The following is a 57,671-nucleotide window of genomic DNA, read 5'->3' as shown; positions in this document are numbered from 1 at the left end:
CATTTTGGTGATCCGTCTCAAATTGGTATTGCTGACATTAATGCACCTGATTTTGGTGATGCTGTCACGATCAATGAGGGTGAAGTCCCTGTGTTCTGGGCTTGCGGTGTCACCCCTCAGGTGGCGATTGAACAAGCTAAGCCTCCAATGTGTATTACTCATAGTCCGGGGCATATGCTGATTACTGACCTGCCTAACAGCCGCCTGTCTGTACTGTAAGAGGATTGATCAATGAGCTTAAAACTGAATTGTGATCTGGGTGAGAGTTTTGGTTCCTGGAAAATGGGGCTGGATGAAGCTGTAATGCCGCATATTGACCAGGCCAATATTGCCTGTGGTTTTCACGCTGGCGACCCTCTGGTACTTCAGAAAACTCTGGCGCTGGCGAAAGAAAATGATGTTGTGCCTGGTGCTCATCCCGGATACCCGGATCTGGTCGGTTTTGGCCGACGTAGTCTGAAAACAACGGCTGCAGAGCTTAAAGCGATGGTGCTGTATCAGATCGCTGCCATTGACGGTATGGCGACTACCCAGGGCCTGGAGCTGGCTTATGTTAAACCTCATGGTGCCATGTATAACGATATGATGGCCAATGATGAGGTCCGCGCAACCATTATGCAGGCCGTTGCAGAATATCATAAACCTCTGGTGCTGATGCTGCAGAGTACACCGAAAGCGGATCAGCATCTGGAAGAGGCTAAAGCACTGGGACTGGAGCTGTGGTTTGAGATTTTTGCTGATCGTTGCTACGACGACGATGGTCGTTTGCTGGCGCGTACAAAACCAGGTGCCGTGCATACTAAAGATAAGATGCTGGCTCAGGTTCGTCAGCTGAAAGAGCAGGGTACGGTCACTACTGTGAGCGGACATACTCTGAATCTGAGAGCGGATACTCTGTGCGTACACGGCGATAATATGGAAGGTGTTAATGCCATCCAGGATATTCGTCAGTTGATTCAGTCCTGAGGTTTTTATGGCAACAGAAAATAGCAAAGCCCTGCCAGAGGGATTGGATATCAGGGTTGCCGGTGAAAATGCACTGATTATCTATTTTGGTGAACAAACCAGTCCGGAAGTCTCTGCCCGTGTTCAGCAAGCAGTCTCTGTATTACAGAATGAACTGGCAGATGAACTGATCGATATGGTGCCATCCTACGCTTCTCTGCTGGTCATTTATAACCTGATGGTGACGGACCATCTGCATATCCGTAATCAGATAGAGCGTTTATTGTCAGGTCTGGGTTCCGCCGAGAACAGTGATGGCAAAGTGGTCACTCTGCCTGCCTGGTACAGTTCGGAAGCCGGGCCAGATCTGGAAGACCTGGCACGTAATGCCGGTTTAACAACGGATGAGGTCATCCAGCTGCACAGTGAAGCTGAGTACAGAGTATATGCTATCGGTTTTGCCCCCGGGTTTGCTTATCTGGGAGAAGTTGACCCGCGTATCGCGGCTCCTCGCCTGTCTACTCCTCGCCAGAAAGTACCCCGTGGGGCGATTGCTATCGCAGATCGTCAGACCGCTGTATATCCGGCCGTCTCTCCGGGTGGCTGGAATCTGATCGGTTTGTGTCCGACACGAATGTTTAAACCTGAAGCAGATCCGACTATGCCGGTGCAGGTTGGTGATCGGATTAAATTCAGTCCTGTCAGTCGGGAAGAGTTTCTGGAAGCAGGTGGCGAGCTGCCGGAGGGTGTGGCATGAGTCAGAATATAAGTAGTTCCGAACAGAATGCGACAGGCTTCAGAGTATCTCAGCCGGGGCTTCTGACGCTGATTCAGGATGCAGGACGTTTCGGACACCACAGAATCGGTCTGACCACTGGTGGGCCGCTGGATATGCAGGCATACAAATGGGCTAACCGCCTGTTAGGTAATCAGCCGGGCTGTACCGCATTGGAGATCAGTATTGGCGGTCTGGTGCTTTCTGCAGAAGTCGATAGCTGGATCGTACTGACCGGTGCAGAGATGCCATTAAAAATTAATGGTAAAGAACATGATCGCTGGCACGCTCATGAGATAAAAGCAGGTGATCAGATTGAAGTCGGTTTCTCTGCTTCCGGAGCCAGAGCCTATCTGGCAGTAGCCGGTGGTTTCCAGGTTGCTCATAGCTTCTCCAGTAGTGCCACGGTCACCCGGGAAGGTATTGGTGGTCTGAGCGGTGCTAAGTTGCAGCAAGGGGATTTTCTGTCATGTGCTGCTATGGAGCCTGTATCTGCGATGCGTCTGCCAGAAGCTTTCCGACCGGATTATTCTGATCAGATCACTCTGCGTGTGATTACCGGCTATCAGCAGGATGCGTTCAGTGATTATCAGAAACGACTATTTTTCAGCAGTGAATACAAAGTAACGGATCGTGCGGATCGTATGGGTTACCGACTGGAAGGTCCTGAGGTTAAACCGGCTATTGATGGCATTCTTTCCGAAGGTATTTGCCATGGCGCTATTCAGGTACCAGCAGATGGCCAACCTATTGTACTGCTCAATGATCGTCAGACAATCGGTGGTTATCCGAAAATCGGTTCAATGATTTCACTGGATACCGCTCGTATGGCCCAGTTACTGCCAGGCTCCCGGGTCTCTTTCGAAGAAATCACAATTGATGATGCTCATAACCTGCACTGTCTGGCTCATGCTCATTTTGAGCGCGTGCAGCCAGAAAACGTATGAAGCCGATCAATAACCTGTGATCCGACACCCGGGCAGGTTTTTCTGTCTGGGCCGTTATTCTGTCAGAGGGCAAGCGGCCAGACAGTTATGACTGATAATAATGAAACACTTTGCGTTAAGTGAACATAATGAACAAAGAAACTGCACTGTCAAAACAGATAGAAGATATCCTGGTAGCCCGTAATTTACGCGGTATGAAAACGGTACAGCCTGCGTTAGTCCCTGGCTACTACCTGCGCGCAGCCCGTATTCTGAATAAATGTAAAGGGCATGTACTGATTGGTACGGGTTTCCCGGTTGTTGATACTTTTGAAACTGATGGTCCTGTTGGTGCCATTGCACTGTATCAGGCATTGGAAAAACTGGGGGCTACGCCGGTCCTGGTATGTGGGCCTCCGGTATCTCAGGCACTGATGGCTGATTTCAGAGTACATGAAATCCGTGTTGGTGAGCACCAGGAACGCACACTGGAAGCATTTCAGGCTTTATATAACTATAACCCTGATGCGGTGGTATCAATTGAGCGCCCGGGCCAGGCTGCTGATGGCGGTTACTATAATATGCGTGGCGAAAGTATCAGTGAACGTACCGCTTGTTTTGATACGTTTGTCAAGAATGCCAAATGCCCGACGATTGCTATAGGTGATGGCGGCAATGAAATTGGTATGGGAAATATCTCGGAAGCACTGAAAGATCTGGATATTACCGCTTCGGCAACCTGTGTTGATGAGCTTTTAATTGCTGATGTGTCTAACTGGGGGGCTTACGGCATTATCGCGTTTCTGAGTCAGTGGAATGACAGAGATCTTCTGGGTGAGATCCGACCTCTGGATATTCTGCAGTATCTGTCCAATCTCGGCAGTGTAGATGGTGTTACCCGCATCAATGAGTTAACAGAAGATGGTCTGCCGGTAGAAGAAGGGGATAGTATTATCTCTGAACTGAGAGCCGCTATCGGCTACTGATTGTTTAACTCCGGGGTGTTCTGAGCTCCTGAACAAGAGCTTTCGCGCAAGCGTTGGTTATTTTCTCCGGTTGTTTGCTGGTGAATAATGAAGAACTTTTGTTCAGGAGTATATATCGCAGCATGGCCTGACAGGTGACGTTGCAGTACTTAAGTGGAAATAAGCTATGCGGCTGAGAAATCTGAATACTTTTGTAAAAGTTGCCAGACTGGGCAGTTTTCATGCTGCTGCCCAGCAGTTGCACGCCACTCAGCCAACAATCTCCAGCCGGATTAATGCTCTGGAGACTGAGCTGGGTACCCAGCTGTTTATCCGGGACAAAAGCGGAACCCGGTTATCTGCCCGGGGTATGCAGCTATTACCGTACGCAGAAAAACTACTGGCCATCAGTCAGGAAATGAAGCAACAAATTGCAGAGGAAAATCCTCAACGAGGCACCTTGCGCATAGGTATTGCTGATACGCTGTCGTATCTCTGGTTATCACCTTTGCTTAAACACTGGCAATCCCAGCATCCATTGATCTCTTTCGAGCTGATTAGTGATGTGACTCCCACCCTGATACATCAACTGCAGGAATGCCAGTTAGATCTGGCGTTGATGGTCGCAGACACTGCAATGAATATGCAGGAAAATGGTGTTGAACTAAGTGATCTGGTGACGGAGCCTTTGTGTAGTTACCCTCAATGCTGGGTGGCTTCCCCGGATTTACTTAATGTCGATGAAATTAGTCGGATTTCTGATCTGGTTCAGTATCCGGTGCTCAGCTTTCCGAGAAATACCCGGCCGTGGCGCTACCTGCAAAAGGTGTTCAGTCAGGCTGATGATATGCCTGTATTCCATACCTGTAGTTCTGTTACCAGCTTACTGACTCTGTCATTACAGGGGGTTGGCATTGCTTTATTGCCTGAGCCGATAGTCAGAGAGTCCATTGAATCCGGACGCTTAAGTGAAATTCAGGTGGGAGAAAAAAGGCCTTTATTGAGTTTTTGCTGTAGCTGGCGACTGGATGATGATCGTATTGTTCCTGGCTTACTGGCTGAAAGTGCCCGTCAGATTATGAAAACCTGATGTTGTCAGGTTTTTTCTCTCCTGTGTTTTGGTTTTTTTATCTTTTTGAAAACATAAAAAAAGAATAATCATCCGTAATAATTCAAAAAACAGAGATGTTATCTTAAGTTTTGTTGGCTATTGAAAGATGATTTTTTTTGCAGGAAACTGCGCATATCAAACAACAAATAACGTTGACGGGTGACTATCCGCTACAGTTAAAAAGCAAACTGTCAGTCCTTTGTCAGCCGTTAATCTGAATGTGTTAAGGAAGGTTTATTATGAGCATTGCGTATCTGAACGGTGAATATCTGCCTCTGGAAGAAGCCCGTATTTCTCCACTGGACCGTGGTTTTCTGTTTGGTGACGGTATTTACGAAGTTATTCCATATTATGGCGGTAAATCCGTAGGCCTGATGCCTCATATTAACCGTATGATCAATGGTCTGGCTGCGATTGAAATTCAGAACACTATTTCGGCAGATGACTGGAAAGCTCTGCTGGACGATCTGGTTGCTCGCAATGCATCTCAGGGCGAGAACCTGGGGGTTTATGTACATGTATCCCGTGGTGCTGATGTTAAGCGTTTCCATGCTTATCCTGAAGATGTTGCTCCAACGGTATTTGCATTTGCATTCCCGATTAAAGATCCTCAGCCGGTTGATCGTACAAAAGCGACTCCTATGAGCATGATCAGCACGGAAGACCTGCGCTGGCAGCGTTGCCACATTAAATCAACAGCTTTGCTGGGTAACGTGATGCACTTCCAGCAGGGTTATGCTGCGGGTTGTGGTGAAACTCTGCTGTTCAATGCGAAAGGTGAACTGACAGAAGGTAGTTCCAGTAACGCATATATTGTGAAAGACGGTAAAGTGATTACACCGATTCAGGATAATCAGATTCTGCCTGGTATTACCCGTCGCATTATCATTGATAGTCTGAAAGCTGAAGGCTCTATCGAAGTTGAAGAGCGTATTGTGACTATGGATGAAGTGCGTGAAGCTGATGAGCTGTGGGTATCCAGCTCGTCTAAAGAAATCGCTCCTGTTACCAGTCTGGATGGCAAGCCAGTTGGTAATGGTGAAATTGGTGAAGTCTGGGAAAAAGCCTTTAAGATTTATTCTTCTGCTAAGTTTGATTTCTGATCAAACCTTTCTCAGAGTAAACGCTTGTAAAAGCTCCCGACTCGCTGAGTCGGGAGCTTTTCTTTTTCTGATTCATTTCTCTTCCTCATTCCGCTGTACTCTGATCTCCAGAGGCCATATTGATTTTCTGTGCAGATGTCATGAAAAAAATAGTGACAAACTGCAGTTCAGGCGTTAACTTCCAGCCGTTATTCATAATAAATAAGAATGAGAAGCATCTGTTTCTTGTTCACGCTATCGATTTTCTCTGTCTCGGAATAAGTTATGCAAATCACAGACAATACAGTTGTTCAGTTTTTTTACACACTGAAAGATGAAGAAGGCCAGGTGCTGGAATCCAATATCGGAGAGAACCCAGTTGCTTATTTGCATGGCCATAAAAATATGATGCCAGGTGTAGAAAAAGCATTAGCTGATCGTCAATCAGGGGAAAGCTTTACTGTGACTTTACCTCCTGAAAGTACATATGGTGCGCGTGTTGAGGGCCGCGAACAGCGTATTCCTGTGAAGCATCTGATGGGGACAAACAAAAAGTGGAAGCCGGGTATGATTGCTATGGTTCAGACAGATCAGGGGCAACGGCAGGTTACTATTCTGAAAATGGGAAAATTTATGGTGACTGTTGATACAAACCACCCCTGGGCAGGTAAAACCCTGACTTTTGATATTGAAGTGGGTGATGTGCGAGAAGCCACAGCTGAGGAGTTGTCCCATGGCCATGCTCATGGAGTGGGTGGTCATCATCACTGATTAATAAAAGTCAGGGGACAAAGTGTTGCCCCCTGACATTCTCTGTATTTATACCTGAAAAGTATTTTGATGTTCTTCAGCCCTTTGTCGGAGGGTACGACAGCTTTTAGCAGATAGGCTTTTGATCGGGAGGTAGGGCTTAATTCCGATTAACCATATAAATTCCACTGGCTACCAGCAGTAGTGCCAGGGCAAAAGAAAGGCTGATACTTTCTCCAAGTATTAACCAGGCAAAGAAAACACCGAACATAGGTGTCATAAAGCTGAAGGTTGCTATTTTTGATGCCTGATAATGGCGAATTAACCAGAACCAGGTCAGATAAGAAACAAAGGCCACGATAACAACCTGGAATAGCATACCCAGACCGCTGTTAAGAGTAACCTGACGAACGCCATCTTCTCCCATAATGACAGAGGCAATCGGTAAGGTGATTGCTGAGATAGCCAATTGATAAAGCAGAACTCTGGAGGGGCTTAGCTGGCTCTGAGGTGTCGCTTTAATAACCACTGTTGTTGCTCCCCACATCAAGGCTGCAAGTAGCGCCAGAAGATCTCCTGTGATTGTTTCGCTAAGGTTACTATCAGGGGAGAATAAACTATCAGAAAATGCCAGAACAATACCCATAAAAGCTGCAATCAATCCGGCTATGTGTATCATGCGCATTCGCTCTCCGGGTATAAACAGCTGGGCTCCCAGAGCAACAATAAAAGGAGACGTGTAGAGGAAGATTGTTGCTCTGGCCGCTCCGGTATATTCAAGCGCCATGTACAGTACCAGAAATTCTCCAGCAAATAGTAGTCCGGCTATAATGCCCCAAAACTCAGCATGATCACGCTGAAAAATAGTCTCTCCTTTGTATTTCATCCAGGCAACAAGCAGAAAAGTGGCGGCAACAGAACGCAGCCCGGCCTGCATGACCGGTGATATATCGGGTAATGTGAGTTTGACAGCAATCTGCTGCAGACCGAATACCATACATAATAGTGTCAGGATACTGATGGCTAATGTATCCAGTCGTTTGGCGATCATATGAGACCTCAGAGCAAAAGCGCTCAGCTTACTTCTGAATCTTGTGCCTTACCAGATGTGATGCAAAAAAATGACAAAAAATACACTGTTCCGAATTTATAAATGATATCTGAACGGCGCGTCGGGAATGCATAATTCCGGCTGTGCATCGGATTAAACGAGGTATGCTGAATATTATCGGTAAAACACCTGAACAAACGTTTCTTCTCTAAAAAGAACTACCCTGTTTTCAGTTGCTGTCCTGGAGGCCACGGGAATACCTTTGTTCAGGCATGCGTGTACAAAGCAATAACGGTGAATAATAAAAATAAAAGGTATTCAGATGTCTGATATACACCAGCGACCTGATCGTAGTACTCCTGCCACCTCATCCGGGATGGAAACCAGACCAGTAGCAGATCATGAAGATGCTCTGTTTGATGATCTCTATTCACCTGACAGCAGAAGAGGTTCAGGTATAACCCGGCGAGGTGTTCTGAAAACCGCCATTGCATTTACCCTTGCCGGAATGACGGGGGGGATTGCTTTATCAGTGTCCAGATGTTCCCGACAAGAGGTTTTACAGGGCTTTCTCGTTCTGCGTCCGGGAGATGCAAGTGTGTTAATCGCTGTGTCGCCTGCAATCACAGGAGATGATTTACCTGAAGTACTGTCCCCTTCTGAGTTAATGGCTGATCCGGATAAAAAAGATGTGTTGCTCTGGCTGCAACTGCTTGACCAGAAACTGTTTCAGCTAGGGACCGATATGACCAAAGAATATCTGCAGCTGTTCGATCTTTTGCAGTGGTTGCCAACCAGAAGAGTGTTAACAGGGCAATGGAGCGTCTGGCAGGATGCTGACAAAGAGCAGGTCAGCCTGTTTCTTGACCAATGGCAGGCCAGCCCTGTAGAACTATTGAATAAAGCGCACAGAGCTTTTACCGCTCTGATTCAATCGACCTGGTATAGTCTGGACAATGTGGCCATAAGTACAGGCTATCCCGGGCCTCCGTTATGGGCTCTGGCTGCAATAGCACCTGTATCCGATAAGGAGAATCAGTAATGGCGGTAGTTGATCCATACCGATCAGATAAATCATATCACTGGGATATCAGAAATGCTGCTGAAGATGATATGCCCGGAGTGATCGAATGTGATGTTGTGATTTCCGGAACCGGTGCAGGAGGAGGAATCTGTGCTGAGATACTGAGCCAGGCAGGATTAAGGGTGATTCTACTTGAAGAAGGAGGATTACAGACATCGACTGATTTCAGAATGAAAGAGGGAGAGGCGTATGACAACCTCTATCAGCAGGGAGCTGCAAGAGCAACAAAAGATGGCGCGATAACTATTTTACAGGGGCGCACTGTCGGAGGCAGTACAACGGTAAACTGGACATCCAGCTTCAGAACCCCTGAACAGACTCTGAAACACTGGCAGGATGTTTTTGGGGTAAAACACAGTGCAGAAAGTCTGGATTCTTCATTCTCATGGGTAGAGCAGAGACTGAATATAACCCGGTGGGATGTTGCGCCTAATCGTAATAATCAGTTACTGGCTGATGGCTGTCAGAATGCAGGCTGGTCATGGAAAAGTATTCCCAGAAATATAAAGGGATGCTGGAATCTTGGTTATTGTGGAATGGGGTGCCCAAGTAACGCAAAACAGTCGATGCTGGTGACGACTATACCTGCAAGTCTGGAAGCTGGAGCCACTCTGATTACCCGTGCCAGGGCAGAAAAGCTGATAATAAAAGCCGATCAGGTTGATTATCTGGCTGTTCAGCCAATAGACCGTTATGGCAAGCCACTGGAACAATCATTCCTGATTAAAGCTCGTCGTTACATCCTGGCAGCAGGGGCAATAGGCAGCCCGGCAATTTTACTTCGTTCATCTGCGCCTGACCCATATAACAGGGTAGGTAAAAGAACGTTTCTGCATCCGGTTTGTATGTCAGTCGCTGTTATGCCGGATAAAGTAGAGGGATACTATGGAGCTCCCCAATCTGTATATTCAGATCATTTTCTATGGAGAGATGGTGTGGAGGGGGAACTGGGATATAAATTAGAGAGTACGCCATTACATCCGGTTTTTACCAGTCTGTTTGCTTTAGGGCATGGCGATACTTTTAAAGCAAGAATGCAGCAGCTTCCCCGTATGCAGTCAACTATTGCACTGATGAGAGATGGCTTCCATGAGCAGAGTCAGGGAGGGCAGGTTCTGCTGAACTCTGATAATACTCCGGTATTAGATTATCCCTTGAATGACTATCTATGGAAAGGCATCAGGGATAGTCTGCTGACAATGGCTGAATTACAGTTTTCTGCAGGCGCTGCATCGGTCAGGCCTGTTCACCAGCTGGCTAAAAGAGGGGGGAGCTGGCCTGAGGTCAGGGAAGTAATATCCAACCTTCCTATGGAACGTTTTAAAATGCCCCTTGGTAGTGCTCATGTCATGGGTGGGTGTGCAATGGGGGAGAATGAAAAGTTAAGTGTTGTGAACAGCGAAGGGCAACATCATCAACTTGAAAACTTGTCGGTGATAGATGGGTCTGTTTTTCCAACCAGTATTGGTGCTAACCCTCAGGAGTCTGTCTATGGATTGGCTGCGGTAATGGCCGACTCTCTCTGCAACCATGAACGTTTAACTTTATATATGTATTAAAAATGAATTATTAATTTTATATCGTTACATTTTATAACTTAAAGCAATGCAGTATTGTTAAATCTGACAAAATCTGTTTTACAATGGCTTTAATTATTACTTAATGTGACAAAAAGATATATTTGTAAAATTTCTATTGATTTATGTTGTTAAAAGTATGTATGTTCTTAGGAAAGAATTCCCAGAGGACTACTCTATGTTTAATAACTATCAACGTAAATCTTCATCTTCAGAAGATCTTAAACTGAGTACTTTAATTTCAGCAGGTTCTGAAATTGTCGGAGATCTTCATTTTCGTGGGCATCTGCAAATTGATGGGAAGGTGTTTGGTAATCTTGTTGCTGATGATGAGTCAGGTGCGTCAGTTCAGATTAGTGAGACCGGTGTTGTTGTGGGGGAAATTTCAGTGCCTGTTGTTCGTATTAGCGGACAGATTAGTGGGCATGTACACGCATGTGGGCACCTGGAATTATCTGGCAAGGCCGCTGTTGAAGGTGATGTTTTTTACAACATTATTGAAATGGAGCGAGGGGCTCAGATTATGGGGCGCCTTCAGCACACTTATAGAGGCAGCAAAGATAACTGTCCTGCTATGCCGAAAAATACAACGCAGGATAAACCTGTATGGAAGGCGGAGTCTGCAGATATTCCAGCAATGAAGGTGACTAAACTGGAGAAAAAAGCGGCTGAGGCTGGCGCCTGATCTCCTTTATACAGCTGAAAAAAGCTTCTACATTTATATACCTGTCTTCTCTGACTTCTGTCCGGAGAAGATGAGGTTGCTTGTATCAGAGCAGTTGCCTGCCCGTGGGCAAGCTGACCAGACTGAAAGTTGTAAAAACTTCTGTTTGGGGAAATAAATACCCGCTCAGGATATAACTCTTTTTTACTCCTGGCGTTGCCTTTCTTATCAGGTTCTCTTGTTGGCTCTGAAAGCTTCAGCGTGCTTTACTGGCTATGGTTTTATTAAAGACCTTGCAGTTTTTGTTGCTATTCATTCTGAAATTATGCACTGCCTTAACTTTCTGGAACTGCCGGAAAAAAGATGATAAATAAAAGTACTCGTTGATTACTATTTTTTACTTTATGAAGGTGCCAGTTATGTAAATATTATATCCGGGTTTTAGTTCTTGTAGTTAAATTTGGTTTTATATTTGATATATGTATTATGAATTATTATAGGGGGTTGCGTTATGAATATTGAAACTGATTATGACGAAAGTATCAGAACGCTTATTGTAAAAATGCATGGCTTAAATAGGTTGTCCATACTGGAAGGGTGGAAGGATCAGTTCTTGCAGACTTTATCTGGCTATTCTGACCATGAGGAAAAGATATCTCTGATGATTGATACTCGTTATCATGAGTTTGAATCTTATCAGTGCCTGGTCCTGTTGAGACAGCTTTTTACTTCTGAAATTCTTCAATACCCCTGCATTGACCGAAAGGTTTTTGTGCAACCAGGGCGTTATCGCCTGCCTGAGGTGAAAAATGATTATGAAGCATATTTTTCCTCTCCTGAAGAGGCTTTACAGTGGTTGATGTGCTTCAAACAGAGGTTTGCCTGATTGCATTTATATCTGTAATTGGATGCAGAATATTTATAGCTCTATCCATAATTTATAGATACTTCTTATGTTTTTATGTATTGCTATGCTTGTTGTGAAAATTTATGCGACATAATCTGACATTACTTTTTTTTAATCTCTCAAAGTAGTAACCTACATTCTCGTTAAAGTCGGCCAGCACTTTCCTGTCTTGTTCCAGTATTTCAGGGACTTTAACAACCTGTTATAAAATAATGTTCTGATGTGTTGGTTGCATGACCCTGGTGTTGCTTTGATGGTTATTTTATCACCCATAAGAGCGCTCCGGTTATATACGTGGATGGAGTATTATGACATTCCGACAGGTGTCACCACACCGTTTAGCCGATTTTAAGCCTTTCTCTGATCTGACAAGTGTGCAACAGATTTTTCTCAGCCACCTGCTTGAAGTTAAATTACTTGCTGCTGGTCAGAAAATTATTATCAGCAAGTTTGATCTGGGTATGGGCGTATTTTTGCTGGAGGGTACGGTCAGACTGGAGCCAGAATCGTTAAGGCCTTATCAGGTATTAGCTGGCGATGCTTTCAGCCAGAATAGTCTGCTGAATGCCTGCCAGGGAAGGGTCAGCATTATTGCTGAAACGAATGTTGAATATTTTATCGTCAGTGCCGAACACCTGAACTATCTGAAGGCTGAGATGGCTCCTTCTATTGTGCACTATCCTGAGGTGTATGCCGGAAGTGGCAGCCATCCTATTGTGCTTGATTTCTATCGTGAGCTTGAGAAAAATAATGTTCATCTGCCTAGTTTGCCTGAACTGGCTCAGCAAATTAGTAAAGCTATTTCAGATGAAAACCTTAAAACCCAGGATCTTTCCCGCTTAATTTCATCTGATCCTAATCTGGCTGCCCGCCTGATGAAAATGGCTAATAGCCCTTTTTATCGGGGATTGAATGAAATCACTCATATTTTTGATGCTATTACCCGTCTCGGACTCGATGTTACCCGTAATCTGGTAATTGCTTTTGCTATCAGGGAACAGGAAAAAAGTACCGCTCCTTTGTGGATCAGGAAATTACTACTCAATAGCTGGAGACAAAGTATACAGCTGGGGGCCCTTTGCTATGTATTAGCGCAATACTGTGAACGTATTGCGCCTGAAGAAGCTCTGCTGGCTGGGCTGCTTCATAATATCGGTGAGTTACCTCTGATTGTTTTTGCAGCGCAGTATCCCGAGTTTGAATTCTGTAAGGATGAACTACTTAGTATTGTAAGTGATAACCGAAGTCGTGTGGGTAGCATTATTCTTCAGGAATGGAATTTACCCGAAGCCCTGGTAACGGCTGTCCAGAACTGTGACACCTGGTTTTATGAGCCTTATGAGTCAGGTCCTGTACTGACCGATATTGTGATTGTCGCCAGAGCGTACAACGAATATTTACAGAAAGACCTGAAAGCTGCAGAGTTGCCTCGTTTAGAGAGCTTGCCGTCATACTTTAAGCTGTGCGGTGAGCATAGTGATGGAAAGCTACCGGATACTATTCTGGATAATGCCAGGGAGCAGATTGGTATCATGAAGGCTTTGTTAAGCACCTGAAAACTCATATATTTATCTGTGGGAAAGCTGAATGCAGAGCATAACTCATTGAGAAAAATGATGTTTGCTATGCCTGTATTGCTGTTTTATACATAATGTTTCTTTTTGAAAAATAACTTTACATTTAATTCGCGTCTTGCGACAGAAATTTGCGCATTCCTTGTTTGATTCAGGGTTTTCCCCAGTATCCAGATAGATAGTGTCAGCCTAATATAGGAATCAGTATTCACCCCTGCCTATTTATCTGACAAGGAATTATTATCATGGCTGATACTTCTATGCGTTATCTGATTTTACTTGGGCTTTTACCCAAACACCTGCCAGGCATAGGCACCAGTGAGGTGCAGGAAAAGCTACGCAAAAAAGGGTATCGTGTCACTCAGAGAACTATTCAGAGAGATCTGGAAAAGCTGTCTGCTGAGTTTCCAATCGTAGGTGAGCAGCATGGTAATCGGAATCTATGGCGTTTTCAGGATAATGCACTGCCTGTAACCTTGCCTGCTATGGATTCGAATACAGCATTAATTATGAAGCTGGCTCGTAAACACCTGAAGCATGATATGCCTTCTCAGGTATTTAATGTACTGGAACCTCATTTCCAGCTAGCAGATAAAGTGATTAAAGATAATAAGAGAGATCTGAATCGTTGGCAGGATCGTGTCCGGGTGATCAACTCTGAGTTTTCTTTATTGAGACCTGAAGTACGCAGCGGAGTGGCAGAACAATTGACTCAGGCCGTTGTTAGCCAGACTCAATGTGAAGTGCGTTATAAAATGTCGCCATCTGATTCTGCTAAGAAATACTGTATTAATCCATTGGCTATCATCAGCAAGGATGATGTCAATTATGTGCTGGCAACTCTGGATAGCCAGGCTGAAATACTGCAGATGCCGATGCAGTATTTCAGCTCTGTTAAGCCGGTTGATGCGCCATGTAATGAACCTGCAGATTTTGATCTGGACAGTTACTTAGGGCAGGGGAATATGGGTGTTATTGAGCAGGATGAAAAAGTGCGTATGGTACTGAAAGTCAGTCCGGTGCTGGCCAGTATGCTGAAGGATCAGGTGCTTGGAAGTGATCAGGAAATTATGCCTGCAGATGATAGTGATTACAGTGAGGTGGTTGCCACTGTTGATAACAGTGACAGTCTGAAGCGCTGGCTGATCAGTTGGGGGGAGGAGCTTGAAGTGATTTATCCTGATTCTATGCGTCAGTCTCTGGCGGATATGACTCAAAGTCTGGTCAGCCGTTACCTAAATACATCTGATAAGCCGACAACAGCCTGATACAAACAGGCTACTGATCTGTGAATGAACAGCCAGATCTTCTTGAATAAATGACAGGAAGATCTGGCTGTTGTGTAAGGGGGCTTGCTGATGTTGCAGGCTCTTTTTTTCGCCGTTGGGTCTGTTGGGTTCAGGGAGCTTCCATTAATGCTTTCAGATCAAGGCATGGGACCTGGTCTCCTGCTTTAATCTGCTGGTTGCTGTCTACCACAGCCAGAGCGTCGGCCCAGTGACATGATGTCAGGACGCCTGAATTCTGGTTCTGAAAACGATAAATGCTATTACCTGAACCAGAGCCTTCAGCGTTTTTCTCATATTGAACTCTCAGGTACTCTCGTCTGATTCCTGTATTGAAATTAAAGGTGGATTCGGCATAACGTAATTCAGGTGTTATATGCCCTCGTCCCTGAAGAGCAGCAAGAGCGGGTCTTACTACTATCAGAGCAGTTAGTAATGCTGATACCGGATTACCAGGCAAACCCGTAAACCAACAGGTTTTTGCTGAGCTGTCAGTACGAATAGAACCGAATGCCAGTGGCTTGCCCGGCTTCATGGCCATACGCCATAAATTCAGCTGTCCCAAATGTTCAACTGCGGGTTTGACATGATCCTCTTCGCCAACAGAGACCCCGCCGCTGGTAATAATCATGTCGGACTGTTCAGCTGCTGTTGCCAGGGCTTTTTTGGTGGTATCCAGAGTGTCGGCAATAATTCCACCGTCAATAACTTCACAGCCAAGATTGCTGAACAGAGCCTGAAGCATATAGCGATTAGAATTAAATATCTGGCCGGGTCTGAGCTGTTGTCCAGGTTCTGCCAGCTCGTCTCCGGTGCTGAGTAATGTGATGACTGGCTTGCGAAATACTCTGACTTCAGGCTGGCCAATCGACGCGATCAGGCCAAGAGCCGGAGCATCAAGTCTTAATCCCGCTTCAAGGAGAGTATCTCCTTTGTTTATATCCTGACCGGACAGCCTGATGTTTTCTCCTTCTGTCAGCGTTTCTGTCGGAAATATGATATTACCTTCAGGTGTCTCTGAAACCTTCTCCTGCATGACTACAATGCTGGCACCGGCTGGTATTTCTGCACCGGTAAATATTCGGGCGCAAGTACCGGGTTCAAGAGGTGAAGGGGAGCTTCCGGCTGTAATTCGCTGACTGACTGGCAGCGGCGCGCGCTTAAGATCTGAAAAAGCCAGAGCATAACCGTCCATAGCGCTATTGTCGGCTGGTGGCACATTGATATCAGCAACGACTGATTCTGCAAGTACATATCCCATTGCTTCTGTCAGTGGCAGTGTGATGACAGAAACAGGTTTTATGGCTGAACAGATTATCCGGATCGCTTCATCTACAGGCATTAGTCCGGGGTGTGCGCAGGGATCATTTACTTTATGTGCCATAGTTAATCCATTGTGTTTCGGTAGATTCGAAGCCGGTATTATCCGCTTTCTTGTTTTGCTGAGACAAGGGGGCTGAGGTGTACTTAATCAGGACAGAAACCTGCATATAAGCAGATTTCTGTATGTGGGCAATTACGGTTTGTCGTTTAAGGTATTAAACGTGAGTTGCTTTACCGTGAGTTAGCAGAGAAACGTAGTTGCAAGGGCGGTGGCGGCTATCCAGTTGATCACGGATCACTTTGTACCACCCTGTTCTGCAGGCTCCTGTTGAGCCTGGCAAGCTGAATACCAGGGTGTTATTTGCTAATCCGCCAATGGCTCGTGATTGAATAGTAGAGGTTTTAATCTCTTCGTAGGACAGCATACGAAATAGTTCACCAAAACCGTCAATCACTTTATCCAGTAAAGGTATTATTGCTTCAGGGGTACTGTCTCTGCCAGAGAAGCCTGTGCCGCCGGTTGTAATAATGCAATTGATCTCTTTATCGGCTATCCAGTTTGAGATAACTGCACGTAATTGGTAGACATCATCAGGTGCAATCTGATGATCGACTACTTTGTGACCGGCTTCAGTGATACAGGTTTTCAGGGTGTCGCCGCTTTTATCTGTTTCAAATGTTCTGGTATCTGATACCGTGAGAACGGCAATATTCAGAGGGACTTCTACCGGCAGAATTTCTTTGTTATCAGTTTGTTGAGACATATTTCAGCCTTATGCACGAGATTAACGAGGGTTGGAACAGGCTTTCCCGGATATGTGAGTGTCGAGCCGTGACAGCCACCTTTGCATCGATTGGTCTCCGGAAAAGCCTGTATGCCTGGTTTGTTCTGTTAAGAATTGTCCGAAGTGATAGTAATAGATATTCTGCTTTCGGAGAACTCTGTTAATACTACTGTTTATTTTTGCATTGAATATGCCATTCTCCGACAGAAAATACACTGAAACATTCCGAAGTTCTCTGATTTTTGTCCGGTATATCAGAGCTTTTTTGTCTGAACTGTGCTGATGTGGGATGAGTGAGACAATTTGATCTGTTGATATCCAGCAGGGAAGGAATACATCGTCAGGATAATATAAAACGGAATCTCTGATCAGAGGTTATGGTGAATAAACATTCGGGAGGGCGTTGAAAGGTGGAATAGAAAAGACTTTATTCTGTGCCCATTAGCCTGGTGGCCGTTAGGCACAGAAAGATCCTTGTACAGACTTTTTGAAGACGTATGACAAGTATCAGGTATTAACCTTAGCGCAGGTCACTAACGCGTTTCGCTTTACCTTCCGAGCGCGCAAGGCCGCCCACAGGTACAACATCAATCCGTGTGCTGATACCTACAACAGATTTGATATGATGCTGAAGCTCTTTGATAATGGGAGCCTGGTCAACATCCTGTGCTTCTGGAGTCATTTCCACTTTTACCAGTACATTATCCATGTTGCCATCTTTAGTCACTACGATTTCATAGTGAGGTGCCAGCGCCGGGATCTTCAGAATCTGTTCTTCGATCTGCGTTGGGAACACGTTAACACCACGGATGATCAGCATATCATCAGAGCGACCAGTGATCTTATCAATACGACGCATTGGACGCGCGGTACCTGGTAACAGACGGGTCAAATCACGAGTACGGTAACGGATTACCGGCAGTGCTTCTTTGGTCAGAGAGGTAAATACCAGTTCACCGTATTCGCCATCAGGCAATACTTCACCGGTATTCGGGTCGATAATCTCTGGATAGAAGTGATCTTCCCAGATGGTTGGGCCATCTTTGGTTTCTGCGCATTCCTGGGCTACACCAGGTCCCATCACTTCGGACAGACCATAGATATCTACCGCATCGATGCCCAGGCGGCCTTCGATGTTCTTACGCATCTCAGCTGTCCATGGCTCGGCACCAAAGATACCGATACGTAGCGCCATCTCCTGTGGGTTCAGACCCTGACGCTCCATCTCATCCATCAGGTTCAGCATGTAAGATGGTGTTACCATAATGATGTCCGGATCGAAATCACGCATCAGCTGAACTTGTTTCTCAGTCTGACCACCTGACATAGGGATCACCGCACAGCCCAGACGCTCTGCACCGTAGTGGGCGCCCATACCACCGGTAAACAGGCCGTAACCATAGGATACGTGAACCTTATCAGTGCTACGACCACCCGCGGCACGGATAGAACGGGCTACCACGTCGGCCCAGACGTTAATATCATGCTGAGTGTAACCCACAACGGTTGGCTGACCGGTAGTGCCGGAAGAGGCATGGATACGTACCACTTCGCTCATAGGTACGGCAAAAGAGTCAAACGGGTACGCGTCGCGCAGGTATTGTTTCGTTGTAAAGGGGAATAGCTTCAGATCATCCAGTGTTTTCAGGTCTGAAGGGTGAACACCTTTCTCATCGCATAGATTGCGATAAGCTGCAACGTTGTTGTAAGCGTGTTTAAGACTGAACTTCATGCGGCTCAGCTGCAGTGCACGGATCTCATCAATACTGGCCGTTTCGATAGGGTCAAGTGCGTTTGGATCAACTTTCATGTTCATCATAATAATTTTGTCCTGTTTTACTCTCTTATTGTCAGAACACGTCTTCTTCGGACGTTTAATCTTTCTTATTGTCAGAAACAGAGAAGAGTGGCCCCTTCCCTGAGGCGCAATTTATACTCGCTCAATAATCAGGGCGATACCCTGACCTACACCAATGCACATAGTGCATAGCGCATAACGACCACCGGTTCTGTGTAGCTGATACATAGCCGTAGTCACCAGGCGAGCACCAGAAGCACCTAATGGATGGCCTAGTGATATAGCGCCGCCATTCGGATTCACATGTGCCGCATCATCAGGCAGGCCCAGGTCACGCATGACAGCCAGTCCCTGAGAGGCAAATGCTTCATTCAGCTCAATTACATCCATCTGATCCAGTGTCAGGCCTGCTTTTTCCAGTACCTTCCTGGAAGCAGGGGCAGGGCCAAAGCCCATAATGCGAGGCTCAAGACCCGCAGTTGCCATAGCAACAATACGTGCTTTAGGTGTCAGACCATTTTTTTCAGCTGCTTCTTTAGAAGCGATCAGCAGTGCGCAGGCACCATCATTTACACCAGACGCATTACCTGCTGTGACGGAACCACCTGCACGAAAAGGCGCTTTCAGTTTAGCCAGTGCTTCCAGTGTGGTCGATGCTCGTGGGTGCTCATCGGTATCAACGATGAGGTCATCGCCTTTGCGCTGAGGAATAGTAACCGGGCAAATTTCTTCCTTAAACAGTCCAGCTTCCATTGCAGCAGCGGTTTTCTGTTGGCTGCGGTATGCAAACAGATCCTGATCTTCACGAGAGATATTAAAATCTTCTGCAACGTTTTCAGCGGTTTCTGGCATAGAATCTACACCAAACTCAGCTTCCATTTTCTTGTTGATAAAACGCCAGCCGATGGTGGTATCATACATTCCATTCGGATTACGGCTGAAAGCAGATTCAGCTTTGCCCATTACAAAAGGAGCCCGTGACATCGATTCGCAACCACCAGCAATCATCAGATCTGTTTCACCGGATTTAATTGCCCGGGCTGCCATACCAATAGCATCCATTCCTGAGCCACACAAGCGGTTGATCGTGGTGCCTGGTACAGCCGTTGGAATGCCTGCCAACAACGAGGACATACGCGCGACGTTACGGTTATCTTCACCGGCCTGGTTTGCATTACCATAGATCACATCGTCAACGGAAGCCCAGTCAACCTGTGGGTTGCGCTCCATCAGGGCTTTAATAGGCAGGGCGCCCAGATCATCTGCTCGTACAGAGGACAGCCCACCGCCATAACGGCCGAAGGGAGTACGGATTGCGTCACAGATATAAGCGTCAGTCATGTTATTAAACCTCTGATGGAATTACTTCGCCCTTGATCTGGCGAGATTTACCACGGAAAAAAGCGATGGCTTTGCCATCCTGGTTGCTGATAGTCACGTCATAAATGCCGTTGCGCCCCTGAACTGTGACCTCTTTTGCTTCGGCATACAGTGTGTCGCCGAGTTGGCCTGGAGCGATATATTCAATATTACATCCTCCGGCAACAGTCACCTGATTGTAACTGTTACAGGCATAAGCAAAGGCAGTATCTGCCAGGCTGAAAATCATACCTCCATGACAGATACCATGACCGTTACACATATCCTGACGAACCTCCATGCTCAGCTTTGCACAGCCAGGCTGAACTTCTTCAATCTTCATTTCCAGCATCAGGGCTGCATGATCACGGGCATACATAGCTTTGGCGCAGGCTTGTGCCAGCTCTTCGGGGGGCATTTCAGTCGGTTTTTGTGTGTTTTTATCAGTCATGAGATGCACCATTATGAAATGAATCCTGCGCAAAAACTTTGCGTCGCAGCAGAGGAGAAGGACGATAGCGGTCCTCACCATAACTGCTCACCAGATGGCTCAATACCGTATGAACGTGTGACAGACCAATCTGATCAGCCCAGGCCATAGGGCCTTTCGGATAGTTCACACCACTTTGCATCGCGATATCAACGGCGGCTACATCACAGACCTGCTGGTTGACCGCATCAGAGCCTTCGTTAGCCAGCATAGCGACAGTACGCATCAGTACCATGCCTGGAACATCATCAATCACAGAGACCGACATGCCCAGCGCCTGGAACAGCCCTGCCGCCTGATTCAGAGACTCTTCAGTTGTCTGATCCGCTTTAGTCAGGGCAATGCGGGAAGCCGCACTATAGTTCAAAGCCAGATCAAACAGTACCAGGTCGCTACGTTGCTCATCGGCGGCGCGCTCAGTGGCCATGCGACCATCAGTCAGGGCCAGAATCAGGTTGCCGATGCAGATGCGACCCTTAATGTCATGGTTCTCTGCACGATGAACACTGATACCTGCGGCTTCAATTCTGGCTACCAGTGCTTCGGCACAACCCAGATCACCTTCTATGGTGACAGATGATGGTGCGTTCTGTTGCGGCAAGGTACTGGCTACTGGTTTTTCAGCACCTTCGCTGTAGTCGTAGAAACCCCGGCCGGTTTTACGGCCATGGAAACCTGCTTCAACAAGGTCTTTCTGAATAAGAGACGGCAGGAAGCGCTGATCGCCATAGTAGGCATCAAATACTGAAGAGGTTACGGCGTAGTTCACATCGTGACCAATCAGATCCATCAGCTCAAAAGGTCCCATGCGGAACTGACCAGACTCACGGGCGATAGCATCGATAGTTGCTTCGTCAGCACCGCCTTCCTGCAGTACACGCAGACCTTCTGCGTAGAAAGGGCGTGCTACACGGTTAACGATAAAGCCAGGTGTAGACTTGGCCATTACCGCATGCTTGCCCCATGCCACAGACAGATTGTAAACGTCCTGAGCGACTTCTTCTGAGGTTGCCAGACCCTTAATTACTTCCACCAGCTTCATAATCGGTGCCGGGTTAAAGAAGTGCATACCAACCAGATTCTGTGGTCGTTTCAGGGCGGCACCGATAGCTGTGACAGAGATAGAAGAGGTGTTTGTTGCCAGAATGGTCTCTTCGCTGCACAGCTTTTCCAGTTCTGAGAACACAGACTGTTTAACCGCAAGGTTTTCCACTATCGCTTCGACTACCAGGCGGGCAGGTGCCAGGTCCGCTAACGATTCTGTTGGCTGAATACGGTCAACCAGAGCGTTTTTATCGTCTTCGCTCATTTTGCCGCGAGCAACCAGTTTTTCCAGGCCTTTAGCTGTACGGTCCAGACCTGCCTGAGCAGCACCTTCCATTTTGTCATACAGAAGCACCGTGTGCCCGAATTTGGCTGCAACCTGAGCAATACCAGCACCCATCGTTCCGGCGCCAATTACGGCAACGGTATCATTCACCGTTAGTGTCATAACTCGCTCCTGTTACTGGCCTTTAAAGGAAGGTTCACGTTTTTCCATAAAGGCAGCAACACCTTCACGATAATCTTCAGTGCGGCCTGCGATGGTCTGCAGGTCACGTTCCAGATCCAGTTGCTCATCCAGAGTGTTGGTCGCTGAAGCCTGAATAGCACGCTTAATCAAGGCCAGACCTTTCGTTGGCTGAGTGGCCAGCTGTTTTGCCGTTGCAATAGCTGTTTCTTTAACCGCTTCATCATCAACCGCTTTCCAGATCATGCCCCACTGTTCTGCCTGCTCAGCAGTGATACGATCTCCCAGCATTGACAGAGCCATAGCGCGAGCCTGACCTACGGTGTGTGACAGAGTCCAGGTGCCGCCGGAATCCGGAATCAGGCCAATTTTGCAGAATGCCTGAATAAATTTAGCGGAGCGGGCAGCAAAGACAATGTCACAGGCCAGAGCAATATTGGCACCAGCACCCGCTGCAACACCATTCACGGCGCAGATAACCGGCATTTCCAGAGCACGAATGCTGCGGATCATCGGATTGTAGTTTTTCTCAATAGATTCACCCAGATTTGGCGCTTCTGCACCAGGTGCTACGTTACGATCACTCAGATCCTGACCGGCACAAAAACCACGACCATTACCCGTAATAACCAGAGCACGTACTTCCGGGTTCTTTTTAGTCTCTTTCAGCGCTTCACGCACTTCGGAGTGCATCTCCGCATTAAAACTATTCAGGCTGTCCGGGCGGTTCAGGGTCAGGATGGCTACACCATCCTCAATCACAAATTCGATATTGTTGAAAGACATGGTTTTAGCGTCCTTTGAATTCAGGTTTACGTTTTTCCATAAAGGCAGCAATGCCTTCATTGCGATCTTCGGTGGCAGCCAGCAGAGTGAAGGCTTTACGCTCAAGATTGAGGCCTGACTCCAGATCAGTTTCAAATGCTTTAAGCAGGGCTTCTTTGGCCAGGCGTACGGCAATAGGGGGCTTACTGGCAATTTTTGCTGCCAGCTCATGGGCGCGTTCGATGGTGCGCTCCGGAATAACAACCTCTGCAACCAGATTGGCTTGCAGAGCTGTCTGGGCATCAATCATTTCGCCGCTCAGTACCATCTTCATTGCCAGAGGTTTACCTACCGTTCTGATCAGGCGTTGAGTACCACCGGCTCCGGGAATAATGCCCAGATTGATCTCAGGTTGCCCGAAAAGTGCGCTGTCACCGGCAATAACGATGTCGCAATGCATCACCAGTTCGCAGCCTCCGCCCAGTGCGTAGCCATTTACAGCACCAATTAAAGGCTTGGAAAACTGGTAAATACGACGCCAGTGTTTTGGTCGGTCATCATTCATGACGCCGACGGCATCCAGAGCCGCCATCTCTTTAATGTCAGCCCCTGCAGCAAATACCTTCGGACCACCGGTGATCACTACCGCGCCAATATCTGAGTCTTTGTCCGCCTGCTCAAGAACATCAGCTACTTCACTTAAAAGCAGTGTGTTCAGAGCATTAAAAGCTTCAGGACGATTCAGGGTGATGGTCAGAACGCCCTTCGTAGCTGATTGCGTATTAATTGTCTGATAAGTCATTGTGTTATTTTCCGGGCAGTGCCCTTTGCAGTATCAATGGCAACATTAACTGTTATTGTTTAGTGGTAAACGTTTTACCGGTCAGGTGTATCAGTTAAAAAGATAATCGCCATCAGCAGACTAACAGGTACCTGAACAAGCGTTTTTCTGAAAAAGACTGCCATATAGTCCGGCTAATAGCTGGAGAATATCGAAATACTTTTGTTCAGGTCTGTAGTCCATCTGAAGAAAAGACTGAACCAGAAGCGAGCGGGCAGGAGAGATTGCAGCAGACACTTTACACTGCTGTTGTATTAATGCTGTATTCAGAGCAGATTGACTGACAGCAACTATACTACGGATATCTTTTTTATTAAGGGCTGCTTTAAATAAAGCATGCCTTTGTTGTGCAGTCATTTGAGCCTCTCCCGCAGTTTTATCACGGTCGCCACTGAGAAAGTGTTTATGGCGTTTATTCTTTTTATGGTGCTAAGCCTACCTTATTCGCTCAAAGAGATACAAGAGTTAAATTTTATTGCCTACTTTCGGTATCGTAAAATATCGTGTATCTTGTCTGGCAAAGAAAGGCACAGATCTGTTTGTCTGTTTTGATAAACTTCAGTTTTGTTCTATTCGAATACGAGTGTAGTTATCAGAAACAGAGTACACTCTATAGCTGCAGGTGCTATCAAAGAATGACCACTGGTATCGTAATTTTACAATAACAATGCGATACCTGAACTCCAGGAGAGACTGCAAAAATGAGTCAGAATGATTTTTTTCAACGTCATCAGGCGACTTTAGACCAGGCCCTGAATGCCATTAAAAGCCGTGATTACTGGTCTCCGTATCCTGAGAATCCAAGCCCTCGTGTTTACGGTGAAGATGCTGCGCAAAAAGGCGAAGAAGCTTTTAAAGCTTGCCTGAATAACTATTTCGAGCTGGAAATGCCTGGTATTACCGGTGAAGTAGCCGGTGAGGAATCACCTTATGGTATCGACATGAATGTCCGTTACCCCAAGGTGGACTTTGATGTCCTGATTCCTGAAATGAAAGCGGCAATGAAATCGTGGCGTGATGCCGGCCCTGATGTACGTGCCGGTGTATGTCTGGAAATTCTGGATCGTCTGAACAAAAACAGCTTTGAGATTGCTAACGGTGTGATGCACACTTCTGGCCAGGGCTTTATGATGGCGTTTCAGGCGGGTGGCCCACACGCTCAGGATCGTGGCCTTGAAGCTGTGGCTTATGCCTACCGTGCCATGAAAGAAGTACCTGAAACAGCGACCTGGACTAAACCTCAGGGTAAGCACGACCCTCTGGTTATGGAAAAGAAATTCCATGTTGTGCCTCGTGGCGTGGCTTTGGTAGTGGGCTGTTCTACTTTCCCTACCTGGAATACTTATCCTGGTCTGTTTGCTTCTCTGGTGACCGGTAACCCGGTTATTGTTAAGCCGCACCCGGCTTCTGTTCTGCCTGCTGCGGCCTCCATTAAAATTGCTCAACAGGTTCTGAAAGAAGCGGGTTTTGCACCATACCTGGTATCTATGGTGACAGATACAGCTGATGCGCCGGTAACAAAAGAACTGGCAACTCATAAAGATATTAAACTGATTGATTTCACCGGGTCTAACTTCTTTGGTAACTGGCTGGAAGAGAATGCTAAGCAGGCTCAGGTCTTTACTGAGAAAGCGGGTGTTAACACGGTAGTCATTGACAGTGTTAACGATATCAAAGCCGTAGCGCGTAACCTGGCATTTACCCTGAGCCTGTACTCAGGGCAGATGTGTACGACGACTCAGGCAATTTATATTCCTCGTGATGGGATCAAAACTGCTGACGGTGAGATGAGCTTTGATGATGTGGCTCAGGCATTGTCCATCGCGACGTCTAAATTCCTGAGTGACAATGATCGTGCCTGCATGGTGCTGGGGGCTATTCAGTCCTGTGCTACCGCTGAGCGTATTAAAGAATGTGAAGCACTGGGTGAAGTTGTTCTGGCCAGTGAGCAGCGTGAGCATCCTCAGTTCCCGAATGCCCGCATTCATACGCCAATGATTCTGAAGGTCGATGCTTCTGAGCAGGATAAATATTCCGAAGAGCGTTTCGGTCCTATCTCTTTTGTGATTGCTACTGACAGTACAGAGCATAGTCTGCAGCTGGCTCAGGATGTTATTTCTGAGAAGGGTGCGATTACTCTGGGGGTTTACTCTACGGATGATGCTGTACTGGAGAAGGCAGAAGAAGTAGCAATGGAAGCAGGTGTTGCTCTGTCTGTGAATCTGGATGGTGGTGTGTTTGTTAACCAGTCCGCTGCGTTCAGTGATTTCCATGCGACAGGTGGTAACCCTGCATCAAATGCTTCTCTGACTGACGGTGCATTTGTTACTCGTCGCTTTATCGTTGTTCAGAGTCGTCGTCACATTTAATGTGGCTTTATGCAGCAACCCATAAGGGTTGCTGCTTATTATCCCCAAAAAGACATTTCTGTAGTGGCTTCCACGGGAATCAGGCGTTCTGTAAATTCTCCCGGATGTCATAACAGACAAGTCTGTTAGCAGGAGAGGTTGTATGCCTGTTTACAGTATTGATGGCATTACTCCCGTTGTCGATCCTTCCGCTTTTGTTCATCCCACTGCTGTTTTAATCGGTGACGTTATTGTTGGCCCTCGCTGTTATATTGGTCCGGGGGCTTGTCTGAGAGGCGATTTCGGTCGTTTAGTGATTAAAGAAGGGGCGAACGTGCAGGACACCTGTGTCATGCATGGTTTTCCGGGGACAGATACCATCGTTGAGGAAAATGGACATATCGGGCATGGCGCTGTGCTTCATGGTTGCCATATTGGTAAGAATGCACTGGTAGGTATGAATGCAGTGGTTATGGATAATGCCCGTGTTGGAGAATCAGCCATTGTTGCAGCCTGTGCGTTTGTAAAAGCTGACTTTGAATGTCCGGACAAAACTCTGTTGGCGGGTACACCGGCTAAGGTTATCCGGGAGCTGTCTGATAAAGAGATTGCCTGGAAAACAAAAGGCACAGAAGAGTATCAGAATCTGGCTGTCAGAAGTTTACAGACTATGGAACTGACCGAGGCTCTGACTGAGGTCGAAGCCGATCGAAAACGTATAGAAATACCAGATGTTAAACCTCTTTATGAGATTAAACAGGAAAAGTAATTTAGCTGAATTAACGCCTCTGACAGACAGACTGCATGCTGGAAGAGGCTTTTCTTAAATAAGTTCTGGGCGGAAAATGCCCGGAATATACCTGAACACAAGTATTGATATATTTTCTCTCCGCATGGAGCAGTACATCGTAATGCTTTACAGAGAAAGCTTAGTTCAGGTGCTCAGAATAAAAAGACCTGGAGAGTTCCGTGGAATATCAGAATATTCTTGTTGAAACCCGTGGTGCAGTTGGCTGGATTCAGCTGAACCGTCCCGAAGCTATGAATGCTTTATCTATGGCGCTGGTATCTGAAGTTGGTCAGGCTATTGAAGCGTTTCAGGCGGATGATGAAGTGGGGGCTATGGTGATTACCGGTAATGAAAAAGCCTTTGCTGCCGGTGCGGATATTAAAGATATGGAAGGTCAGGATTTTATAGACCTGTTCCTGGCTGACTTTCCATATAATCGTCGTGATGGCTGGGATAGCCTGAATACGGCCAGAAAACCGATTATTGCTGCTGTTTCAGGTTTTGCTCTTGGAGGTGGCTGTGAAATGGCGATGGCCTGTGATTTCATCCTGGCAGCAGACACGGCCAGATTTGGTCAGCCTGAAATTAATATTGGTACTATTCCCGGAGCTGGTGGTACTCAGCGTCTGACCCGTGCAGTGGGTAAAGCTAAGGCGATGGAGATGTGCCTGACTGGTCGTATGATGGATGCAGAGGAAGCTGAGAGAGCTGGATTAGTCAGTCGAATTCTGCCAGCAGAAGAACTGGAAGCTGAAGCTCTGAAAGTGGCTGGTAAGATTGCAAAAATGTCCCGTCCTGCTGTTTATATGGCAAAAGAGGCCGTTAATGTCGCGTTTGAGTCTTCTCTGCAAGAAGGACTCCGGTTTGAGCGTCGTGCCTTTGCGTCAACTTTTGCAACAGAAGATCAGAAAGAAGGTATGAATGCCTTTGTAGAAAAAAGAAAGCCTGACTTCAAACACCGCTAATCCTTCTGTACAACGATTTCACCTTGCTTAAGCCGCGCTTTGTCGCGGCTGTTTTTTTATTACCGTCTGAGGCTTCATATGGATATTAATATTCAGGATCTTTCTCCTCTGGAAACAATTAATCTGCTGGGGTGCACTGTTTATCCAAGACCTATTGCCTGGGTCGCTACGGTCAGCCCGGCTGGGGTGAAAAACCTGGCACCTTTTTCTTACTTCAATGTAGCCAGTGTTAACCCGCCAATTATCAGTTTTTCTGTACTGTTAAATGGCAAGGGGGAAGAGAAAGAAACACTGCGTAACTTAAAAGCGAATGAACATTTTGTAGTCAATATTGTTGATCGTAATCTGGCAGAAGCAATGAACATCTCCAGTGAAGACCTGCCTGATGAAGTGGATGAGTTCGAATTGTCCGGAGTAACGCCCATTCCGGTTAACAGTGGTCCTTCTGCCGCCGTTAAGGAAGCCAAAGCCTGGTTTGAGTGTCGTTTGCATAGTGTTCAGCGTTTAGGGGATGGTCCTCTGGCAGGCAACCTGGTACTGGGTGACGTTGTTAATGTGCATATTGATGATGAGATTTGGCAGAACGGGCGTGTGAATATGAATGAGTGGGAGCTTATCGCAAAACTGGGAGGGAGCCGTTACTCGTCGTCAAAAGAGTACTTCAGTATGAAGCGGCCTGCCTGAAGTTCATTGCTGTAATTCTATCTGTTGTTACATAATTTTACCGGTTAAGCCGTTAGCTTCTGTCTTGTGCAGTAGCTAACCGTTTATGTATCTTAATTCTTAATTATGCTTTACATATAAATCTATAAAGGGTAGAAAGTTCTGTTTTCTACAGAGTTAAATATTAAACTCTTAGAATAAAGAGATCTGTCTGGCTGGAAGAATATGTCGTTTCACTCTTGTGTTGCTACTCTTGTTGCTTTATTCGTTTTTTTGCCGGTTGTTGCCCACAGCACAGAAATATCGGAAAGGAATCGACTGGAGCTGGAACTTGGGAAAAGGATTTTTTTTAATACAATGTTTTCAGAGAGCGGGGCAACATCCTGCAGTTCCTGCCATCGACCAGAATATCATTTTGCAGATCGTCAACCTTTATCAGAAGGTGATGATGAACTACTGGCACGGGTTAATACGCCCGCTTTATTCAGTTTGCAAAGAAAAATCAGCTATTTTCATCAGGGAACGCACTTTAGTCTGGAAGATGCGATTAAGCTATGCCTGTCAGTCCATCAGCAACTTTCTGTACTGGATACTTATCTGAGTTTAAGGAACGACCCTGAGTTAAAAAAACTGGCGAATCAGATTTATGGGCGTTCAAGCGCTGGTGGTGTTTATCAGGCGCTGAGTCAGTATCTTCACTCAATAGAGCCCATACCCAGTCGATATGACGATTATCTTGACGGTATAGCCGGTTCGCTTTCAGATAAAGAGACAGAAGGCATGCAGGTTTTTCGCCGCAAAGGTTGCCATTTCTGCCACAGTGGCAGAGATCTGGGAGGTAATGTGAAGGCAGAAAAAGTGGATGGAAATCAGGTCAGGGAGGTCGTCGTCCCCAGATTACGTAATGCCAGTAAAACCCCCCCTTATTTTTATGCTGGAAATACTGAGACGCTGACAGAAGCGATACTGAGTATGAGTAAAAAGCATAATGGAGTTATCGTCAGTCGGGACGATGCGGAAAAAATTGCAATGTTTCTGAGAAGTCATAGTAGTGAACTCAGAGATTTTGAAGGACAGATTCTCAATGATCAAAAGTAATGCCTTTTGGGTGCGAATTACAGACAGTATTCTCTGGATCAGCCTGAGTGGATTATTTCTGCTTTTCCCCTTGATGGCTTATCTTTTGCAGCCTTCCTCTGATGTCAGGCAGGATGTGATTTTTGAAAGTATTCATGACCAGAAAGAGCTGATCAATGCTATGCGCAGGGAAGTTGCTTTGCTGAGCAGAGGGTATAGAGATAATCCCGGAGATAACTTTCTCGACCTGTTTAATCAGTACGAGGTCAGTGTAAAAGAAATTGATCATGAACTCAGGAGTATCATTAAAGAGATTCCTGAGGTTAGGGAACAATGGAAACTGTATAGAGGGCAGCAACAGGCATTTCAGCAACTTATACTGGATATCTCTTCTATGACGGCCAGTTTCGCTTTGCTTGTCAGCCAGACCGGGCAAGTCTTCGTATCTGCAGAGGAGCAGCTGAAAGCAACGGGGCTGAGTGCTATGGCACTGCAGGAGTATAAAATTTTGTTGTCTGGCATTCTTTTCCATAATTTACGCTATGTGGCTTTGCCAGATGCTGCAGGGGCTTTTGAACTAAAAAATTACCTTGATAAAGTGGACGCCGGGCTGAAAATGTCTCCCGGAGCGGTGCAGTCTGTGTTTAACGCAGTAAAGCTGCATCATCTGCGCCTGAGAGATACTGTAGAAGATATGCAGGATGCGTCTGATGTGTTGCTGGCTTTGCCTCTATACCTTGAACTGGAAGAGTTTGAGAATCGATTTGAGAGCTGGGTACGAATTGCCAGAAAGAATCAGAATGACAGCCGCTGGGCAATGCTGGCTGTAATATCATTGTTGATTGTTATTGTTGTTATTATTCTGTGGCGTCTGCGGGTATTCCGTCGCAGGCTGGAGGTATCCAATATCCGGCTGCGTGCGTTTAAAGATGCAATGGATGAGCACGCTATTGTCAGTATTACTGATCCGAAAGGACGTATCACCTATGTGAATAAGAAGTTTGAGGATATTTCGGGTTTTTCTGCAGAGGAATTGCTAGGTAAGACTCATAAGGTGATTAACTCAGGAGTACATCCCGGGGGATTCTTTGGTGAACTCTGGCAATCCGCTTTATCTGATAAAGTCTGGCATGGAGAAGTCTGTAACAGAGCTAAGTCTGGTAAGCTTTACTGGGTTAATGCGACCGTCGTACCTATTTATGACCATAAAAAGCGGATGGTGTCCATTGTCTCTGTCAGAACCGATATATCCGATCAGAAGCTGATTGAAAAGGAATTGCTGGCCGAAAGGGACAAAGCCAAGCAGGCCAGCGATGCAAAAAGTAGTTTCCTGGCGAATATGAGCCATGAAATTCGAACGCCGATGAATGCCATTATTGGTATGAGCCACCTGGCAAAGCAAGTCTCTGTTGATGACAGAGTCAATAGCTATATTGATAAAATTCAGCTGTCATCCCAGAACTTGCTATCCATTATCAACGACATTCTGGATTTTTCCAAAATTGAAGCAGGCAAAATGGATGTCGAACGTATCCCATTTCGTCTGGACAACGTACTGAATAATCTGGCGGATGTTGCTCGTGTTAAAGCAGAAGAAAAATCACTGCCACTTATTTTTGATATTGACGGGGCACTTCCTGCATATTTTGAAGGAGACCCTCTGCGTCTTGGCCAGGTGCTACTGAATCTGGTCAATAATGCCATCAAGTTCACCGATAGCGGTGAAATACGTATTTCTGCTTCATTGCTTCGCCAGACTGGTAATCAGGCGGAGTTACGTTTTTCTGTTCAGGACTCAGGAATCGGGCTCAGCCAGGAAGCTCAGCAGCGTTTGTTTAAAGCTTTTTCTCAGGCAGATGCTTCCACGACACGACAGTATGGCGGCACTGGTCTGGGATTAGCTATTTGTAAACAGCTGGTTGAATTGATGGGGGGGCAGATCAATGTCTTTTCTGAGAGTGGTAAAGGCAGTGAATTCTTTTTCACTATTAAGGCTGATATTCACCATCTGCCTGAAGAAGAGAAACCTGCGCTTGATACCATCAGAGTGCTGATTATCGACGATGAATCAGTGGCTGTGGAAGCCTGTGTTGAATTGCTTAATAGTATAAATATTGATGCAGTTGGCGAAACAAATTCTCCTGATGGGCTGAACCGCCTGGTTAATGCTGAGCTGGTTGGGGAAGCGCCTTTTGATGTTGTACTGGTGGACTGGCAAATGCCAGTGATGGACGGTTTTCAGGTTGCACAGTCCATACGTAATAATTCCTCGTTAACGCAACAACCCGCCATTATTCTGATAACCGGGCATGGTGGAGAGGATCTGCAACAGAAAATTAATCCTGAATTTATTGACGCTGTATTATTGAAACCCGTATCAGGCTCTCATCTGGCCGATAGCATCCAGGAATGTCTGATCAGACAGAACCGGGTCAGAGGATCAGGTAACGGCAGCATCCGTCATATGTTCCGTGAAGGCGATGAAATTAATGCCCTGCTGGGAGCTAAGATCCTGATTGCAGAAGATAATCTTATCAATCAGGAAGTGATTACTGGTTTGCTGGAACCTTATGGTCTGGATCTGACTCTGGTCGATAATGGCAGAGATGCTGTCAATGCGGTGCAACAGCAGCAATATGATCTGATTATGATGGATATTCAGATGCCACAGTTAGATGGTTTGCAGGCGACATTGCAGATTCATGAGATGCAACTACCTAAGACACCTCCCATTATTGCTATGACAGCACATGCTATGCAGGAAGACATTGTGCAGTGTATGTCTCATGGTATGAATGACCATATTGCTAAACCGATTGACCCGGATCTGTTGAAAGAAAAGCTCATACAATGGATTGAACCCAGGGTGATTTCAGGTGAACTGGAGTCGGAGAATGGTGCCGAAAAAGGCAGTTCTCTGCCTTGTGCCGTTGAGGGGGTTGATCTGGCTATAGCGATGCGCTCTGTCGCAGGCAATGCTGAACTGTTAATACGTCTGATGAAGCAGTTTTGTGATGATTACTCTGAAGGAATTACCCCTGCCAGACAGTATATGGCGCAAGGGGAATGGTCGGATCTTAAGCGCTGGTTACATACTCTGAAAGGGACCTCTTCAACCCTGGGTATGTCGCTTATCGCTGAGAATGTAAAAATAGTTGAACTTATGCTGGTTAATAATAAACTGCCCGGAGATCATGATTTAACTGCCCTGGCTGAGGTTTTATCTGCTACGGTGAATAGTGTCATAACGTGTATCAATGAAAAAGGTTTTGATAATGGGCAGTATAAAGCGACAGCGCCAGACGAGCGGCTATTCATGCAATCAATTCAGCCCATGCAATCAACGAATGACCCAGAGAAAATAAAAAACCTGATTCAGGCAATCAGAGTGATGCTTGAAGAGGGGGATGCTGAAGTACTGGATAAAGTACCAGAGCTGATGGAGCAGGTTCAGGATAATGATACCCTGATGCAGCATGGAGTAACCCTGATGGAGCTGGTAGAGAGCTATGAGTTTGACCAGGCTCTGGAATTGCTGGCCCTGTTTGAAAGATAACAATGATGGATGTGACAGAGAACCAAATGACAAATGAAAAGCCAACGGTGTTGATTGTTGACGACACGCCGATGAATATTTCGGTGCTGGTCGGTTTGTTAAAGCCTGATTACAGAACTGTAGTGGCTAAGGATGGTGAGCAGGCATTGAATCGGGTGTTTAATGGTACTGTTCCTGATTTGATTCTGTTAGATATTATGATGCCTGGTATTGATGGCTATGAAGTTTGCCGCCAGTTGAAGGCTGATCCTCGCACAAAAAACATCCCTGTCATTTTTATCAGTGCGATGAGCGATATCGGGGATGAAGAAAAGGGCCTGGAGCTGGGAGCGGTGGACTATATTACTAAGCCAATTAGTCCGCCTATTGTTAAAGCCAGAATACGAACCCATCTGGCTGCAGCTATGCAAAAACAATCTCTGATGCATGAAGTGATGCTCAGAACTCAGGAGCTGGATAAGTCTCGTAAAGAATTGATTCGCAGACTGGGACTGGCCGCCGAGTATAAGGATAATGAAACAGGTTTGCATGTTCAGCGTATGGCTGAGTATACCAGATTGATTGCGTTGGAACTGGGTTTTAGTGAGGAGGATGCGGATACTCTGGCATCGGCTGCCCCTATGCACGATATTGGCAAACTGGGTATTCCGGATCAGATTTTATGTAAGCCTGGGCGCTTAACTGAAGATGAATTTGAGGTCATTAAAAGCCATCCGGCAATTGGTGGCCGAATTCTTGATAATCCTGATTCTGAATTGTTGAAGGTCGCTCGGGAAGTTGCTTTATATCATCATGAGAAATGGGATGGTTCTGGCTATCCTCATGGGCTGAAAGGAGATGATATTCCTCTGGTCGCCCGTATTGCTGCTCTGGCGGATGTCTTTGATGCTCTGGTTTCTGTCCGGCCATATAAAAAAGCCTGGTCGGTAGAAGATGCCCTGAATTTATTTGAGGAACAGAAAGGTAAACATTTTGACCCTCAGATTGTCGAGGCCTTTCAGAGAGTATTGCCTGCGGTCCTTGAAGTAAAAGAAAGGCTGGCAGAGACGTAATGTCTTTATTCGGAGTATATCAGATCAGGTGAATTTTCTGCTTTTGGTGATCTGTCTCAAATAATAATATTTCCCACTAAGTGGTGATACAGTACTATCTCCTGATTATTTGACTCGGGAGATAATATTTTGGATAGAAGGGCTTTCCTGCAACTGAGTGGCATTTCACTGGCTTCTGTTGCGCTACCTCAATGGTCTCTGGCTCAGGTTAAAACAGATATAGAGTATCACTATAAACTGACGGCTGAGCCTTCATCTGCAGAATTAATTCCGGGGTTTCAGACATCGGTACTGACTTTTAACGGAAATATACCGGCTCCTGTGATCCGGGCGCGTCAGGGAAAGCCTGTCAGAATTGAATTCACTAATAAACTGAATGAACCTACCACGATACACTGGCATGGGCTGAGAATTCCTATTGAAATGGACGGGGTTCCTTTTCTGAGTCAGCCTCCGGTAATGCCCGGAGAAACCTTTGTCTATGAGTTTACCCCGCCTGATGCCGGGACTTTCTGGTATCACCCTCATATGAATAGTACGGTTCAGCTGGGTAAAGGACTGGTCGGTGCTTTTGTCGTTGATGAAGCTGAACCTGTTGACTTTGATATTGACGAAGTACTGATTCTTAAGCACTGGCATCTGGATAAAAAGGGAGAGTGGAAAGCATTAACCAGGCCCAGGTATGCAGCAAGAATGGGAACTCCGGGAGAGTGGGGTACCGCAAATGGTATCCACGATCCTCAGTTCAGTTATCCTGCCGGAAGTCGGGTCAGGCTGAGAATTGCTAATGTCGATAATACCATGACATATAACCTGCGTATGAAAGGGACTGATGCACAGGTTATTGCTATTGATGGCAACCCCGTTTCATCTCCTTATCCTCTGGATCAGCATAAAATCGGTCCGGGTATGCGGCTTGATATTGGGCTGATTATGCCTGATGAGGGGCAGCATGTTGCACTTGAGTATCTCTTAGGGAAGTTCGGCTTCCCGGTAGCAGGTTTTACTGCAACCGCTCAAACAGGAGATATTCATAGTGAACTACCATCATTACCGATAAACCCTGTACCTGTTCCTGATCTGGATACCGCTGAAACCATTAACTTTGTTTTTGAATGGGAAGGAGCTATCAGCCCAACGGATGAAGCGGGTAATACCCATCCTGTATTCTGGTTAATTAATCGCAGAGCCTGGGAAGGGATGAGTAAAGACAACATTCCTGAACCCGTGGCAGATCTGACACTGGGTCACAGCTATATTTTTGAACTGAGAAACAATACCCAGTATCACCATCCGATTCATCTTCATGGCCACACTTTTCTGGTGCTGGAGATGGATGGTAAACCTGTGACCCCATTCCATACGGATACAGTATTGTTGGGTAAAAATGGTCGGGCGAAAGCCGCCTTTGTTGCAGATAATCCCGGTAGCTGGATGTATCATTGTCATGTTATTGAGCATATGAAAACAGGCCTGATGGGGTATGTCAGGGTTTCCTGAATTCAGTACAATTCCAGATTGAAGATGCACTGCATAATTTTAAATCTGGTGAACTCTGATACATGCCTGAACAAAAGTAGTTCGATATTTTTCAACTATTGTCTGGAGAATACGGTTCTCTCATTTGCAGAGAAACTTTTGTTCAGGTGCTTATGAATAAAAATATTAAAGAGGCTTATCTGGTGGATCGTGTAGCTCTTGGACGGATCTTTATGAATGGGGGAGGGCTTCTCCTTGTGTCAACTGCTTTCGTTAATTGGGCTGAGATAGTCGGTCTGGATAACGGGTTTCTTGCAATTGGAGGGACAGTTGCGATGGTAATTGGCTATGCTTTAGGGCGTAATGAATTGTAGTTGCCCTGTTAGGAAAGGCTTTTGATTGCTGCGACTTGAGCTTACGTCTTGTTTACATAGTAACAAGCTATTAGTATCTATCTTCTTGCTGATAGTTTTACTGAGTACAGGTTATCCGATTAAGCTTTTAATATCTGCCCTGCATTCAGCCAGTTAAAGGCAGGTTATGTATAGTTTGATTTCTGAGGCGTGCCATGATTTTTGATGAGGCTTTGAGAAAGTCGTCTTTGTTAATTGTTGATGACGAAGAGATGAATGTGCGTCTTGTCCAGGCATCTTTGAATAAAGCAGGATGCAAGAACACTCAGGGTATGAATCGGCCAGCAGAGGTTATTCCCTGGTGTAAAAATAATAAAGTTGATCTGATTTTGCTGGACCTCAATATGCCTGGTTTACATGGACTGGACCTGATGAGGCAAATGCAGTCTGAGCTGGCAGACCCGCCTCAGGTTGTTGTATTGACGGCAATGACTTCTGCTGATGATAAACTGGAGGCGCTTGAACTGGGTGCTCTGGATTATCTGACCAAGCCTTTTGATGTCAGTGAGTTGCTGCTGCGGGTACGTAATGGATTGCGTCTGGTTGCCCTGACAGCTGAACTGAAAGAAGAGCGGGACAATCTGCATCAGGAAGTTAAGCGTCAGACACAAGAGCTGGAAGAAACTCAGAATGAGGTTTTGTACCGTTTAGGGCGTGCGGCTGAATACCGGGACAATGAAACCGGAGCTCATGTTAAGCGAATGAGTGAGAGTTGTGGTGTTCTGGCAAAGCTGGCAACAGGCGATGATGTGTTTGCCAGTAATGTACAGAAAGCGTCTCAGATGCACGATGTAGGTAAAATAGGCATTCCGGATGGTGTACTGTTAAAACAGGGTAAGCTTAATGACAGAGAGTGGGAAATTATGCGCTCTCACTCACGTATTGGCTATGAAATCCTGAGTGATACGGAAACGCCGATGATGAAAATGGCTGCCCAGATTGCACTGACTCATCATGAGCGCTGGGACGGAAAAGGTTATCCATCAGGTCTGAAGGGAGAGGATATTCCTCTGGAAAGTCGTATTGTAACTCTATGCGATGTTTATGATGCGCTCCGTTCAGAAAGACCCTATAAAAAACCCTGGAGTATGGAAAAAACCTGCCAGCTTATTCAGGATGAAGCCGGAAAGCATTTTGATCCGGAATTGACCGAGGTGTTTATTCAGCATGTTGAAGAGATTGAAAAAATTCGGGAGCTGTATCCTGATCAGACTGAGAATGGCGAGTCATTACTGGAAACTTTGCTACACCATTAAAAACGACTGAGTGAAAACTTAGTTGTCAGTGTTTGTTTTAAATGGAACCCTGTTTTCTTGGAAAACAGGGTTTTTGTTTTTAATTTATTGATTTAAAAAGGTTTTATTTATTGGCATAGCTTTTGAAGGTTACCACGGGATAGAGATTCGTGCAGTGAGCTTATTAACCAGGCTCAGATGAATACAACAAAAATAAGGCGTTAACGGAATTCTGTTCCGGATTCCAGCCGAACCGTGGTGAACAGGAGATTGGCATGCCCCAATTGGAAACCTTTTACGAGGTGATGCGACGTCAGGGGATTACCCGTCGTAGTTTTCTGAAATACTGTAGTCTGACCGCTGCAGCCCTGGGTTTAGGCCCGACATATGCCCCGCAGATTGCCCATGCGATGGAAACAAAACAGCGGACTCCTGTGCTCTGGTTGCACGGTCTGGAGTGTACCTGCTGTTCCGAGTCCTTTATTCGTTCTGCGCACCCACTGGTAAAAGATGTGGTGCTTTCTATGATCTCGCTGGATTATGACGACACCCTGATGGCATCGGCAGGTCATCAGGCTGAGGCGATTCTGGAAGAAACCATCCAGAAGTATAAAGGCGAATATATCCTGGCGGTTGAAGGTAACCCACCACTGAATGAAGACGGTATGTTCTGTATTGTTGGCGGTAAGCCATTCCTGGATCAGCTGAAACATGCGGCGAAAGATGCTAAAGCTGTGATCGCCTGGGGTTCCTGTGCATCCTGGGGTTGTGTACAGGCAGCGCGCCCTAATCCAACCCAGGCAGTGCCGATCCATAAAGTGATCACCGATAAGCCGATTATCAAGGTGCCGGGTTGTCCGCCTATTGCAGAAGTCATGACCGGGGTGATCACCTATATGCTGACTTTTGGCAAGTTGCCAGAGCTGGATCGTCAGGGCCGTCCTAAGATGTTCTACGGTCAGCGTATTCACGATAAATGCTATCGTCGTCCGCACTTTGATGCAGGGCAGTTTGTGGAAGAGTGGGATGATGAAGGCGCACGTAAAGGCTACTGCCTCTATAAAGTGGGTTGTAAAGGGCCTACCACCTATAACGCCTGTTCCACGGTGCGTTGGAACGAAGGTGTTTCTTTCCCAATTCAGGCCGGTCACGGTTGTATCGGTTGTTCCGAAGACGGTTTCTGGGACAAGGGCAGCTTCTATGAGCGCCTGAGCAATATCCCTCAGTTTGGTATTGAGAAAAACGCCGATGAGATCGGTACAGCAGTGGCGGGTGCAGTCGGTACCGCTATTGCCGCTCATGCGGCGGTTAGTGCCGTAAAACGTGCCACAGCTAAGGGAGATCAGGAATAATGAACGATTTTAACGCCAGTAATCTGGATAACAGTGGCCGTCGTATTGTTGTTGATCCGGTCACCCGTATTGAAGGCCATATGCGCTGTGAAGTGAATGTGGACGAGAACAATATTATTCGCAACGCGGTTTCTACCGGCACCATGTGGCGTGGTCTGGAAGTGATTCTGAAAGGTCGTGATCCCCGTGATGCCTGGGCCTTTGTAGAGCGTATTTGTGGTGTATGTACCGGGACTCATGCACTGACCTCAGTGCGCGCAGTAGAAGATGCGCTGGATATTCAAATTCCACTCAATGCCCATATCATCCGTCATATGATGGATAAAACTTTGCAGGTGCACGATCATATTGTGCATTTCTACCACCTGCATGCACTGGATTGGGTAAACCCTGTTAACGCCTTAAAGGCTGATCCGAAAGCCACGTCTGAACTGCAGAAGATGGTTTCCCCATCGCATCCCAAGTCATCTCCTGGCTACTTTAAAGATATCCAGACCCGTCTGAAGAAGTTTGTTGAAACCGGTCAGCTCGGCTTGTTTGCTAACGGTTACTGGGATAATCCGGCTTATAAATTGCCACCGGAAGCGGATTTGATGGCAGTAGCGCACTATCTGGAAGCGCTGGATCTGCAGAAGGAGATTGTCAAGATTCACGCCATTTTTGGTGGTAAAAACCCGCACCCGAACTATATGGTCGGCGGTGTCGCCTGTGCTATTAATTTGGATGATGTGGGGGCATCCGGTGCCCCGGTGAATATGACCAGCCTGAACTTTGTGCTGGAGCGTATTAACGAAGCCCGTGCCTTTACCAAAAACGTCTATCTGCCGGATGTGATGGCGGTGGCCAGTATCTATAAGAATTGGCTCTATGGTGGTGGTCTGGCGTCCGAGAATCTGCTGTCTTACGGAACCTATACTCAGGTACCGTACGATAAATCCACTGATCTGCTGCCTGCGGGTGCCATTGTTAATGGTAACTGGGATGAAGTGCTCCCAGTGGATGTACGTGATCCGAATGAGATTCAGGAGTTTGTTTCCCACAGTTGGTATAGCTACGGTGATGACACTAAAGGCCTGCACCCCTGGGATGGTGTTACTGAACCTAAGTTCGAGCTGGGACCAGAAACGAAGGGGACTAAGACCAACATTAAAGAGCTGGACGAGTCCGCGAAATACAGTTGGATTAAAGCACCACGCTGGAAAGGTCATGCTATGGAAGTAGGGCCACTGGCGCGTTATATCATCGCTTATGCTTCCGGTAAGGAATATATACAGGAGCAGGTAGATCGTTCTCTGTCCGCCTTTAATCAGGCCACAGGCCATGATCTGGGCCTGAAGCAGTTCCTGCCATCCACTCTGGGTCGTACCCTGGCCCGTGCACTGGAATGTGAGTTGTGTGCGGATTCTATGCTGGATGACTGGCATCAGCTGATCAATAACATCAAAAATGGTGATAGCTCGACGGCGAATACCGAGAAGTGGGACCCTTCCAGCTGGCCAAAAGAAGCCAAAGGTGTCGGTATTAACGAAGCACCGCGCGGCGCTCTGGGTCACTGGATCAAGATCAAAGATGGCAAGATTGAAAACTATCAGGCTATCGTACCGACCACCTGGAACGGTACACCACGGGATCACAACGGCAATATCGGTGCCTTTGAGGCAGCCTTGCTGAATACTCCGATGGAGCGCCCGGATGAGCCGGTAGAGATTCTGCGTACGCTGCACAGTTTCGATCCTTGTCTGGCCTGTTCCACTCATGTGATGTCGCCGGATGGTCAGGAGCTGACCAAGGTGAAAATTCGCTAACCGCTGTCCATTAACGATCCCACGAGGACCCGTCTGCTCAGTGATTTACTTACTCAGTAGCCGGGGCTTGGGTTCAAGGAGTTTGTTATGAGTGATGAGCTTAAACAACGCAAACAGACCGCGGTTTATGTGTATGAAGCACCGCTGCGGCTCTGGCACTGGGTCACGGTTTTTTCAATCGTGACCTTGTGTGTAACGGGTTATTTTATCGGTTCACCGCTGCCATCACAGCCTGGTGAAGCGATTGATAATTACCTGATGGGGTATATCCGCTTTGCCCACTTTACTGCGGGTTATATTCTGGCAATCGGCTTTATCGGACGTATCTACTGGGCTTTTGTTGGCAACAGTCATGCCCGTGAACTGTTCCTGCCTCCTTTCTTCAGTCGTAAGTGGTGGAAAGAGATCGGCCATGAGTTACGTTGGTACCTGTTTCTGGAGAAAACGCCGCGTAAATACATTGGTCATAACCCGCTGGCTCAACTGGCGATGTTCTTTTTCTTTGTTCTGGGCAACACCTTTATGATTCTTACCGGGTTTGCTTTGTACGGAGAGGGGCTAGGTGCCGGTAGTTGGGCTGATCAGTGGTTTGGCTGGATTATTCCTATGATGGGGCAGAGTCAGGATGTGCATACCTGGCACCATCTGGGTATGTGGTATCTGATCACTTTTGTCATGATCCATGTCTATGTGGCGATTCGTGAAGACATTATGTCTCGCCAGAGTCTGATCTCGACTATGGTCGGTGGCTGGCGCATGTTTAAAGATGATCGCCCAGACTGACCGTTCACAGCCTGCCTGTTATTCATAGCCTGTCAGGTCAGGCAGAGATAGGATGATCTTTTTTAGTGTATTGGCTCAATATCTGTGAAATGCACTTTTTCAGTTGGCCGGGATTGCTATCCCGGCTTTTTTCTTTGCGGTGAAGTTTTGAGGTTTGTCTATGAAAAGCAGTTTACATCTGCGTAAGCCTGAACACCCCGGAAGGTTTCTGGATCGTTGTTACCTGAAGGCTATGAATATCAATCAGTCTGATCTGGCCAGAGAGCTGGGTATTTCACGCCGCAGAATCAATGAGATTGTGAATGGACAAAGGGCGATTACCGCTGATACTGCACTTAAACTAAGCTATTTTTTTGGTACACATCCAATGATATGGCTGGAGAAACAACAGCTCTGGGAGCTTTATTGTGTTACTCGACATCGTCTGAGATAACTGATTGTCAAAGGTCGATCTGTTCTGGCATTCAGGCCATCCTGATGCGCTGTTCTGTTTTTATCACTGACAGCAAATACGTGAGTGATTGTCTTGTTTCTGTTCTAATGCCTTTTTGAGTAAAAGGCACGAATATGATCAGGCATTTGGGCATAGGAGGACGACTGGCGCTGGCGTTTGCTCTGATAGCAGCAATGAGCCTGCTGGCAGCTGGTTTAGCCAGGCAAACAAGCTCGACGCTGGAAAAACAGTTGGATGATCTCAGAGGCAGCGATATCAGTGTGCTGGCTACTGCAGCTCTGCTAAATGACACCAATCGTCGTGTTGTTGCCTCTGTTCCCCGCATTGTCACGGCTGAATCTGCCTATAATCGTCGTGAAGCCCGCTTGCAGCTGGATCAGGCATTACAGGATATGAAGCGCCTGATGCAGGATCTGCCTGATTACGATAACTACTTCCGGGATATCTCATCTCAGATCAGCAATAGCGTGGGTTTACTGTATCTTGCCGTAGAGCACAGAGAAAAGCTGGTCTGGCAGGGGTACGGGGAACGCCAGCTGTTGTTTCCTCTGTATCAGGGATTAATCCGGCAGTTGGAACATAGACAGACACTGAATCCGGGTAATAGGATCTGGCCTGCTTTATTGCGTCGAATCGAATATCTTGCAGGACTGGCAGAGAAGATAGCCAATGACTCCAGTTTTAATGAGCTGGACTACACCTTTCTACGCCTGGAATCATTGTCTGATGATATCAGAGCTTTGTTAAAGAGGTTGCCGAATAATGCGCTGACGTTTCAGCAACAGCAGCAACTGGATCATCTTTTAATGATGGCCAGTCGCCAGGGAGAGCTATTCCGGATTAAAAATGATGAACTGGATTTCCGTTATCAGGAAAGCTATCTGATGCGGGTCAGTCAGGATCATATTCGTCAGTTAGCGATTCAGATCGGACACTATACGCTGCAGGTGAATGACAATATTGATGAAGAGATTGAGAAAGTCTCAGCTGCACTGGAGCGCAATAGCCGTCTGGCACTGACCTTATCTTTAATCAGCCTGTTTGTTGCTGCAGGTGTTTCCTGGTGGTATGTACGCCAGAATGTACTGGGCAGAATACGCTACCTGCAATCCTGTATGCGGGCTATTGCGGCAGGAGAGTTAGCCACAGAAGTTTCGATTCGTGGACGGGATGAAGTCGCGACAATGGGACGTGATCTGCAACACTTTCAGCAAACTGCCCTGAAAGAAGCCCGGATTCAACGACAGTTGCAGTCTGAGATTCAGGAGCGGCTGATGGCTGAGCGTCAGCTTCGGAAAACCCAGGAAGAATTAATTCAGGCCGGAAAACTGGCTGCTCTGGGACAGTTATCCGTCGCTATTACCCACGAAATCAATCAGCCTCTGACCGCGATTAGCAGCCACCTGCACACTGCCGGGCGCTGGCTGGATAATGATCGCCCGGACAGAGCCAGAAACAGTCTGGATAAGATAAAGATACTGCTGGAAAAAACAGCGGGCATTACCCGGCATTTAAGAGGTTTTGCCAGAAAAAGTGACAGCGATAACAGTGCTGTACGTCTATTGCCGGTGATTAATGCCGCGATTGAACTGGTATCTCCCAAGGCAGGCTTCGTTAACATTGCACGGAATTGCCCGGAGCATCTGTATGTGATGGCTGAGCCGATTCGGCTGGAGCAGGTGCTGGTGAATGTGTTGAGTAATGCGCTGGATGCGGTATCAGGCCGTGAGATGCCCCGAATCCGGTTAGATGTGTCTCAGCATGCAGGCCTGGTTGATATTGCTGTTACAGACAACGGTTGCGGCATTGCGCCTGAACTGATCGGGCAGATTTTTGATCCTTACTATACCGATAAAGCACCGGAGGCTGGTTTAGGCCTGGGGCTGGCTATCAGTTACAACATTATGCAGGACTTTAATGGCCAGATCTTAGTGCACTCCGAGCCTGAACAAGGCAGTTGCTTTACCCTTCAATTACATAATGCACCAGAGGAATGGCATGCAGATTCTGCTGATTGACGATGAACTGACAATTCTGGAAGCGTTGGAAGAGATGCTGGAACTGGAAGGCTTCAGCGTAACCTGCTTTTCTGATCCCGAAAGCGCTCTGGCACAGGTACAACCGGATATGCCGGCGGTTATTCTGAGTGATGTACGCATGCCAGGTCTTGATGGTCTGGCCCTTCTGGGGATGGTAAAAGCCATTGATACGGACCTGCCGGTTGTACTGATGAGTGGGCATGGCGATATCCCGATGGCGATTGCCGCAGTGAAAGAGGGGGCTTTTGATTTTCTTGAAAAGCCTCTGACACCGGAAAAACTGATCATCCGTCTGCAGCAGGCTTCTGAACAACGAGCCCAGAACCTGCAGGACCGTAAACTACAACAAAATCCGCAGGGCAGGCCAGCTATTGAGCAGTTTATTATCGGTGAGGCTCCGGCAACACAGCAGATCCGTGAGCAGGTGTTAGCGCTGTCACAGACCAGTGTTGATACCATTATTTATGGTGAAACCGGTTCTGGAAAAGATGTTGTTGCACGGGCATTACATGAATTCAGTGATCGTCACGAACAGCGCTTTGTGGCAATTAACTGCGGCGGAATGACTGAGAGCATTATCGAAAGTGAGCTGTTTGGCCATGAGGCAGGTTCGTTTACCAGTGCTAACCGAAGACATATTGGCAAAATTGAAGCTGCTAACGGCGGTACTTTATTTCTGGATGAGATTGAAAGTATGCCCATCTCTGTGCAGATCAAATTGCTGAGGGTACTACAAGATCGTTGTATCGAACGGGTTGGAGGTTCTGAACTGATTCCTGTCAGTCTGACGGTGATTGCTGCCAGCAAAGATGATCTGGCTCAGATGAGTGAACGGGGAGAGTTCCGTAAAGATCTTTATTATCGCCTGAATGTCGCCAGTCTCAGGATTCCACCATTAAGAGAGCGGCCTGAAGATGCAGTAGCCCTGTTCCGTTTCTACAGTCTTCAGGCCGGGCAACGATTCAGCAAGTCGGTGCCTGCTCTGGAGCCTGAACAGATTATGAAACTGCAACAGTACGACTGGCCGGGCAATGTTCGTGAACTGAAAAATGCCGCAGATCGCTTTGTGATAGGCATTGCCGGTGATGGCTTTAATCTGGCGCGTACAGGAGAGCAGAGCGATGATCAGGAAACCGGGCTGGAAAGCCGTATTGATGAATATGAACGCCAGTTGATTATTGAAGCACTGAAAGCGAATCAGGGCATTGTCAATAAAGCTGCCGACTATCTGAGCCTGACGCGAAAAACCCTGTACCGGAAAATGAAAAAGCACGATCTGGATAAGTGGGATTTTAAACTTCAGGAAGACTGATTTTCAGTCGGTATGATGAACGGCGATAGCGGGTTAATGTCCGTTTCTGAGGGAAAACCGGATATAAATAAATGGGGCACTTGTGTCCCTTTTTATATTCTGGTGTGGGGCTCAGGTGTCCCATAAGTGAAATGCAGGACTGATTGATGTTTTTTATCCTTTTGATTTTAAATGACTTTTTATAGATGGTATCCCGCTTGCTCTTATGGTTACGGCTGCCAGAGACAAAACTGGCCGAAAACTATAAAAATAAACCAGGGATAAAACTGAATCAGATGATTGCCGACAGACTGGTTCGGATTATTCCGCAAGAAGGATGCATATCCATGTTTAATAAACTAGCAACGTCTGTTCTGACCGCAACAGTCCTTATGGCGGGTTCCTCCGTTTCCTGGGCAGCTGACAGCTGCTCATATCGTGGTGTACTGGACGACAAATTCTGCGATGAAAACAAGGATCTGGTGGCGGATCTGCCTAAAGATGAAACCAAATGGCGCGATCCTAATACTCTGGTTTTTACTTATACGCCGGTAGAAGATCCGGCCGTGTATAAGGATGCTTTTGCCGATTTCCAGCGTCATCTGGAAGAAAAAACCGGTAAACGTGTGGTGTATTACACCGTGCACTCCAATGCGGCTCAGGTAGAAGCGTTACGTTCGGGTCGACTGCATATTTCTGGCTTCTCGACCGGGCCAACAGGGTATGCTGTGAATCTGGCAGGTTATGTCCCTCTGGCGGTTAAAGGCAGCGCAGAAGGTTTTCAGGGTTATAACCTGATTACGATTGTGCGTTCGGATAGTGATATTAAGCAGATGGATCAGCTGAAAGGCAGGAAAGTGGCACACACTTCTGTCTCTTCAAACTCAGGTAATCTGGCACCGAGAGCCTTGTTTCCTCAGTCTGGTATTGAACCGGACAAAGATTATAAAGTGGTCTATTCCGGCAAACATGACCAGTCTGTAATGGGTGTACTGTCTGGCGACTATGATGCTGCACCCGTGGCATCGGATGTCTTTAACCGTATGGTAACGGCAGGCAGAGTCAATCGTGACGACTTCCGTATTATCTATACCAGCCCTAAATTTCCCACCTCCGCTTTCGGCTATGCGCATAACCTGAATCCTGATCTGGTGAAGAAAATCAGAGAGGCATTTTCCAGCTATCGCTTTACTGACGAGATGCAAAAGACCTTTGGTGGTGCTGACCGCTTTGTGGAAATCACTTATAAAGATGACTGGCAGGTGATTCGTGATATTGCTCACGCTACAGGTACTGCTTACACCAAAACAGGTCTGCAAAAGCTGGCAGAAAAAGAAGCGGCAAAAGCGGCGAAAAAACGTGCGGCTGAGTTGGCAAGTCAGGCTAAGTCTGAATAATTCATATCTGTTCTACTGGCACTTTGATGCCATCTGCTAAAAGTGAAGCTTCAGCTTTCCCGATTTCTTTCCGGGGAAGCCGATTCTTCTATCTTACAGAAGATATGTCGCTTTAGTGCCCTATAAGGATGATTTGTTCAACAAATCATCCTCGATAACAACAAGAAATTGCTCCTGTGCATGCCCTTATTACGGGCAGGCAGGCTTTTGTATTGCCTGAAGGAAATGATAATGGCCGAATCTCAACAAAATTATCTGCAGATCCGCAATCTGAATCATGAATATGAAGCGGGTAAACCTATTCTGCGTGGTATCGATCTGAATTTTGATCAACCCGGCATTATTGCCATTATCGGTCCATCCGGGACAGGTAAATCGACTCTGCTGCGATGTATTAATCGTTTGATTAACCCGACCAGTGGAGAAGTGCTGTTTGATAATGTGGATCTTACCAGCGTCGAGGGTAAAGAGTTACGTCGCCACCGTCGCCATATCGGGATGGTGTTCCAGGAGTACAATCTGGTTGAACGTCTGACCGTGATCGAAAACCTGCTGACTGGTCGTTTAGGTTATATGTCAGCCTGGAACGCCTGGCGCCGGAATTATACTCAGGATGATATTAATAATGCCTTTGAACTGCTGGAAATGGTGGGGCTGAAAGATTTTGCCAAACAGCGTGCTGATAGCCTCTCTGGCGGTCAGCGTCAGCGGGTCGGGATTGCCCGAGCGGTAATGCAGGATCCTTATGTCTTACTGGCTGATGAGCCGACATCGTCTCTGGACCCTAAAACTGCTGTCGAAATTATGGAGCTGATGGATACGCTGGCCCGTCGCAAAAATATTCCGGCGCTGGTGAATATTCATGATGTGTCTCTGGCCCAGCGTTTTGCTGTACGTATGGTCGGTATGAGCGGTGGGCATGTGGTTTATGACGGCCCGCCTGAAGGCATTACTGAGGATCACCTGAAGCAGATTTATGGAGGTGAATCATGGCTGTCGTAAAGGATTACCCGAATCCGTTTGAAAGAAGCCCGGCCAATACGATTGGCGTGATCGTGATTGCGGCTTATCTGATCTATGCCGCGATTGATATGGACCTGAGTCTGGCACGTTTTCTGGAAGGTCTTGGTCATGGTTCTGCGCTACTGGATCGTATGTTTCCACCAAACTTCACTCGCTGGGAGTTATTGCTGGATGGCCTAATTGAGTCGATGCAGATCGCCATTATCTCCAGTGTGGTGGGGATCTTTATGTCCCTGTTTATCGGGTTATTTGCCGCTCGCAATATGATGCCGGCGTGGGTTAGTAGCCCGACTCGGGTAATCATCGCCTTATGTCGCTCTTTTCATCCGGTTATTATCGCTATTCTGTTTGTAAAAGCGGTGGGTTTTGGTGCTCTGGCCGGATTGTTAACCCTCATTGTGGCATCCATTGGTTTTATCGCTAAGCTGTTTGCGGAAGCGATTGAAGAGATCTCTTTTAAGCAGGTTGAGGCGATCAGAGCCACAGGTGCCAGCTTTACCAGTATTGTGCTATTTGCAGTATTGCCGCAGGTTTTCTCGCGTTTCATCGGCTTTTCTATGTATCAGCTGGATTCCAACCTGCGTAATTCCACCATGGTGGGAATCGTTGGTGCTGGTGGTCTGGGCGGGACGCTGTTTTCTGCTTTTCAGCGTTTTGATTATGACTTTGTGACCGCCATTCTGCTAACCATTATTGCGATTATCCTGCTGGGTGAATTCCTGTCCGGTAAAGTACGGGAGATTTTCCAATGAGCACGATAAATCATCAATGGGAGCGTTTTACCTTTCAGAAAAAACTGGCACGTTTTGCGGTTTATCTGGTAACTGTTGCTGCTTTTCTGGCATCAATCCGGACCGTCGATGTTATTCCTGAGTTCTTTTATGATGCTCCAAATCAGATTTCAGATATGTTCAGCCGTATGTGGCCACTGGATACTGCGTTTTATCCGATAACGGTGCATGCTGCGTTAATGGAGACTTTGCATATCGCGACACTGGGAACTCTGGTGACGCTGATTTTTGCGGTACCACTGGCGCTACTGAATGCGCGTAATGTGGTGGCTAATCCGGTGGTGAACTGGATCTCCCGCTTTTTTCTGGTGTCATCCCGTTCGGTTAACTCTCTGGTCTGGGCGCTGTTGTTTGTGGCGGTGTTTGGTCCGGGTGTGATTGCCGGGGTGCTGGCGATTGCATTTCGTTCGGTTGGTTTTATCGGCAAACTGCTGGCAGAAGCGATTGAAGAGATCAACATGGGCACGATTGAAGCGTTAAGAGCAACGGGGGCGTCCTGGGCTTCTGTTCTGATCAAAGGTTACTGGCCTCAGGTTAAACCGGCCTTTTTCTCTATCGTGTTGTTTCGTTGGGACATTAATGTCCGTGAATCTGCTGTACTGGGTTTAGTGGGTGCAGGAGGCATCGGTGTGGTACTGAATGATGCTATGAATCTGTTTGAATGGCAGAAAGTCTCTATGGTGCTGTTCAGTATTTTTGCTGTCGTGATTCTGGCGGAAATTCTGGTTGTGCAGATACGCAAGCGTATGATCTGATCAATTGCTGAAACTTTTCGATATTTGATCATTTATAACCTGAGCCCGGCCTGTGCCGGGCTCTCTTTTTTGTTTGCCACGGGAGGCGCTATAAATAAAAGGGGTGTCTGTCAAATTTGTAATATTTAATAAATTTCTTTGATGTCATCAGTTTGTTTTTTATTTGTTTTGATGCCTTTCTAAAACCATTTTACCTTATTGTTAAGATTCTTTTTGTATCTATGTATACTTGTTTGATTAGGTTACATAGTGGCATGATAGCGGGGTAAGTACTAAATATGTGACAGTAAAATTCGGAGGCTTTATGGATGCACCGGATATTATTCATCGTGTTCAGGAAGAGGGTAAACCTCTCTGTTTACGTGAAGAAGATCGCGATCGTTTGAAAGTACTTTTCCTTGCTAAGCATGCCAGAGCAGGCGGACAGTTCGATAAAAAGGATGGTTCTCATGCTGTTTATCATAATGAGATCAGGCAGTGTCTGGAGCAACTGGGTATATCTCTGAGACTGGCAGACAGTTATGAGACTTTGTTTAAACATCCCAGGCAGAATTTTATTTTCACCCTGTTTAATCGGGGACAATTCCGGAACAGTGAGATCTTTGCTTCCTGCCTGTCGGAATATCACAGCCTGCCATATCTTGGGGCTGCACCCAGTATGCGTGGTTTTGCTGATGATAAACATCTGAGCAAGATTCTTTATCAGAATCTTGGTATTCCCACACCGAGATGGCAGATTTATCGCACTTCTGATTTATCTGTTCCGGCACCCACTTTTAAAGCTGAGCGATATGTGATTAAGCCAAACAATAGCAGTGCATCATGGGGGATCTTCCATGATACTGACTGGGTGGCTCTGAGGCCTATGGTTCGGAAGTTACTACTGGACAATCATGATGTGATTGTTGAAGAGTTTATTCCTGGCACAGATGTCACTGTTCCGGTTGTTGGTGCAGGTTATCCATGGGTGCTATTTCCTATGGAAAACTCCGCTGGTGACGCTTTGAATATGGTGACCTATGCCCAGAAGCGAGGATTCAGGGAAGGTTCCAGCATTCGCCCTTTTGCAGAGCATAGAAATTATCCAGAGCTGATAGGCTTTACCCGCCAGATTAATAATATGATCTGGCCATATGATTATGGCCGTTTTGACTATCGGATTACACCAGATGGAAAGGTGTTCGCACTCGAATACAATATCAGCTGCAACCTGGGTTCAAACCGGGCTATTGTCCAGTCTGCAAACTTACTGGGATATCAGCAGAAAGATATCGTTGAGTCTGTCCTGGCTAACAGTCTGGAAAGGCAAAGAGCCATGTTTGAAAGAGCTGTTGAACAAAAGTCTCTGAGATGGGAAATATAAACGGATAAAAGTAAGGGCGATAACACTCAACAATGCAAACTCTGCGCTCCCGAATACGACTGGAGACAACCTCATGGGCTTGTCTGGCACTGACTCTGGCACTGCTTGAAGGCGGTGTCACTGGCCTGCTTATTCAGCAGCAGTTTTCTGCTCAGTTATATGAATGGCAGGTTAATCTGGCCGTGGCAGTTGCAACGGGAGCTCCTTTTTTTGCGAATCTGTTCAGCATGATCTGGGTCCGGTTGAGTCAGGGCAGAAATAAAGCAGATCTGATTTCCAGGCTGGCAATGCTATGTTGTCTGTGTAGCGCAGGTCTGGCATGGATGCCGGTGAATGAGGCTGGATTAGTTGGATTACTGATCCTGCTTGTGATTGCGAGAGTATGCTGGTCAGGGATTACAACGCTGCGTTCCGTGATCTGGCGAGGTAATTATCCTCGTAATATCCGGGCGCGTATTACTGCGCGTTATACTACGGTTTTTGCCCTGGCAACTTCTGTTGCTGCATTAGCTGCAGGCTGGTTAATAGAGCAGGGCATTACAGCATTTCAGTTACTTAGTGCGGTATTTGCTCTGATCGCTTTGTGGGCAAGCTGGCGCTATCGACACCTGACTTTGCGCCGGCAGGCAATTCTTGCTGATAAACCGGGAAGTACACTGACTCTGTTACAGATGCCTGCGTTATTCAGGGCTGATCAGGCTTTTGCTCGTTATATGCTGGCGATGTTTATTCTGGGAGCTGGTAATCTGATGCTGATTGGTTTACTGGTTGTAGGAATTCACCGGTTTACCGGGGTGTTACCCTGGCAGCAGATTATGATCACTTCTGCTATTCCTATGCTGATTATTCCTTTTGCGGTTCGCTGGTGGGCCCGGTTACTGGAAGGCAATCATATTTTTTTCTTCAGAATCTGGCATGGAGCCGGATTAACGCTGGCAATGAGTGTCTTTTTACTTGCGCTTGCCACTGGTAGCGAGTGGTTGTTATTTATTGGTTCAGCCTGCTATGGGCTGGCTCAGTCAGGTGGGGCTATTGGCTGGAATCTGGGCCATAACGATTTTTCAGATAATGATCGGGCGCTGGATTATATGGCTGTGCACGTCACGCTGACCGGAGTCAGAGGGCTATTAGCTCCTTTACTGGGCATTTCGTTTTACCAGCTGTTGGTTCAGGTTGATCTGGGGCATCTGGCATTGTTGCTGCCTGTTAGCCTGGTTGCTATTGGTACTCTGATGTTTGTGGTTTATCACAGACAAAACCTTCACCAGTTAAAGCAGGATGAACTCGTCTGAAGCCGGTTATTTTACATCGCTATTCTGGCAAAGAGGTGCATTACCCGGAGATCGTTATGCTTTCTGACACCAACACCAACACCAACACCGAAAAAAACAACCCTTTGCTGATATACAGTGCCTGGATTGCAGAGGCAAAAGTCACCAGCTTTCAGAGTCATGGAGATGATGACTTGACTGGTGAGACGGATCTTAACTCGGGCAAAAAAGGCTGGTCTGAACACACGTTAGATCTGGCAAAGCGTAGCTTTATTGATACGCTGGCTTGCGCCATTCCCGGTAGTCAGGCCGATGTTTGTCAGAAGCTACTGACAGTTCGTGATGCTTTTGGGGCAGGCAGTGCTACACTGATTGGGCAGCAGATAATGGGGTCTGTTATTTTTGCGGCTTTGTTTAATGGTACCGCAGCTCATGCTCTGGATTTCGATGATGATTTTGATCCGGCGAAGGGACATCCTTCGGCAGTGATTATCCCCGCATTGCTGGCATTGGCAGAGAAGCATCGTTCAGATGGTTTTCATTTGCTGGATGCCTATATTGTCGGGTTACAGATTATGGGGTTAACAGGGCAGGGGCTGAATCCTTTTCACCGCCGTCGAGGCTGGCACGCGACTTCCACCATTGGTAGTCTGGCTGCAGCAGCAGCCTGTGCTCGTTTATTGCAGCTGGATACTTTACAAACTGCTCATGCCATTTCAATAGCCAGTAGCCTTGCCGGTGGCTTTATGAGCCAGTTTGGTACCGATGCGAAGCCTATGCATGCCGGGTTTGCTGCGGCGGCTGGTGTACAGGCTGCTTTATTTGCTCAGGCCGGGCTGACGGCTGGATTAAATACTCTGGATGCCAGTAATGGCATGAATACTCTGATGGTTGGGCAGGATCTGGCAGAGCTTAAAGTTCTGATGCAGGATAAAGATGAGTATGGTCAGAAAATGAGTTTTCCACTTAATCCGGCTCAGCCTCTGATGATTGAAGCATTTGGCCTGAAGATCAAACGTTTTCCTAACTGTGGCAGTGTGCACCGTGCTCTGGATGGACTGTTAAAACTGAAGAGTCAGTATGATTTCACTGCCGATGAGGTTGAATATATCCGTGTGACTGCTCCTTCTGCTCATCTTAAAAATCTGATGTACTCCCGGCCTGAGACTCCGCAGCAGGCCAAATTCTCGTTGGAATATGGTCTGATTACCGGATTGCTATTTGATAATGTCACTCTGGATGATTTTTCTGAATCAGCGGTTTTGCGACCAGAAATACAGCAACTGTTACCCCTGGTTCAGAAACAGGCTGTTGACAAACTGGAATCCGAATGCCCGACACAGGTAGAGGTCAGGCTGAAAAGCGGCCTTCGATTTAAGACGGAAGTGTTTATGGCAGTGGGAACCCGGGCTTTTCCGTTGACGGATGCTCAGCTTTGGCAGAAATTTGATGCCTGTACAGCTTCCGCTATGAAAGCTGATGATAAAGACGAGCTGAAAGCTCTGTTAGACAGTATTGCTCAGTTAGATAATACCGATGATTTAATGCGCGGGCTCACACGCATAACCTTCTAATCAATGTAATCGGAATGGTTCTGCAGGCCTGCTGATAAAAGCCTCACATCCGTGAGGCTTCAGACAGAATTAGATATCCGGGGTTACTGAACCGATTTGGGCGGCTCTGAATCACCTTCTCCCAGGAAGTTTTCAAAATGTATACGGCTTTCTTCAGCAGAAAGCTCCCGGTTTGTTGTGGTATCTCTCAGGCGACCACCCTGTTTAATCGCATTTTTGATGCTAACAACGACATCTTCAGAGTCACCATGTACCTTACGCATGATTCTTAAGAGTTTCTCATGGGAGGAGTAGGGAACATCCCGTGTCATTGCCCGGAGCAGGTTAAAACTGTTTCTCAATACCGGATCCTTGCTTCTCAGATCATTCAGAGAAACAAACCAGCCTTCATCCGTGTGCGTTACGATTGCAGTACATTGCAGCCATTCGCTGATAGATTCCGATAACTGATACTGCAGATCTGAGTCCGGGTTTTCAGGTTTCTTATCCATCGTAAATCCTTTGGGGTGGTAGATAACAGAATTGCGTACTTTGCCCTCCGCCTGGGCAGAGGTAACTTAACATCGGGTGGCTGTTTTCAGGTTGTTCGTGATAACAAAGCCTGGTGCCAGGCGATATGCAATAGATATTTTCTGGACCTGAAAACTGGCTCAGTAACGATAGTATATATTTTACTGGTAATTTTTACAGTATTTTTAATGAAATGTCTGTTCTGATATTGTCAGGTGATGCTAACCGATAGATGAACAGGAGGTGTTCAGATGGAGTCTGATAAGAAGCCGGTATGCCGCCGGGTATATGAAGAAAGAGATCTTACCGCTTTGATCGCCCTGATGAATCAGCTGGGTTATGAGCACTCCCGACAGAGCCTTAGCGATAATATTCAGCAGGTAAGAAATCAGGGTGGGGAAGTTTTTATTGCCGAAGATGCAGGCCTTGTCTGCGGTTGTGTCGCCGCAATACTGGATATCAGGCTGGCGGAAGGAATAAAAGGCGAAATAGTCAGCCTGGTCGTTAATCAGCAGGCCAGAGGGCGGGGCATTGGTAAGCTACTGGTGGTAGTCGCGGAGCAATGGCTAAGCCAGTATGTCGATGAATATCGAATCAGGGCTAATGCTATTCGCAAAGACGCCCATCGGTTTTATCAGCAACTGGGTTATTCTGAAATGAAGCAACAGGTTGTGCTGGGTAAAGCCTGCCCGACAAAAGGTTAGTACAGACGAAGAAAACGTTCGTACAGTGCCTTACATTTTATTGACATATCTGAGCTTACAGTTGTCATACACTTATCGTGCGTTGCTATTTGGCTTGCTACCTTTATTTCAATCATGCTACAACCTTTCAATTCTGTCGGGTTAAGAGGAAGTGGCATGATCTGTCTCGGATTATGTTATGAGTACCACTGCAATCTCTAAGAAAAAGCTCTCCTTTATTCTGGCTTCTACTGCGCTGATGATGGCCTGTAGCCAAAAACAGGTACAATCTGAGAAACAGCCATCGGCCAGTTTACCTGAATACATGCAGGCAGATTTTCAACAGTATATTGCAGATAATGAACAATGGCTGAGAGAGAATCGGAACTTTCTGAGTAATGATCCTGAAATGGAAATTTCGATTAATATGCCATTTGAGCGGATTCCTGAACAACCCAATGGCAAAGCGGTTTTACTGGTTCATGGTCTGAGTGATTCCCCTTATTCTTTTATTGATATTGCTGAACAGTTGGTACAGCAAGGCTTTTTGGTGCGAACACTACTGTTACCCGGGCATGGCAGTAAGGCTGCTGATCTGATGTTGCCCACACTGGAAGACTGGACAGGCATCGTAAAACATCATACCGAACTGCTAGCCAGTAAGTACGATGAACTCTGGTTAGGAGGGTATTCCACAGGTGCCAACCTGGTCACGATAGAAGCCAGCGAGAATACCAATGTGGATGGTCTGTTATTGTTCTCTCCGGCATTCAAACCAGATAATAATTTGGTGCGTTTTGCACCTGTGATAAGCCTTTTTGTTGATTGGGCGGATGAAGATCCGGAAGAAAATATTGCTAAGTATGATTCTCTGCCAATGAATGGCGCTGCGGTTTATTACGAAACATCCAGTCTGGTTCGGGATCGACTATCAGAAAAGACACTGGATATTCCGGTGTTTATGGCGATCAGTGAAGGCGATAGTGTGATTGATACACTGACCGCTCTTGAGTTATATCAGAACAGTTTCAGCCATTCGGGGAAACAGCTTGCCTGGTTTGGTGAATATCAGCCTGCAGTAGATGGTCTTAATCAGTTTTCTATGCGTTTACCGGAACAGAGAATCAGCGCCGGATCTCATATGAGTATGCTTTATAAACCAGGCAATGCTCACTATGGTATTAATGGCCGCTTCAGAATGTGCAGTAATGGTCAGCAAGAAGCACAGGAACAGCTTTGCCGTCAGGGAGAAGAAGTCTGGTACTCTGGCTGGGGTTATCAGGAAAAAGGGAAAATACACGCACGTCTCAGCTGGAATCCGTATTTTAAAGAAACAATGGCTGTAATGAAGAAGGTACTGACTATCTGAGTTAAGGTTTCAGGAGGAAGATGACATGATTGAATATCTGGATATCGGAGTAGAGAAGGCTGTGGCTTACCGGATCTCAGGGAAAATCAGTCAGGGTGAAATGCACGATGTACTTAAGACTATCGCAGGCAGAATTGATCAGTTTGGCGAAGTATATCTCTACCAGGAAGTTGAAAGCCTGGGCGGTGTCGAATTTGAGGCGATGCTGGAAAAAATTAAATTTCTGATCAGGCAGGGAATATCTGATATTCATAAAGTGGTTGTGATTACTGATAAACAATGGCTGCATAGAGTGGTTGAGCTGGAAGATAAGCTGCTACCGCATACAAAGTTGTGCAGCTTCATCATGGAAGAAAAAGATCAGGCCGTGTCATTTCTGGCAGATGATGGCTGATTCGGAAATAGCTTTAATCGGCAGGCCATCGTTCATAATTAATAGCGCGGTTGTCAGAGCATTCAGAAATCTGAACAATAGGGGCTAAGTAAGAAAGTGGGCTGTGCTACTCTGATCGCAAACTATCAATGATTCGCCAGCAACACTTTCTTACCTGTTTCACTCAATCAGATTCTACTCTGGGCTTAAGCTTTTTTGACAAACTGTGCGGTGACCATCATATCGCCTGCACCGTCCACTTTACAGTCCAGTTGGTGATCTTTACCTTCAACCATTCTTTTGATCAGTGCTTTGGTGCCAATCTTCAACACCTGAGAACTGCCTTTTACTTTCAGATCTTTAATCAGAGTGACCTTATCGCCTTCATTCAGTTGGCTGCCATTAGCATCTCTGATATCCAGCTTATCTTCTTCAGCAGACTCCGACGGGTTCCATTCATGCGCACATTCCGGACATATTAGCAGTTCCTGATCCTGATAAACGTATTCAGAGTTGCATTTCGGGCAAGGAGGAAGAGACATAAAATATTACTTCTTTAAATGGGTTTGGCGTGCATGGTAATAGGAGGATCCTGTCTTGGCGAGTACTTTTAGCAGGAAAAGACAGAATTCCTAGTTTATTGTATTTTTTATAGGAATTATTCTCATAATCAATAGGTTAAAAGATAAGCGAGTTTGAAACTCTGACGAGTTATAGTCAAATCTGGTGTTCAGGTGTACTGCGTTCAGGATATTCGCTGTCTTATGACTCCAGCACCGTTGCTGACGGGTTAAGGGTCAGGCTTCTTCCAGAGCAGACCAGAAGCCCATTGCGCCGTCTCCCACTGCCAGCTCTGTCGCCGTTTTCGAATATCGCTAAGGGAGGCCGTGGCCAGAGTGCATTCTGGCTCTGCTGAGCAGCTTGAGCGGTGGACAGATAATATCCTGACCGCGCAAACTCTGGAGCAGGTGTTTGAGTTGAAAGATGGAGAGCGATCCCGAACATAGCCGGGCTACCGGATAATACACTGACATATAGAAGGGACCCGAACTGGCACGTTCGTAAAGGCAATGGACTTTAATCCACTGCCTTTGTACGGCTCTGAATAGAAGATTCAAACAGATCAGATACTCATCAGCACTGATTTCACTTCTGTATAATGCTCAATCACATCTGATCCCATTTCCCGTCCCAGGCCAGATTGCTTGAAACCTCCGAAGGGCAGAGCCGGATCAAGTGCTGTATGGCAGTTTACCCAGACAGAGCCTGATTTGATTCTGGGAATCATACGATGCACTTCAGACAGATTATTAGACCAGATGCTGGCTCCCAATCCGTACTGGCTGTCGTTAGCAATGCGCACCGCTTCGTCGATATCATCAAATGGCATCGCCACCAGCACAGGACCAAAAATCTCTTCTTTTACCACGCTGTCATTATGATTGACATTGGTCATTACTGTGGGTTTAACAAAGAACCCCGGACCATCGGCTTTATATTGTCCGGTTGTGATGGTGGCTCCACTTTGCAGGCCCTGTTCAATATAGCCGCATACTCTTTCCTGTTGTCTGGCAGAAACCAGTGGACCCATGTGGGCATCAGGGTTCAGGCCGGAGCCCAGTGTCATATTCTCGGCAATAGAGGAAATATCTGCGACGACATTTTCAAAATGCTTTTTGTGGACATACAAAC

General features: G+C 46.6%; 53 protein-coding genes (2 of these 53 cut by a window edge). 40 read left to right on the top strand and 13 right to left on the bottom strand.

The features are described from left to right. The 8 genes from H4O21_RS12455 to H4O21_RS12420 all read left to right on the top strand — a co-directional run. On the top strand, positions 1-219 hold the 3' portion of the coding sequence (locus H4O21_RS12455; protein WP_182809193.1) for a putative hydro-lyase. Its footprint begins 567 nt before the window's first position; 219 of the gene's 786 nt are visible here — the last part of the coding sequence; its start codon lies off the left edge, out of view; its stop codon occupies positions 217-219. Between the two features lie 12 nt (positions 220-231). Continuing rightward, positions 232-966 (top strand): 5-oxoprolinase subunit PxpA, encoded by a 735-nt coding sequence (locus H4O21_RS12450; RefSeq protein ID WP_182809192.1) that lies wholly within the window; start codon positions 232-234, stop codon positions 964-966. 7 nt (positions 967-973) lie between these two features. Beyond that, a complete protein-coding gene (pxpB, locus tag H4O21_RS12445) occupies positions 974-1,702 on the top strand; it encodes a 5-oxoprolinase subunit PxpB (protein ID WP_255487289.1) in 729 nt (242 codons plus the stop codon). Then, the gene (locus tag H4O21_RS12440) at positions 1,699-2,667 is read left to right on the top strand and encodes a 5-oxoprolinase subunit C family protein (protein WP_182809191.1); all 969 of its coding nucleotides are present in this window, start codon (positions 1,699-1,701) and stop codon (positions 2,665-2,667) included. Before pxpB ends, H4O21_RS12440 begins: the two co-directional genes overlap by 4 nt. A 128-nt stretch (positions 2,668-2,795) precedes the next feature. Then, the gene (locus tag H4O21_RS12435; RefSeq protein WP_182809190.1) at positions 2,796-3,632 is read left to right on the top strand and encodes a DUF4392 domain-containing protein; all 837 of its coding nucleotides are present in this window, start codon (positions 2,796-2,798) and stop codon (positions 3,630-3,632) included. A gap of 166 nt (positions 3,633-3,798) precedes the next feature. Continuing rightward, positions 3,799-4,701, top strand: a complete 903-nt coding sequence (locus H4O21_RS12430) for a LysR family transcriptional regulator (RefSeq protein ID WP_182809189.1) — start codon at positions 3,799-3,801, stop codon at positions 4,699-4,701. A gap of 260 nt (positions 4,702-4,961) precedes the next feature. Beyond that, complete coding sequence (locus H4O21_RS12425; protein ID WP_182809188.1) at positions 4,962-5,825, top strand: aminotransferase class IV; 864 nt, start codon at positions 4,962-4,964, stop codon at positions 5,823-5,825. Positions 5,826-6,089: 264 nt separating this feature from the next. Then, positions 6,090-6,575, top strand: coding sequence for an FKBP-type peptidyl-prolyl cis-trans isomerase (locus H4O21_RS12420; RefSeq protein WP_182809187.1), 486 nt, complete (start codon positions 6,090-6,092; stop codon positions 6,573-6,575). A gap of 139 nt (positions 6,576-6,714) precedes the next feature. On the opposite strand, the gene H4O21_RS12415 is transcribed toward H4O21_RS12420, so the two are convergent. Further along, positions 6,715-7,605 (bottom strand): DMT family transporter, encoded by an 891-nt coding sequence (locus H4O21_RS12415; protein WP_182809186.1) that lies wholly within the window; start codon positions 7,603-7,605, stop codon positions 6,715-6,717. A gap of 322 nt (positions 7,606-7,927) precedes the next feature. Here H4O21_RS12415 and H4O21_RS12410 point away from each other — a divergent pair, with 322 nt between their 5' ends. The 6 genes from H4O21_RS12410 to H4O21_RS12385 all read left to right on the top strand — a co-directional run bounded on the left by H4O21_RS12410 (position 7,928) and on the right by H4O21_RS12385 (position 14,679). Then, positions 7,928-8,647, top strand: coding sequence for a hypothetical protein (locus H4O21_RS12410; protein WP_182809185.1), 720 nt, complete (start codon positions 7,928-7,930; stop codon positions 8,645-8,647). Next, on the top strand, positions 8,647-10,248 hold the full coding sequence (locus H4O21_RS12405) for a GMC family oxidoreductase (protein WP_182809184.1): 1,602 nt from the start codon (positions 8,647-8,649) through the stop codon (positions 10,246-10,248). The genes H4O21_RS12410 and H4O21_RS12405 overlap by 1 nt, the downstream gene beginning before the upstream one ends. A 196-nt stretch (positions 10,249-10,444) precedes the next feature. Further along, positions 10,445-10,951 carry a bactofilin family protein gene (locus H4O21_RS12400; protein ID WP_182809183.1) on the top strand — a complete coding sequence of 169 codons (507 nt, stop codon included), beginning with the start codon at positions 10,445-10,447 and terminating at the stop codon, positions 10,949-10,951. A gap of 490 nt (positions 10,952-11,441) precedes the next feature. Further along, on the top strand, positions 11,442-11,816 hold the full coding sequence (locus tag H4O21_RS12395; protein ID WP_182809182.1) for a hypothetical protein: 375 nt from the start codon (positions 11,442-11,444) through the stop codon (positions 11,814-11,816). A 329-nt stretch (positions 11,817-12,145) separates the two neighbouring features. Further along, positions 12,146-13,393: an HDOD domain-containing protein gene (locus H4O21_RS12390; protein ID WP_182809181.1), complete on the top strand. Its 1,248-nt coding sequence runs from the start codon at positions 12,146-12,148 to the stop codon at positions 13,391-13,393. A 263-nt stretch (positions 13,394-13,656) separates the two neighbouring features. Continuing rightward, positions 13,657-14,679 (top strand): helix-turn-helix transcriptional regulator, encoded by a 1,023-nt coding sequence (locus H4O21_RS12385; protein ID WP_182809180.1) that lies wholly within the window; start codon positions 13,657-13,659, stop codon positions 14,677-14,679. Between the two features lie 130 nt (positions 14,680-14,809). Here the strand turns inward: H4O21_RS12385 and H4O21_RS12380 are convergent, their stop codons facing one another. The 9 genes from H4O21_RS12380 to H4O21_RS12340 all read right to left on the bottom strand — a co-directional run bounded on the left by H4O21_RS12380 (position 14,810) and on the right by H4O21_RS12340 (position 23,925). Then, complete coding sequence (locus H4O21_RS12380; protein WP_182809179.1) at positions 14,810-16,081, bottom strand: molybdopterin molybdotransferase MoeA; 1,272 nt, start codon at positions 16,079-16,081, stop codon at positions 14,810-14,812. 154 nt (positions 16,082-16,235) lie between these two features. Continuing rightward, on the bottom strand, positions 16,236-16,784 hold the full coding sequence (moaB, locus tag H4O21_RS12375; RefSeq protein ID WP_182809178.1) for a molybdenum cofactor biosynthesis protein B: 549 nt from the start codon (positions 16,782-16,784) through the stop codon (positions 16,236-16,238). Positions 16,785-17,325: 541 nt separating this feature from the next. Next, positions 17,326-18,624, bottom strand: a complete 1,299-nt coding sequence (paaK, locus tag H4O21_RS12370; RefSeq protein ID WP_370463927.1) for a phenylacetate--CoA ligase PaaK — start codon at positions 18,622-18,624, stop codon at positions 17,326-17,328. 111 nt (positions 18,625-18,735) lie between these two features. Beyond that, a complete protein-coding gene (gene pcaF, locus H4O21_RS12365) occupies positions 18,736-19,944 on the bottom strand; it encodes a 3-oxoadipyl-CoA thiolase (RefSeq protein WP_182809177.1) in 1,209 nt (402 codons plus the stop codon). Positions 19,945-19,948: 4 nt separating this feature from the next. Beyond that, positions 19,949-20,413, bottom strand: coding sequence for a hydroxyphenylacetyl-CoA thioesterase PaaI (gene paaI / locus H4O21_RS12360; protein ID WP_182809176.1), 465 nt, complete (start codon positions 20,411-20,413; stop codon positions 19,949-19,951). Continuing rightward, positions 20,406-21,944, bottom strand: a complete 1,539-nt coding sequence (paaH, locus tag H4O21_RS12355) for a 3-hydroxyacyl-CoA dehydrogenase PaaH (RefSeq protein WP_182809175.1) — start codon at positions 21,942-21,944, stop codon at positions 20,406-20,408. The genes paaI and paaH overlap by 8 nt, the downstream gene beginning before the upstream one ends. Positions 21,945-21,956: 12 nt before the next feature. After that, positions 21,957-22,748: a 2-(1,2-epoxy-1,2-dihydrophenyl)acetyl-CoA isomerase PaaG gene (gene paaG, locus H4O21_RS12350; RefSeq protein ID WP_182809174.1), complete on the bottom strand. Its 792-nt coding sequence runs from the start codon at positions 22,746-22,748 to the stop codon at positions 21,957-21,959. Positions 22,749-22,752: 4 nt separating this feature from the next. Then, positions 22,753-23,529, bottom strand: a complete 777-nt coding sequence (gene paaF, locus H4O21_RS12345) for a 2,3-dehydroadipyl-CoA hydratase PaaF (protein ID WP_182809173.1) — start codon at positions 23,527-23,529, stop codon at positions 22,753-22,755. A gap of 120 nt (positions 23,530-23,649) precedes the next feature. Further along, positions 23,650-23,925 carry a hypothetical protein gene (locus H4O21_RS12340; protein WP_182809172.1) on the bottom strand — a complete coding sequence of 92 codons (276 nt, stop codon included), beginning with the start codon at positions 23,923-23,925 and terminating at the stop codon, positions 23,650-23,652. A 344-nt stretch (positions 23,926-24,269) separates the two neighbouring features. On the opposite strand from H4O21_RS12340, the gene paaN reads away from it, so the two are divergent. The 23 genes from paaN (at position 24,270) to H4O21_RS12225 (ending at position 53,044) form a co-directional block, all read left to right on the top strand. Then, positions 24,270-25,937, top strand: coding sequence for a phenylacetic acid degradation protein PaaN (gene paaN, locus H4O21_RS12335; RefSeq protein WP_182809171.1), 1,668 nt, complete (start codon positions 24,270-24,272; stop codon positions 25,935-25,937). 142 nt (positions 25,938-26,079) lie between these two features. Next, a complete protein-coding gene (gene paaY, locus H4O21_RS12330) occupies positions 26,080-26,685 on the top strand; it encodes a phenylacetic acid degradation protein PaaY (protein WP_182809170.1) in 606 nt (201 codons plus the stop codon). Between the two features lie 200 nt (positions 26,686-26,885). Next, positions 26,886-27,671, top strand: coding sequence for an enoyl-CoA hydratase (locus H4O21_RS12325; protein WP_182809169.1), 786 nt, complete (start codon positions 26,886-26,888; stop codon positions 27,669-27,671). A gap of 78 nt (positions 27,672-27,749) precedes the next feature. Further along, a complete protein-coding gene (locus H4O21_RS12320; RefSeq protein WP_182809168.1) occupies positions 27,750-28,355 on the top strand; it encodes a flavin reductase family protein in 606 nt (201 codons plus the stop codon). 204 nt (positions 28,356-28,559) lie between these two features. Continuing rightward, entirely contained in the window at positions 28,560-29,432 is an 873-nt protein-coding gene (locus tag H4O21_RS12315; RefSeq protein ID WP_182809167.1) for a cytochrome-c peroxidase, read from the top strand. Beyond that, on the top strand, positions 29,419-32,967 hold the full coding sequence (locus H4O21_RS12310; protein WP_182809166.1) for a hybrid sensor histidine kinase/response regulator: 3,549 nt from the start codon (positions 29,419-29,421) through the stop codon (positions 32,965-32,967). The genes H4O21_RS12315 and H4O21_RS12310 overlap by 14 nt, the downstream gene beginning before the upstream one ends. Before the next feature lie 26 nt (positions 32,968-32,993). Then, the gene (locus H4O21_RS12305) at positions 32,994-34,019 is read left to right on the top strand and encodes an HD-GYP domain-containing protein (protein WP_182809165.1); all 1,026 of its coding nucleotides are present in this window, start codon (positions 32,994-32,996) and stop codon (positions 34,017-34,019) included. A 129-nt stretch (positions 34,020-34,148) separates the two neighbouring features. Then, on the top strand, positions 34,149-35,519 hold the full coding sequence (locus H4O21_RS12300; RefSeq protein WP_255487288.1) for a multicopper oxidase family protein: 1,371 nt from the start codon (positions 34,149-34,151) through the stop codon (positions 35,517-35,519). Between the two features lie 152 nt (positions 35,520-35,671). Then, positions 35,672-35,872: a hypothetical protein gene (locus H4O21_RS12295; protein ID WP_182809164.1), complete on the top strand. Its 201-nt coding sequence runs from the start codon at positions 35,672-35,674 to the stop codon at positions 35,870-35,872. A 194-nt stretch (positions 35,873-36,066) separates the two neighbouring features. Beyond that, positions 36,067-37,167 (top strand): HD domain-containing phosphohydrolase, encoded by a 1,101-nt coding sequence (locus H4O21_RS12290; protein ID WP_182809163.1) that lies wholly within the window; start codon positions 36,067-36,069, stop codon positions 37,165-37,167. A 254-nt stretch (positions 37,168-37,421) separates the two neighbouring features. Continuing rightward, a complete protein-coding gene (locus tag H4O21_RS12285; RefSeq protein WP_182809162.1) occupies positions 37,422-38,498 on the top strand; it encodes a hydrogenase small subunit in 1,077 nt (358 codons plus the stop codon). Beyond that, entirely contained in the window at positions 38,498-40,303 is a 1,806-nt protein-coding gene (locus tag H4O21_RS12280) for a nickel-dependent hydrogenase large subunit (RefSeq protein ID WP_182809161.1), read from the top strand. Before H4O21_RS12285 ends, H4O21_RS12280 begins: the two co-directional genes overlap by 1 nt. Before the next feature lie 87 nt (positions 40,304-40,390). Next, positions 40,391-41,086 carry a Ni/Fe-hydrogenase, b-type cytochrome subunit gene (gene cybH / locus H4O21_RS12275; protein WP_182809160.1) on the top strand — a complete coding sequence of 232 codons (696 nt, stop codon included), beginning with the start codon at positions 40,391-40,393 and terminating at the stop codon, positions 41,084-41,086. A 160-nt stretch (positions 41,087-41,246) separates the two neighbouring features. After that, on the top strand, positions 41,247-41,519 hold the full coding sequence (locus H4O21_RS12270) for a HigA family addiction module antitoxin (RefSeq protein WP_182809159.1): 273 nt from the start codon (positions 41,247-41,249) through the stop codon (positions 41,517-41,519). A 134-nt stretch (positions 41,520-41,653) separates the two neighbouring features. Next, positions 41,654-43,558, top strand: a complete 1,905-nt coding sequence (locus H4O21_RS12265) for an ATP-binding protein (protein ID WP_182809158.1) — start codon at positions 41,654-41,656, stop codon at positions 43,556-43,558. After that, positions 43,539-44,891, top strand: a complete 1,353-nt coding sequence (locus tag H4O21_RS12260) for a sigma-54-dependent transcriptional regulator (protein ID WP_255487287.1) — start codon at positions 43,539-43,541, stop codon at positions 44,889-44,891. Before H4O21_RS12265 ends, H4O21_RS12260 begins: the two co-directional genes overlap by 20 nt. A gap of 326 nt (positions 44,892-45,217) precedes the next feature. Next, positions 45,218-46,267, top strand: coding sequence for a phosphate/phosphite/phosphonate ABC transporter substrate-binding protein (phnD, locus tag H4O21_RS12255; protein ID WP_182809156.1), 1,050 nt, complete (start codon positions 45,218-45,220; stop codon positions 46,265-46,267). A gap of 231 nt (positions 46,268-46,498) precedes the next feature. Further along, on the top strand, positions 46,499-47,269 hold the full coding sequence (gene phnC, locus H4O21_RS12250) for a phosphonate ABC transporter ATP-binding protein (protein WP_182809155.1): 771 nt from the start codon (positions 46,499-46,501) through the stop codon (positions 47,267-47,269). Further along, positions 47,257-48,042, top strand: a complete 786-nt coding sequence (gene phnE, locus H4O21_RS12245) for a phosphonate ABC transporter, permease protein PhnE (RefSeq protein WP_182809154.1) — start codon at positions 47,257-47,259, stop codon at positions 48,040-48,042. The genes phnC and phnE (H4O21_RS12245) overlap by 13 nt, the downstream gene beginning before the upstream one ends. Next, entirely contained in the window at positions 48,039-48,836 is a 798-nt protein-coding gene (phnE, locus tag H4O21_RS12240; protein ID WP_182809153.1) for a phosphonate ABC transporter, permease protein PhnE, read from the top strand. Before phnE (H4O21_RS12245) ends, phnE (H4O21_RS12240) begins: the two co-directional genes overlap by 4 nt. A gap of 280 nt (positions 48,837-49,116) precedes the next feature. Beyond that, positions 49,117-50,199: an ATP-grasp domain-containing protein gene (locus H4O21_RS12235; protein WP_220495640.1), complete on the top strand. Its 1,083-nt coding sequence runs from the start codon at positions 49,117-49,119 to the stop codon at positions 50,197-50,199. A gap of 32 nt (positions 50,200-50,231) precedes the next feature. Further along, positions 50,232-51,491 (top strand): MFS transporter, encoded by a 1,260-nt coding sequence (locus tag H4O21_RS12230; RefSeq protein WP_182809151.1) that lies wholly within the window; start codon positions 50,232-50,234, stop codon positions 51,489-51,491. A 56-nt stretch (positions 51,492-51,547) separates the two neighbouring features. Continuing rightward, on the top strand, positions 51,548-53,044 hold the full coding sequence (locus H4O21_RS12225) for an MmgE/PrpD family protein (protein WP_182809150.1): 1,497 nt from the start codon (positions 51,548-51,550) through the stop codon (positions 53,042-53,044). 83 nt (positions 53,045-53,127) lie between these two features. Here the strand turns inward: H4O21_RS12225 and H4O21_RS12220 are convergent, their stop codons facing one another. Continuing rightward, positions 53,128-53,535, bottom strand: coding sequence for a hypothetical protein (locus H4O21_RS12220; RefSeq protein WP_182809149.1), 408 nt, complete (start codon positions 53,533-53,535; stop codon positions 53,128-53,130). A gap of 270 nt (positions 53,536-53,805) precedes the next feature. On the opposite strand from H4O21_RS12220, the gene H4O21_RS12215 reads away from it, so the two are divergent. From H4O21_RS12215 to H4O21_RS12205, 3 genes are all read left to right on the top strand, one after another. Then, on the top strand, positions 53,806-54,258 hold the full coding sequence (locus H4O21_RS12215; RefSeq protein WP_182809148.1) for a GNAT family N-acetyltransferase: 453 nt from the start codon (positions 53,806-53,808) through the stop codon (positions 54,256-54,258). 178 nt (positions 54,259-54,436) lie between these two features. Next, a complete protein-coding gene (locus H4O21_RS12210; RefSeq protein WP_220495639.1) occupies positions 54,437-55,606 on the top strand; it encodes an alpha/beta hydrolase in 1,170 nt (389 codons plus the stop codon). 25 nt (positions 55,607-55,631) lie between these two features. Beyond that, positions 55,632-56,000 (top strand): SpoIIAA family protein, encoded by a 369-nt coding sequence (locus tag H4O21_RS12205; RefSeq protein WP_182809147.1) that lies wholly within the window; start codon positions 55,632-55,634, stop codon positions 55,998-56,000. A gap of 185 nt (positions 56,001-56,185) precedes the next feature. Here H4O21_RS12205 and H4O21_RS12200 read toward each other — a convergent pair whose 3' ends face one another. Continuing rightward, positions 56,186-56,521: a zinc ribbon domain-containing protein YjdM gene (locus H4O21_RS12200; RefSeq protein WP_182809146.1), complete on the bottom strand. Its 336-nt coding sequence runs from the start codon at positions 56,519-56,521 to the stop codon at positions 56,186-56,188. A gap of 581 nt (positions 56,522-57,102) precedes the next feature. After that, positions 57,103-57,671, bottom strand: the final stretch of a protein-coding gene (locus H4O21_RS12190; protein ID WP_182809145.1) for an aldehyde dehydrogenase family protein. 943 nt of this gene lie beyond the right edge of the window; the window shows 569 of its 1,512 coding nt (coding positions 944-1,512); its start codon lies off the right edge, out of view; its stop codon occupies positions 57,103-57,105.

It is taken from the genome of Oceanospirillum sediminis (assembly GCF_014164585.1).
GTDB classification, from domain to species: domain Bacteria; phylum Pseudomonadota; class Gammaproteobacteria; order Pseudomonadales; family Halomonadaceae; genus Oceanospirillum; species Oceanospirillum sediminis.
This window is presented reverse-complemented; position numbering and strand designations above follow the sequence as displayed.

Excerpts from the sequence above, each read along its gene's own strand:
- H4O21_RS12450 (WP_182809192.1), top strand. The coding sequence starts at position 232 with ATGAGCTTAAAACTGAATTGTGATCTGGGTGAGAGTTTTGGTTCCTGG.
- pxpB (WP_255487289.1), top strand. The coding sequence starts at position 974 with ATGGCAACAGAAAATAGCAAAGCCCTGCCAGAGGGATTGGATATCAGG.
- H4O21_RS12440 (WP_182809191.1), top strand. The coding sequence starts at position 1,699 with ATGAGTCAGAATATAAGTAGTTCCGAACAGAATGCGACAGGCTTCAGA.
- H4O21_RS12435 (WP_182809190.1), top strand. The coding sequence starts at position 2,796 with ATGAACAAAGAAACTGCACTGTCAAAACAGATAGAAGATATCCTGGTA.
- H4O21_RS12430 (WP_182809189.1), top strand. The coding sequence starts at position 3,799 with ATGCGGCTGAGAAATCTGAATACTTTTGTAAAAGTTGCCAGACTGGGC.
- H4O21_RS12425 (WP_182809188.1), top strand. The coding sequence starts at position 4,962 with ATGAGCATTGCGTATCTGAACGGTGAATATCTGCCTCTGGAAGAAGCC.
- H4O21_RS12420 (WP_182809187.1), top strand. The coding sequence starts at position 6,090 with ATGCAAATCACAGACAATACAGTTGTTCAGTTTTTTTACACACTGAAA.
- H4O21_RS12415 (WP_182809186.1), bottom strand. The coding sequence starts at position 7,605 with ATGATCGCCAAACGACTGGATACATTAGCCATCAGTATCCTGACACTA.
- H4O21_RS12410 (WP_182809185.1), top strand. The coding sequence starts at position 7,928 with ATGTCTGATATACACCAGCGACCTGATCGTAGTACTCCTGCCACCTCA.
- H4O21_RS12405 (WP_182809184.1), top strand. The coding sequence starts at position 8,647 with ATGGCGGTAGTTGATCCATACCGATCAGATAAATCATATCACTGGGAT.
- H4O21_RS12400 (WP_182809183.1), top strand. The coding sequence starts at position 10,445 with ATGTTTAATAACTATCAACGTAAATCTTCATCTTCAGAAGATCTTAAA.
- H4O21_RS12395 (WP_182809182.1), top strand. The coding sequence starts at position 11,442 with ATGAATATTGAAACTGATTATGACGAAAGTATCAGAACGCTTATTGTA.
- H4O21_RS12390 (WP_182809181.1), top strand. The coding sequence starts at position 12,146 with ATGACATTCCGACAGGTGTCACCACACCGTTTAGCCGATTTTAAGCCT.
- H4O21_RS12385 (WP_182809180.1), top strand. The coding sequence starts at position 13,657 with ATGGCTGATACTTCTATGCGTTATCTGATTTTACTTGGGCTTTTACCC.
- H4O21_RS12380 (WP_182809179.1), bottom strand. The coding sequence starts at position 16,081 with ATGGCACATAAAGTAAATGATCCCTGCGCACACCCCGGACTAATGCCT.
- moaB (WP_182809178.1), bottom strand. The coding sequence starts at position 16,784 with ATGTCTCAACAAACTGATAACAAAGAAATTCTGCCGGTAGAAGTCCCT.
- paaK (WP_370463927.1), bottom strand. The coding sequence starts at position 18,624 with ATGATGAACATGAAAGTTGATCCAAACGCACTTGACCCTATCGAAACG.
- pcaF (WP_182809177.1), bottom strand. The coding sequence starts at position 19,944 with ATGACTGACGCTTATATCTGTGACGCAATCCGTACTCCCTTCGGCCGT.
- paaI (WP_182809176.1), bottom strand. The coding sequence starts at position 20,413 with ATGACTGATAAAAACACACAAAAACCGACTGAAATGCCCCCCGAAGAG.
- paaH (WP_182809175.1), bottom strand. The coding sequence starts at position 21,944 with ATGACACTAACGGTGAATGATACCGTTGCCGTAATTGGCGCCGGAACG.
- paaG (WP_182809174.1), bottom strand. The coding sequence starts at position 22,748 with ATGTCTTTCAACAATATCGAATTTGTGATTGAGGATGGTGTAGCCATC.
- paaF (WP_182809173.1), bottom strand. The coding sequence starts at position 23,529 with ATGACTTATCAGACAATTAATACGCAATCAGCTACGAAGGGCGTTCTG.
- H4O21_RS12340 (WP_182809172.1), bottom strand. The coding sequence starts at position 23,925 with ATGACTGCACAACAAAGGCATGCTTTATTTAAAGCAGCCCTTAATAAA.
- paaN (WP_182809171.1), top strand. The coding sequence starts at position 24,270 with ATGAGTCAGAATGATTTTTTTCAACGTCATCAGGCGACTTTAGACCAG.
- paaY (WP_182809170.1), top strand. The coding sequence starts at position 26,080 with ATGCCTGTTTACAGTATTGATGGCATTACTCCCGTTGTCGATCCTTCC.
- H4O21_RS12320 (WP_182809168.1), top strand. The coding sequence starts at position 27,750 with ATGGATATTAATATTCAGGATCTTTCTCCTCTGGAAACAATTAATCTG.
- H4O21_RS12315 (WP_182809167.1), top strand. The coding sequence starts at position 28,560 with ATGTCGTTTCACTCTTGTGTTGCTACTCTTGTTGCTTTATTCGTTTTT.
- H4O21_RS12310 (WP_182809166.1), top strand. The coding sequence starts at position 29,419 with ATGATCAAAAGTAATGCCTTTTGGGTGCGAATTACAGACAGTATTCTC.
- H4O21_RS12305 (WP_182809165.1), top strand. The coding sequence starts at position 32,994 with ATGACAAATGAAAAGCCAACGGTGTTGATTGTTGACGACACGCCGATG.
- H4O21_RS12295 (WP_182809164.1), top strand. The coding sequence starts at position 35,672 with ATGAATAAAAATATTAAAGAGGCTTATCTGGTGGATCGTGTAGCTCTT.
- H4O21_RS12290 (WP_182809163.1), top strand. The coding sequence starts at position 36,067 with ATGATTTTTGATGAGGCTTTGAGAAAGTCGTCTTTGTTAATTGTTGAT.
- H4O21_RS12285 (WP_182809162.1), top strand. The coding sequence starts at position 37,422 with ATGCCCCAATTGGAAACCTTTTACGAGGTGATGCGACGTCAGGGGATT.
- H4O21_RS12280 (WP_182809161.1), top strand. The coding sequence starts at position 38,498 with ATGAACGATTTTAACGCCAGTAATCTGGATAACAGTGGCCGTCGTATT.
- cybH (WP_182809160.1), top strand. The coding sequence starts at position 40,391 with ATGAGTGATGAGCTTAAACAACGCAAACAGACCGCGGTTTATGTGTAT.
- H4O21_RS12270 (WP_182809159.1), top strand. The coding sequence starts at position 41,247 with ATGAAAAGCAGTTTACATCTGCGTAAGCCTGAACACCCCGGAAGGTTT.
- H4O21_RS12265 (WP_182809158.1), top strand. The coding sequence starts at position 41,654 with ATGATCAGGCATTTGGGCATAGGAGGACGACTGGCGCTGGCGTTTGCT.
- H4O21_RS12260 (WP_255487287.1), top strand. The coding sequence starts at position 43,539 with ATGCAGATTCTGCTGATTGACGATGAACTGACAATTCTGGAAGCGTTG.
- phnD (WP_182809156.1), top strand. The coding sequence starts at position 45,218 with ATGTTTAATAAACTAGCAACGTCTGTTCTGACCGCAACAGTCCTTATG.
- phnC (WP_182809155.1), top strand. The coding sequence starts at position 46,499 with ATGGCCGAATCTCAACAAAATTATCTGCAGATCCGCAATCTGAATCAT.
- phnE (WP_182809154.1), top strand. The coding sequence starts at position 47,257 with ATGGCTGTCGTAAAGGATTACCCGAATCCGTTTGAAAGAAGCCCGGCC.
- phnE (WP_182809153.1), top strand. The coding sequence starts at position 48,039 with ATGAGCACGATAAATCATCAATGGGAGCGTTTTACCTTTCAGAAAAAA.
- H4O21_RS12230 (WP_182809151.1), top strand. The coding sequence starts at position 50,232 with ATGCAAACTCTGCGCTCCCGAATACGACTGGAGACAACCTCATGGGCT.
- H4O21_RS12225 (WP_182809150.1), top strand. The coding sequence starts at position 51,548 with ATGCTTTCTGACACCAACACCAACACCAACACCGAAAAAAACAACCCT.
- H4O21_RS12220 (WP_182809149.1), bottom strand. The coding sequence starts at position 53,535 with ATGGATAAGAAACCTGAAAACCCGGACTCAGATCTGCAGTATCAGTTA.
- H4O21_RS12215 (WP_182809148.1), top strand. The coding sequence starts at position 53,806 with ATGGAGTCTGATAAGAAGCCGGTATGCCGCCGGGTATATGAAGAAAGA.
- H4O21_RS12210 (WP_220495639.1), top strand. The coding sequence starts at position 54,437 with ATGAGTACCACTGCAATCTCTAAGAAAAAGCTCTCCTTTATTCTGGCT.
- H4O21_RS12205 (WP_182809147.1), top strand. The coding sequence starts at position 55,632 with ATGATTGAATATCTGGATATCGGAGTAGAGAAGGCTGTGGCTTACCGG.
- H4O21_RS12200 (WP_182809146.1), bottom strand. The coding sequence starts at position 56,521 with ATGTCTCTTCCTCCTTGCCCGAAATGCAACTCTGAATACGTTTATCAG.